The sequence below is a fragment of the Achromobacter sp. Marseille-Q4962 genome (assembly GCF_943737005.1).
GTDB lineage: Bacteria > Pseudomonadota > Gammaproteobacteria > Burkholderiales > Burkholderiaceae_B > Achromobacter.
The window spans coordinates 56021-110855 of the sequence record NZ_CALSFU010000006.1 but is presented as its reverse complement, the minus strand read 5'-3'; the positions used below and the strand labels follow the sequence as shown (position 1 = coordinate 110855).

Genomic DNA, 54835 nt, shown 5'->3' with positions numbered 1-54835 from the left:
ACGACGATGATGAGAAACGAGGAATGCCCGCTGCGCATCACCTTGCGAAAGGGCTGCACCATCCGCACGTCGGCCTGCAGCGTCTTGAGCGAATTGAGCAAGGCGGTCATGAACGTGATGACCAGGAAGATGTTGAAGAGCTCCTTGGCGGCCACGAAGCTGGCCGAGAAAATGCCGATCAGGCCGCTGATGGGGTTGCCGGTAATGGCAAACACCACCAGAAACGTGCCGATCACCGACGGCACCACGACATTGGCGCGCAGAATCATCGTGAGAATGATCACGATCACGCTGAGCAGATAGACCCAATGCGCCACATTGAGTACGACGTCCGATTGCATGCGGTTCCCCTTGTATTGTGACATCCGAAATCGTCACATTGGTATACTATATTTCGTAGGGCGCTATACCAATCGAAATATGCATGCCCTAGGGAAAGCGATAAGCCTAAAAAACCCACGATTATTCAGGAGCTTGTCGGGGTTTACCCGGAAATTCCCTGACCTGTCGATAGCCGGACTGAATTTCTAGATAGACTATCGTATACATATTGAGACAAACCTATGCCGGCTCTCCCCCCTCCCGATCTCTGGCACTACGCCACCATGGCCGTGGTGGTGTTCGGCGCGGCCATCGCCCAGGGCGTGGGAGGCATCGGCTTCGCCATGTTCGCCGCGCCCGTGGCGGCGCTGTTCTTCCCCCAGCTCGCCCCCGGGCCGCTGCTCACGCTGGGCGGCTTCATCTCCCTGCTCACCGCGCTGCGCGAGCGCGCCGCCATCCACTGGCCCTCGGTCAGCTACGCGCTGGCCGGCCGGGCCGTGGGCACGCTGCTCGCCATCTACGCCATGACGCGGTTCCCGCCCCAGGCGCTGGGCGCGCTGTTCGCGGTGCTGGTGCTGGCCGCCGTGGCGCTGAGCGCGGCCGGGCTGCGTTTCGAGGCCAGCCCGGCGCGCGTCTCGGGCGCGGGCGTGGCCTCGGGACTCATGGGCACCATGACCTCGGTGGGCGCGCCGCCCATCGCCATCGTGCTGCAGCACGCCGCGCCGCCGCGCCTGCGGGCCACGCTGGGCATGGTGCTCTTCCTGGGATCGATTTTCTCGCTGTCCATGCTGGCGCTGGCCAACCGCTATACGGCGCATCACGCCGGACTGGCGCTCAGCCTGGCTCCCTTTCTGCTGGCCGGTTTCGCGGTCTCCAACCGGCTCCGCCACCGCCTGCCGCCGCACGCGGTGCGCGCCATCCTGCTTGCCGTGTGCGCGCTGAGCGCCATCGGGGTGCTTGTCAAAGCCTTCTGGGGCGCATGATGGGGCAAACACCCATCGGCGCTGCTACACCCGGTAATACAATGGAGACTGTATTCATTACGCCATGTCGCCCCCATGACCTCCGCCACCGATAGCCTGCATGCCGAGACGAAATCCGCGCCGCTCAAGATCGGCGAGCAGCATCCCCAGCTTTTCGCGGTCATCCGCGACAAGCTGCGCGAACGCATCCTGAGCGGCGAATTCACGCCGGGAGACCGCCTGGTCGAAGGGCGGCTCTCGGAAGAGATGGGCGTGTCGCGCATTCCCGTGCGGGAGGCGCTGCGCGCGCTGGCCGCCGAGGGCCTGGTCACCATCGAGCCGCGCCGCGGCGCGTCGGTGTCGGTGCTGTCGGAAGCGGCCGCCTACGACATGGTGGAAGTGCGGGCCACGCTGGAGGGCCTGAACGCCAAGCTCGCGGCCCAGCGGCGCGACGAAAAGACAGTGGAGCGGCTGCAGGCCTTCCTGCGCGAGGGCACGCAGGCGGTCAGCAGCGGACAGCTCGACAAGTTCCAGGCGCTGAATTCCCAATTCCACGAAATGCTCGCCACCGTGGCCGGCAACGCGGTGCTGACCGACCTCATGCGTTCGCTGCGCGACCGCACGGCGCTGGTGTTCGCGCCGAGCAATATGCACCGCGCCCGGCAGAACTGGGACGAGCATGCGCAGATCCTGAACGCGGTCATCGCGGGCAACGGCGACCTGGCGGCCCTGCTGGCCAGCCAGCACGTGCACAACGCCGCCAAGGCTTACACCGAAGCCAAGCAGCAGTCGCAGTCGCGGGCGTCGGCCGCTTGATCCGGCGGCCGGCGATCCGGCGGCCGGCGATCCGGCGGCCGGCGGTCCGGCGGCCGGCGCCCCCGAGACCCGGCCGCGCCCGCGCTCAGGCGGATTCGGCCGGCGATTCCGCAGCCGGCGATCCGGCGGCCGGCGCGCCGGCGGTCCCGCGCGGCGCCACGCCCACTACGATGCCCTTGCCGTTTTCCACCACCCACGACACCTTGATGTCGCCTTTCACGAAGGTCTGGCAGGCCATGCGGTAGCCGGCCTCGAAGTCTTCGGGCCGCAGGTGCTTGCGCTCCTTGGGCTTGATGGCGTCGGTGTTTTCCAGCCCGTCTTCGATGCGGCACTTGCAGGTGCCGCACAGACCTCCGCCGCACTTGAACGGAATGCCTCCCTGCTCCCTGAGCGACACGCGCAACAGGTTGCTGTTCTCGGGCGCGGTGGCAACCTTGCCGCCGTTGGAAATGAATGTGATGTGGACCATCTTGTCTGGATCCCGCTTTCAGGCTCCGCCGGCGGCCGCTTCGGCGGCGCGCAGCGTGAGCCGGGTTTCGATGCTGCCGAACCGGGTCAGGTGGTCCAGCTCCTTGCGCGCCGCCTCGATGGAATCGAATTTCTCCAGGAACTTGGTAGGCACGCGGTTCACCACGTGCGGCGGCGTTTCTTCCGTGACGACCACCCGCGTCTCGCCCCGCAGCCGGGCGATGCTGTAGACCGCCAGCCGGCGGCCGTAGAAGTGATAGTCGTAGGTTTCGACGATTTCCACCTCCGGCCCGCATTCGGTGCGGAACACGCCGGGTTTGGTGGTCAGGATGACGAATGCGGATTCCATCGGCTCACTCCTGGTCCTGAACCAGCTCGATGTCGCTGTTGAGCCAGAGCTGGCAGGCAAGCCGGTAGCCCTGCTCGATGCGGTCGCCGAGCTGCTTTTTTTCCTTCCAGTTCACCGGAGGCAGGTGTTCCGCGCCGGCCAGCACGCGGCAGGCGCACTTGGCGCACTTGCCCATGCCGCACTCGTAGCGCAGGTGGGGATAGGGAAACTGCTTGATGCCGGCGCGCACCACCAGGTTGGTGTTTTCCTTCACCTCCTCGGTGTAGGTCTGGCCGCCTTTGTGAAATACGACGATAGGCATGGTGTGCGTTCCGAAGTCGCCCCGGCGCGAACCGGGGCGACGGCTCCTGTGTGTCCTCTCCGGGGCCCCGTTCAGGCGGCCAGGCCCAGCTCGGGCAGCGAGATTTCCTTCTGCACATAGTCGTTGTAGAGCGCCGTGGTGTAGAGCAGGCGCATCTGGGCGCCGATTTCGCAGATCTTCAGGCAGCGCTGCTGCAGCTCCACCGTGTTGGCGTGCTCCAGCACGATCTGGTAGCCGCGCTCGCCGTGAATCTCGTCGGACACGATGTGCAGGTCGAAAAACTCCACCTCTTCGTCGGTGAAGCCATACTTCTCGCGCAGCGTGGGCGTCTGCTTGCGGTAGATGGAGGGCACCTGCGATTCCAGGCCGACCACCAGGCCCGCGACGGCCACGATGGGGTCTTCGCGCATGGCGACCGCATAGCACCAGCTCTGCAGCCCGCGCGTGGTGGGCGACATGTTGTCCGGGTCCACGACGCGCTCGCGCGTGGTGCCGCAGGCTTCCGCGAAGCGGATCAGCAGGTCCGTGTGGCGGTCGCCGCCGATTTCTTCCTCGTACATATTGGCGAGCAGGAAATCCTTGGCCTCGGTGTAGCTGTCGGGGGTGCGGGCGTACAGGTAGCCTAGGTAGTCGGCGAAGGGACCGACGTAGTGATAATGGTTTTCCGCCCAGCGGGCCAGGTGCTCGCGGCTCAGCTTGCCTTCGGCCCAGGCAATGCTGAAAGGCGAGGCATTGGCGCTCTTGCCCTTGATGGCGTTTTCCAACGCCGTGCGGAATTCGTCTCGGTTCATCAGTTCAGCCATGTCGCGCTCCAGATCCAGAGGGAGGAATGCCAGGCTCTCATAGCCCGACCATGCTGAACATTGTATACCGTCTACCATTTTTGACTGCTAGGGTATTCCCGCCCATGGAGAGCGGGGCCGGAAATATAGGGATATGTTCAAGCAAATCAATGACTTGTCGGCGCAGATCGGGGCTGGTGCGTATTCGGGTTTTCCCGTACAATGAATACACTTTCAAGGCAATACGGAAATACCATGAACACCCCCCAATCCAACCGCCATCCCCTCGGAGAAGCCCGTATCGGCCAGCAACTGCTGGCGCACTATGCCCGCCGCGATGCGGTGCGTCATGCCACGCCGCTGCTGCCCTCGTCGTGGGCCGAGCTGCTCGCCCCCTTCCGCAGCGCCCGCCTGCGCCCCCAGCGCGCGGCCCCGGCCGCCCCCCGCGCCAGCGAGGACACGGCCTGCCAGGCGGGCTGATTCCGTCTGATTTCGCCTGGCGCGGCCCGCGCCAGGACGGAAAACGCCGTTAATGGAACGGCCGCGGCGCGTTTCCAGGCGCGCATTTAGGTATTTGTCAGCTAGCCTCTCCTAGGCTGATCGGACCGGACCGCAGAACGTCCCGGGCCCGATGGCCCGCAACCAGAACAGTCCAGGAGACAATCCATGACAGCCCCCGCCGAAGACAGGCGCCGGCGCTTCCTGCGCCAGGCCTGCGCCCTGGGAGCCGCCGGCTCGCTCGCCGGCCGCGCCGCCGCCGCGCTGGCCGCCCCTTCCACCATCACCCTGCCTTTCGCCAATGGCGAGCGCGAGCTGGTCGCCTATCCGCAAAAACGGCCGCTGATCCGCCTCACCGCGCGCCCGCCGCAACTCGAGACGCCCTTTTCCGTTTTCGCCGAAGACGTCATCACGCCCAACGATGCGTTCTTCGTGCGTTATCACCTCGCCAACATTCCCACCCAGGTCGATCCAGCCGCCTACCGGCTGCGCGTTACCGGCCTGGTGGATGCGCCGCTGGAACTGACGCTGGACCAGCTCAAGAAGGATTTCGGCCCGCCCGTCGAGCTGGTGGCGGTGGCGCAATGCTCGGGCAACAGCCGGGGCTTCTTCGAGCCCCGCGTGGCGGGCGGCCAGCTGGCCAACGGGGCCATGGGCAATGCGCGCTGGCAGGGCGTGCCGCTCAAGCGCGTGCTCGAAAAGGCCGGCATCCGCGCCCAGGCCAGGCAGATCACGTTCGAGGGCCTGGACCGGCCGGTGCTGCCGGCTACGCCGGAGTTCGTCAAGGCCCTGGACGCCGCGCACGCGATGGACGGCGAGGTGATGCTGGCCTGGTCCATGAACGGCGCGGACCTGCCCATGCTCAACGGCTATCCGGTGCGGCTCGTGGTGCCCGGCTATTACGGCACCTATTGGGTCAAGCATCTGGCCGACATCAAGGTGCTGGACCGCGAGTTCGACGGCTTCTGGATGCAGAAAGCCTACCGCATCCCCGACAACGACTGCGCCTGTACCCCGCCGGGCAAGGCGCCGGAAAAGACCCGGCCCATCGGCCGCTTCAATGTGCGCAGCTTCATCACCAGCCTGCAGGACGGCGGCCGCCTGCCGGCCGGCAGGCGCAGCACGGTGCGCGGCATCGCCTTCGACGGCGGTCAGGGCATCCGCGAGGTGCAGTTCTCGGCCGACGGCGGCAAGTCCTGGAAGGCGGCCACGCTGGGCCAGGACCTGGGCCGCTATTCGTTCCGCGAATGGCGGATCGACCTCACGCCCGCGGCCGGCCGGCACACGCTGCTGGTGCGCGCCACCAGCAATGGCGGCGAGACCCAGCCCATGCAGCCCGCCTGGAACCCGGCCGGCTACATGCGCAACGTGGTCGAAGCCATCCACGTCACCGCCGCCTGAGGAGAGCGCCATGCCTACCGCCTTTCCGCGCCTGGCCGCCGCCCTCGCCCTGGCCGGCGCCTGTGCCGCCCCCGCCCTTGCGCTGGAGATCGACCTGCCCAAGGAAACCGCCACGCTGCACGCCGCCTCGGGCGCCCAGAACGCCGCCCAGTGCTACATGTGCCATTCGGTGGACTACATCTCCTCGCAGCCGCCCATGCCCGCCGGATTCTGGGAAGCCGAAGTCAAGAAAATGGTGCAGACCTACGGCGCGCCCATCACGGCCGAGCAGATCCCGCTGATCGTGCGGTACCTGGACGAGGCCTATCCCCCGCAGAAGAAGTAAGACTCCGGCCGGGTGGCCCGGGGGCGGGAACTTTGGGCGTACCATTGAGCGGACCCCGGCGCGGCAGCGCCGGGGGACGTTTCAAGAGGTCTACATGCTCTCACCCGTCTCGGCCAGTACCGACCTGCCTGCCGACCCGCCGGCCCCGCCCGAGCCCGTGCTCCAAGTCAGCACCCTTTCGCCGTTCGCGTTCCCGGCGTTCCGCACCATCTGGATCGCCAATCTCTTTGCCAACCTGGGCACCTGGGCCCAGTCCGTGGCGGCCGCGTGGATCATCACCACCCAGCAGAGCAGCCCGCTGATGGTGGCCATGATCCAGGTCGCGGCGGCCCTGCCGCTGGTCGCCCTGTCCATCGTCACCGGCGTGGTGGCCGACAACCACGACCGCCGCAAAGTCATGCTGCTGGGCATGCTGCTGGAGCTGACGGGCGGGGTTTTCATCACCCTCCTCGCCTTTGCCGGGCTGCTGCATCCGATCACGCTGATCGCCTCGGTGTTCTGCATCGCCATCGGCAGCGCCATCGTCACGCCGGCCTGGCAGGCCGCGGTGGGCGAGCAGGTGCCCAAGGCCCACGTGGGCAGCGCGGTGCTGCTCAACAGCGTCAACTTCAACGTGGCGCGGGCGGTGGGGCCGGCCATCGGCGGCCTGCTGCTGGGCGCCATGGGCGCGCCCTGGGTGTTCCTGCTCAATTGCGTCTGCTACGGCGGCCTGGTCTGGGCCATCTGGCGCTGGAAGCGCGACGTGCCCGCGCGGCGGCTGCCGCCCGAAGGCCTGTTCGAAGGCGTGGTCGCCGCGCTGCGCTACACCCAGCATTCCACCGTGACACGCATCGTGATGCTGCGCTCGTTCGCCTTCGGCCTTTCGGCCAGCGCGCTCTGGGCGCTGCTGCCGCTGCTGGCGCACGAGCACAAAGGCGGCAACGCCCTGCTGTACGGCTACATGCTGGGCGCCCTGGGCGTGGGCGCCATCCTGGGCAGCGCGGTGGTGCGCCGCGTGCAGGCCGCCTGGGGCGCGGGCGGCCTGATCAGCGGCGCGGCCACGCTGCTTGCCGTGTGCCTGCTCATCCTGGGCCTCACCGGCACGCTGTGGCTGGCGTTTCCGGCGCTGCTGCTGGCGGGCGGCTGCTGGATCGGGGTGCTCGCCACCTACAACACCACCGTGCAGATGCTGGTGCCCGACTGGGTCAAGGCGCGTTCGCTGGCGCTCTACCAGACGGCGATCTTCGGCGGGCTGGCGGCGGGCTCGTTCATGTGGGGCCACTTCGCCGGCACCATGGGCGTGTCCGGCGCGCTGGCGGCCGCCGGCATCATGCTCGGCATCACCGTCGCCCTGCTGTACCGCTCGCGCCTGCCCGAACACGTGGATGCGCAATCGCTGGCCCGTGCCGACAGCGCCGAGCCGGCGCTGGCCCAGGCGGGCTTCAATACGCAGCACGGCTCGGTGCTGGTGGCGGTGGAGTACCTGATCGCCCACGAAAAGCTGGGCGACCTCATCAAGACGGCGCGCCCGCTGCGGCTGCTGCGGCTGCGTAACGGCGCCCAGCAGTGGCAGCTTTTCCGCGACCTGGAGCGCGAGGGCGTCTGGCGCGAGGTGTTCCTGGTCGAAAGCTGGATGCAATACCTGCGCATGATCGACCGCATGACGCTGGCCGACAAAATGGTGCTGGACCAGGTCCGGGCCCTGCATGGCGGCGAGGCCCCGCCGGTCGTGTCGCGCAACATCAGCTACCTGGCCATGAACGCCGCCCAGGGATTTTCGCTGCGGCGGCGCCCCGATCCCCCCTGACGAGCCGGGGCCCCCTCATGCTCATGTCCCTGCTCGGCAAATGGCGCGGCCGGCCACGCGGTTCCGGCCGGCCAGGCCGCGCGCGCCGCATGGGCGCGAGGCCCGGGGATCAGGCGGCGGGCTCGGGCTCCCAGCCGCCCGCCGTGCGGCGCATGCGCGGCGACTCGAAGGCGCAGGCCAGGGGCAGCGGCCGGCCCGCCTCGTCGACCAGCCGCTCGCGCCACCTCTGCCCCTGCTGCATGGCCACCACGATGCCGGCCACGCGCGCCTCGCACCGCGCAAGCAGCGCCAGCGCCGAGGCCATGGTCTGGCCCGTGCTGACGGCGTCGTCCACCACCAGCACGCGGCGGCCGCGCAGGCAGCCGGCCAGGTTGGGGTCCACGTACAGGCGCTTGCCGGCACCGGGCGTGGTCAGCGAATGCACCGGCACGGACAGCGACTCGTCGTACCAGTATTTGCGCGAGTAGCCGAAGGGGATATAGCGGCTGAACCCCAGCGCGCGCGCCACCAGCGGCGCGAACGCCAGGCCCAGCGTGGGCAGGCCCACCACCAGCTCCGCACCGAAGGCGCGGGCGCGCTGCGCCATGAAGCCGGCCAGCGTTTCCACCACGTCCAGGCTGGCGTGGTTGGCGATCAGCGAGGCCACGCAGCGGCCGGCGTCGCCCGGCACGCCGCGCAGCGGCAGCACCAGGTAGCGCCCATCGGGCAGGCGGGCCGGATAAGCCCGCGCATAAGGCGGATTGGCCGGCACGCGCAGCGTCCCGGCGGTTTCGATGGCCTGCCAATATTCGGTGGTGGGGTCGAACGGCAGGCCGGCGGCGTCCGGCGTCGGCGACACGGTCATGCGCTGCGTCTCCCGGCCGTCAGCCCGCCGGCGCCAGGAACGCCTCGGCCAGCCGCACCCAGTAGCTGGCCGTGACCGGCAGAATGGCGTCGTTGAAGTCGTAGCCCGGGTTGTGCACCATGCAGCCTCCCTCGCCCTCGCCGTTGCCCACAATGAAATAGCTGCCCGGCGCTTCCTGCAGCATGAAGGCGAAATCGTCGCTGGCCTGCAGCGGCTCCAGGTCGGGAATCAGCCAGTCCTCGCCCAGCCAGCGGCGCGCCACCTCTTCGGCAAAGGCGGTGGCCTCGCGGTCGTTGACCACCGGCGGATAGCGCCAGCGGTAGTCCACTTCCACGGTGGCGCGGTGCACCGCCGCCTGCGCCGTGGCGATGGCGGTAATGCGCTCGCGCAACAGGGCGCGGGTCTCGGCGCGCCGCGCGCGCACGGTCAGGCGCAGCTCCACCGATTGCGGAATCACGTTGGGCGCGTCGCCGCCATGAATGGCGCCGATGGTCACCACGGCCATGTCGTTCGGGTCGATCTCGCGCGACACGATGGTCTGCAGGGCCAGCACGATGCCGGCCGCCGCCACCACCGGGTCGACCGCCGCGTGCGGCATCGCGCCATGCCCGCCCACGCCGCGCACGGTGATGATCACCGTGTCCGAGGAACTGTACATGGCGCCGGCCCGGAAACCGAAACGCCCGGCCGGATAGCCCGGCTCGTTATGGAAGCTGTAGACCGCATCGCAGGGAAAGCGCTGGAAGAGGCCGTCCTCGATCATGCGCTGCGCCCCGCCGTGGCCTTCCTCGGCTGGCTGAAAAATCAGGTTGAGCGCGCCCTCGAAGCGCGCGCGCCCGGCCAGCGCGCGCGCGGCGGCCAGCAGCGTGGCGGTGTGGCCGTCGTGGCCGCAAGCGTGCATCTTGCCCGCCAGGCGGCTCGCATAGGGCAGCCCGGTCGTCTCCTGGATCGGCAGGGCGTCCATGTCGGCACGCAGGCCCAGCCGGCGTCCGCCCGCGCCGCGCCGCAACGTGCCCACCACGCCCGTGCCGCCCAGGCCGCGGTGCACCTCGTAGCCCCAGGCGGCCAGGCGCTCGGCCACCAGGTCGCCGGTGGCATGCTCCTCGTAGGCCAGCTCCGGGTGGGCGTGGATGCGATGCCGCAGCGCCACCATCTCGTCCTGGATGGCGCGGATTTCCGGCAGCACCGGGTCTTGTTCGTCCTGCTTCATGGCCGTGTCACTCCTGCCGGATGTGGGCGCGCTCGACGATGCGCGCATAGACCGCCTGCTCCTTGCCCAGGAACGCCCGGAACGCCTCGGGCGTGCCGGCTCCTGGCAGCGCCCCGCCCTCGGCCAGCCGCTGCCGCACGTCCTCCATGCGCAACACCGCGTTCAGCTCGCGGTTGAGCGTCTGCACCACCCCGGGCGGCGTGCCCGCCGGCACGAAGACGCCGGTCCAGGTGTTGAGCTCGAAGCCCTTGAGTTCCGGCGTCTCGCCGAAGGCCGGCACGTCCGGCAGCGAAGGCACGCGCGCAGCCGAGGTCACGCCCAGCGCGCGCAGCTTGCCCTGGCGCACCAGCGGCGTGGCGCTGGTGGTCACCAGCAGCCCCAGGTCCACCTGTCCGCCCAGCACGTCGTTGGTGATCTGCGCGCCGCCGCGGTACGGGACGTGGACCAGCTTCACGCCCGCCTGGTCCTGCATGACTTCCATCGCCAGATGCAGCACGGTGCCCACGCCCGAGGTCGCGTAGGTCAGCGAGCCGGGCTGCGACCGCGCCAGCCCGATCAGGCCGGCCACGTCGCCGGCCGGCAGCCCGGGACGCGCCAGCAGCACCACCGGCGCGGTGGTTATCAGCGCCACCGGCGCCAGGTCTTTCTCGGCGTCGTACTTCACGGCCGGATTGACCAGCCCGGCCACGCTGATGGGGCCGTCGAAACCCATGACCAGGGTATAGCCGTCTGCCGGCGCGTGCGCCGCCCGCGCCACGCCCAGCACGCCGCCGGCCCCGGCGAGGTTGTCCACGATGACCGCCTGCCCGATGCGCTCGGAGAGCTTTTGCGCGATCAGGCGCGCCGTCGTGTCCACGTTGCCGCCGGGACTCACCGGCACAATCAGGGTCAGGGGACGCGCCTGCGGCCACTGGGCGGCGGCGGGCGCGGCGATACAGAACGCGGCCGCCAGGGCGGCGGCGGAAGCAAGCAGTCGTTTGAGCATGATAAGCGTCGGGTGCGTATGCGCGGCAAGGCGCGCCGCGGCGGTGACCGGCGCCATGGTACGCAGCCGCGCTTCATAACTGAAATGGTATATTTTTATAGATTCATCAGATAAATCTATGACCGATCCCGCCCCGGCGGCTCCCCTGCGCCAGCCCACCCTGCGCCAGTTGCGCGCCTTCAAAGAGGTGGCGCGCCACGCCAGCTTCAGCCGCGCCGCCGAGGCGCTCGCCCTCAGCCAGCCGGCGCTGTCGGCCGCCATCCGCGAACTGGAAGCCCTGGTGGGCGCGGCGCTGTTTCACCGCACCACGCATCAGGTGCGGCTCACCCCCGCCGGCCAGGCCGCCCGCGCGCAGATCGAATGGATGCTCAACAGCTACGGCCACGGCACCGAAGACCTGCGCCGCCTGCTCGGCGCCCAGGCCGCCACGGTGCGCATCGGCTGCATCCCGTCCACCATGCACCTGCTGGCGCCCGCCGTGGCGCAATGGCGGCTGCGCCACCCCGAGATCGCGCTGGTCCTGAGCGACCATCTCAACGACGAACTCATGGCCGCGCTGGCCAATGGCGAACTGGACATCGGGCTGGGGCTCGACTTCGGCCTGGCCCGGGGCGTGACCGCCCGCTTCGTGGCCGAGGACGAACTGGTGGCGGTGCTGCCGGAAGCGCATCGCCTGTCGCGCCGCCCCGCCCTCGCCTGGCGCGACCTGCGGCACGAGCCGCTGGCCGTGCTCTCGCGCGGCAGCACCTACGAAATGATCGTCGCCACCCTGCGCCAGCAGGGCGCGGATCTGGCGGCGGCCGACACGCTGAACTACACCGACACGCTCTACAGCCTGGTGCGCGCCGGGCTGCGGGTCGGGCTGATCTCCCGGCTGTACACCCAGGGCCAGCGGCTGGACGGGCTGTCCGTCGCGCCGCTGACCCGGCCCCGCCTCGCCCGCCGCATCTGCCTCATGATGCGGGCACCGGCCTCGCAGTCGCGCGCCGCCGTGCGCGACTGCGAGGCCGGACTGGCCGAACTGCTGCGCGCGCCCTGAAAGCGGGGCGCGCGCGCCGTCCGGGGCGGGCCGCAATTCAGGGATGACGGACCACGTCTTGGGAAAACAGTCCTAGAATGTGGTACCGATGTCCGGTTCCCCACCGTCGTCCCGATCCGCGGCCGCTGCGCCCCCAGCCCCTCGCCCTCCATGTTTTCTTTCGCCCGACACACCGTCTACCCGCCCGGCCAGGGCCTGCCCGCCGCCGAGCGCGCCGGCGCCCTCATGGCCGTCATGCTGGCCGTCTGCATGGCCAGCCTCGACACCGCCATCGCCAACACCGCCCTGCCCACCATCGCGCGCGACCTGAACGCCAGCGACGCGGGGTCGATCTGGGTCATCAGCGGCTATCAGCTCGCCATGGTGGCGGGGCTGCTGCCCGCCGCGGCGCTGGGCGAGATCCTCGGCCACCGCCGCGTGTACATGGCGGGCCTGGCGCTCTTCACCCTGGCCTCGCTGGCCTGCGGGCTCGCGCCGACGCTGCCCGCGCTGGTGGCGGCGCGCATCGCCCAGGGCCTGGGCGCGGCGGGCGTGATGAGCGTCAACGCGGCGCTGCTGCGCTTCATCTTCCCGGCTTCCGTACTGGGGCGCGGCATGGGGCTGAACGCCATGGTGGTGGGCCTGTCGTTCGCCGCCGGCCCGACCGCGGCCTCGGCCATCCTGATGCTGGGCAGCTGGCACTGGCTGTTTCTCGTCAACGTGCCGCTGGGCCTGCTGGCGGGCGCGCTGGGCCTGCGCGGCCTGCCGGAAACCACGCGCGCGCCGCACGGGTTCGACAGGCTGGCCGCGTTGCTGTGCGCGGCCGCGCTGGGCCTGCTGGTGCTGGGCGCCAACGAGGCCGCGCACCATGCTCCCTGGCAGCGCCTGCTGCTCGAATGGGGCGGCGCGGCCATCGCGCTGTGGCTGCTGATGCGCCGCCAGGCCGGCCACCCCGCCCCCATCCTCGCGGTCGACCTGCTGCGCCGCCCGCTCTTCGCCCTGTCGGCCGCCACCGCGGTGTGCGCCTTCGCCGCCCAGGGGCTGGCCTTCGTATCGCTGCCGTTCCTGCTGCAGGCGGTGCTGGGCTACACGCAGGTGCACACGGGGTTCCTCATCACGCCATGGCCCGTGGTGGTGGCCTTCATGGCGCCCATCGCCGGCCGGATGTCCGACCGCTACCCGGCGGGCATGCTGGGCGGAATCGGGCTGGCGCTGCTGGCCCTGGGCATGATCTCGCTGGCCCTGTTGCCCGCGGCGCCCTCGGCATGGGAGATCGGCTGGCGCATGGCGCTGTGCGGCGCGGGCTTCGGCTTTTTCCAGTCGCCCAACCTGCGCGCCATCATGACTTCCGCGCCGGCCTCGCGCGCCGGCGGCGCCAGCGGCATGATCGGCACGGTGCGGCTGCTGGGGCAGGCCTCGGGCGCGGCCCTGGTGGCCGCCTGCTTCCAGCTCTCCACCGCCAACGGCGCCGTGCTGGCGCTGTGGCTGGGCGCGCTGTGCGCGGCGCTGGCGAGCATCGCCAGTTTCATGCGCCTGCGCTTCGGCGCCGCGCCGGCCTGCCAGCGCCAGGAGCCCTGCGCCCGCCGCGCCTAGGCTGTGCTGCCCCCCGCCTGGCGCCGCCCCACGTTCCAGCCGTGCGCGGCGCCGGTGGGCGCGCCTCAGGAAGCGGCGACCTGCACAGGGCCCGCCGCCTGCCGCCCATGCCGCACCACCCGCGCCGGCGGTTCGCCGCCGATCCAGTACGCCAGCTCCGACGGATGGGCGATGTCCCAGGCGACGAAGTCGGCGAACTTGCCCACTTCCAGGCTGCCGTGCGTGCCGCCCAGCCCCAGGGCGCGCGCGCCGTTCAGGGTGGCGCCGGCCAGCGCCTCTTCCGGCGTCAGCCTGAAGAGCGTGCAGGCCATGCTCAGCATCAGGCGCAGCGACAGCACCGGCGAAGTGCCGGGATTCGAATCGGTGGACAAGGCAATGGGCACGCCGTGCCGGCGCAGCAGGTCCACCGGCGGCATGCGAGTCTCGCGCAGCGCGTAATACGCGCCGGGCAGCAGCACCGCCACCGTGCCGGCGCGCGCCATGGCGCGGACGTCGTCCTCTTCGAGATATTCGAGATGGTCGGCCGACAGCGCGCCGTGGCGCGCGGCCAGCGCCGCGCCATGCAGCGGCGAGAGCTGCTCGGCGTGCAGCTTCACCGGCAGGCCCAGCCGGGACGCGCATTCGAACACCCGTTCGACCTGCGCCGGCGAAAAAGCCAGGTGTTCGCAGAAGGCGTCCACCGCGTCCGCCAGCCCCTCGCTCGCCAGGGCGGGCAGGATGCTGCCGCATACCAGGTCGATGTAGGCGTCGGGCCGGCCCGCGTACTCCGGCGGCAGGGCGTGCGCCGCGAGACAGGTCGTGCGCACCGTGAGCGGCAGCTCGCGGCCCAGCCGGCGCGCCACGCGCAGCATCTTGCGCTCGTTGGGCAGGTCCAGCCCGTAGCCCGACTTGATCTCCAGCGTGGTCACGCCGTCGGCCAGCAGGCGCAGCGCGCGCCGGCGCGCCGAGGCATAGAGCGCATTCTCGTCGGCCTCGCGGGTGGCCCGCACCGTGCTCAGGATTCCGCCGCCCTGCGCCGCGATGGTTGCGTAGTCCACGCCTTGCAGCCGCTGCTCGAACTCGCGGCTGCGGTTGCCGCCGAACACCAGGTGCGTGTGGCAATCCACCAGGCCCGGCGTCACCCAGGCGCCGCCGAGGTCGTGCTCCACCGCGCCGGCCGCCGGCGGCTGGGCGGCGCGTGGCCCGATCCAGGCGATGCGTTCCCCTTCGGCGAGGATGGCGGCGTTCTCGATCAGGCCGTAGCGGCCCTGCGCCAGCGTGGCCACGTGGCAATTGCGCCAGAGCTGCAGCATGTCAGTGTTCCTCCGCGCTGGGCAGCAGCCCGGCGGGCATGAGCCGGCTGAGTTCGCGGCCGGCGATCAGCGCGCTGGCCGCGGCGATGTCGGGCGCGAAGAAGCGGTCTTTTTCATAATGGGCCACCCGGCTGCGCAACAGCGCGCGCGCCTACTCCAGCGCGGGCGAGGTCTTCAGGCCGGCGCGGAAATCCAGGCCCTGGCATGCGCCCAGCCATTCGATGGCCAGAATGTCGCGCACGTTGCCGGCCATGTCCCACAGGCGCTTGCCGGCGTTGGGCGCCATGGAGACGTGGTCTTCCTGGTTGGCCGAGGTGGGCAGGCTGTCCACGCTGGCCGGGTGGGCCAGCGCCTTGTTTTCGCTGGCCAGCGCGGCCGCCGTGACCTGCGCGATCATGAAGCCGGAATTCACGCCGCCGTTGTCCACCAGGAACGGCGGCAGCTGCGACATGTGCTTGTCCATCATGAGCGAGATGCGGCGCTCGGACAGCGCGCCCGTCTCGGCGATGGCCAGGGCGAGGTTGTCGGCCGCCATGGCCACCGGCTCGGCATGGAAGTTTCCGCCGGAGAGCACGTCGTCGTCCGCGGCGTACACCAGGGGGTTGTCGGATACGGCATTGGCTTCGGTGCGCAGCACCGCGGCGGCGTGGCGGATCTGGGTCAGGCAGGCCCCCATGACCTGCGGCTGGCAGCGCAGCGAGTACGGATCCTGCACCTTGCCGCAGTCGGCGTGGGAGCGCCCGACCTCGCTGTCCGCGCCCAGCAGGGCGCGGAAGGCCGCGGCCACGTCGATCTGCCCCGCTTGCCCGCGCACCTCGTGGATGCGCGCGTCGAAGGGCACGCGCGAGCCCAGCAGGGCTTCCACGCTGAGGCTGCCGCACACCAGGGCCGCGGCCAGCAGGTCTTCGGCCTCGAACAGTCCGCGCAGCGCATAGGCGGTGGACACCTGCGTGCCGTTGAGCAGCGCCAGGCCCTCCTTGGCCTCCAGCGCCAGCGGCTCCAGGCCCGCCCGCGCCAGGGCGGCCGGCCCATCCAGCCAGACGCCCTCGTGGCGGGCGCGGTTCTCGCCCAGCAGCAGCAGCGACATGTGCGCCAGCGGTGCGAGGTCGCCGGAGGCGCCTACCGAGCCCTTCAGCGGAATGTGAGGATGGACGCCGGCATTGACCAGCGCCACGAGGTGATCGATGACCCGGCGGCGGATGCCGGAATAGCCGCGCGCGAGGCTGTTGATCTTGAGCACCATGACGAGGCGCACCATGGCGTCGTCCAGCGGCTCGCCCACGCCGGCCGCGTGCGACAGCACCAGGGAGCGCTGCAGCGCCTGCAGGTCGCCGGGCGCGATGCGGGTGGACGCCAGCAGGCCGAAGCCCGTGTTGATGCCGTAGGCGGTGCGGTCCTCCGCGACAATGCGTTCCACGCAGGCCACGCTGTCGTCGATGGCGCGGGCGGCGCCGGCGTCGAGCACGATCCGCACCGGCTCCTGGTAGACCCGTCGCAGGTCGGCCAGCGTCAGGCGGCCGGGAATCAGATGCAAGTCCATTGCTTCGCTCCTTATGCGTCCAGCGGTTTGGCGTGGGCAGGCTCCACGCGGGCGGCCCTGGCCGCGCGCCGGCCGAATACGTAGTACAGCGCGGCGGGCACGATCAGGCCGATGAGCCACGAGATGTCCACGCCGTCCAGGTGGCGCACCATGGGGCCCGTGTAGAGCTTGGTCGAGATGAAGGGCATCTGCACCAGCACCCCGATGGCGTAGACCAGGATGCCGGCGAGGTTCCAGCGTCCGTAACGCCCGTCGGGATCGTTGAGCGCGGCCACGTCGCAGCGCTCCTTGCTGATGAAGTAATAATCGACCAGATTCACCGCGCTCCAGGGCGTGAAGAACGCCAGCAGGAACAGGATGAACGACTTGAATGCGCCCAGGAAGCCGTGCTGCCCCACCAGCGCCACCGCCATGGCCGCGCCCACGATGCCCAGCACGAACACCAGGCGCTGCCGGGGGGAATACTGCGCCTGGCCGCGGAATCCGCTGATGATGGTGGCGATGCACATGAAGCTGCCGTAGGAATTCAGCGTGGAGATGGTCACCTTGCCAAAGGCCACGCTGAAATACAAGAGCGCCGCCGTGGCGCCGGTGCCGCCCAGCCCGACGATATAGGCCACCTCGCGGCCGGCGAACCGGCCGTCCGCCATGGCCGCGGCGAACACGCCCAGCACCATGGCCGCCTGCGCGCCGAGCACCGAGCCCAGGCCCACGGCGAGGAAAGTCTTCACCGGCGAGGTGCGGCTGGGCAGGTAGCGGGAATAGTCCGCCACGTAGGGGCCATAGGCGATCTGCCACGAGGCGGCCAGCGACACCGCCAGCAGGAACGACGCCCACTCGAAGCGCCGGATCCGCAGCAGCTCGCCCACGTCGCCGATCGTCATGATGCGGGCGAACAGGTAGACAAAGGCCACGATGCCGAGCACGCTGGCCACCCGCCCCACCATGTGGATGACACGGTAGCCCAGCTGGGCCGCCACCACGATGACGGCGGCGAACGCCAGGATGCCCACGCTGTCGCTCACGCCCACCAGCTGCCCGATGGCCTGCCCCGAGAGCACCATGCCGGTGGCCGTGAACCCCAGGTACATGACACAGACGAGCGCGATGGGTATCGCCGCGCCATAGACGCCGAACTGCACCCGGCTGGAGATCATCTGCGGCAGCCCCAGCCTGGGCCCCTGGGCCGCATGCAGCGCCATGACGGCGCCGCCCAGCAGTTGCCCGATGAGCAGGCCGATGAGCGACCAGAACACGTCGCCGCCCAGCACCACGGCCAGGGCCCCGGTGACGATGGCCGTGATCTGCAGATTGGCCCCCAGCCAGAGCGTGAACTGGCTGTAGAGGCTGCCATGGCGTTCCGCTTCCGGGATGAAATCGATGGAACGCCGTTCGACCAGTTCGCCCGGGCCGGCTTCGCTTGCCGAAATCATAGTGTGTCTCCCGCGCGCCTGGACGCGCCTGTTCGGTTCGATGGCCGGCGGGCCGGCTCAGCGGTTGCGGTTGATCATGGGCAGGTTCAGGCCCTGCTCGCGGGCGCACTCGAGAGCGATGTCGTAGCCCGCGTCGGCATGGCGCATGACGCCCGTGGCCGGATCGTTGGTCAGCACGCGCGCGATGCGGCGGGCGGCCGCTTCGGTGCCATCGCAGACAATGACCATGCCCGCGTGCTGCGAGAACCCCATGCCCACGCCGCCGCCGTGATGCAGCGACACCCAGGTCGCGCCGCTTGCGGTGTTGAGCAGCGCATTGAGCAGGGGCCAGTCCGACACGGCGTCGGAACCGTCGCGCATGGATTCGGTTTCGCGGTTGGGGCTGGCCACCGAACCGGAATCGAGATGGTCGCGGCCGATGACGATGGGCGCCGACAGTTCGCCGCTGCGCACCATTTCGTTGAACGCCAGCCCCAGGCGGGCGCGCTGCCCCAGCCCCACCCAGCAGATGCGGGCGGGCAGGCCCTGGAAGCTGATGCGTTCACGCGCCATGTCCAGCCAGCGGTGCAGGTGGGCGTCGTCGGGGATGAGCTCCTTGACCTTGGCGTCGGTCTTGTAGATGTCTTCGGGGTCGCCCGACAGCGCCGCCCAGCGGAACGGCCCGATGCCGCGGCAGAACAGCGGCCGGATGTAGGCGGGCACGAAGCCGGGAAAGTCGAAAGCGTTCTCCACGCCCTCTTCCTTGGCCATCTGGCGGATGTTGTTGCCGTAGTCGAAGGTGGGCACGCCCTGTTTCTGGAAATCCAGCATGGCGCGCACATGGCGCGCCATGGACTGCCTGGCGGCCTTCACTACCGCCGCCGGTTCCTGCTGCGCGCGGGCGCGGTACTGCTCCCAGCTCCAGCCCGCGGGCAGGTAGCCGTTGAGCGGATCGTGCGCGCTGGTCTGGTCGGTGACCATGTCGGGGCGCACCCCGCGCCGCACCAGTTCGGGCAGCACCTCCGCCGCGTTGGCGCACAGCGCCACCGACACCGCCCGGCCTTCGCGCGTGTAGCGCCCGATGCGCGCCAGCGCGTCGTCCAGGTCGGTCGCCTGCTCGTCCACGTAGCGGGTGCGCAGGCGGAAATCGATGCGGCTCTGCTGGCATTCGATGTTGAGCGAGCAGGCCCCGGCCAGGGTGGCGGCCAGCGGCTGGGCGCCACCCATGCCGCCCAGTCCCGCGGTCAGCACCCAGCGGCCGGAGAGGTTGCCGCCATAGTGCTGGCGGCCGGCTTCCACGAAGGTTTCGTAGGTGCCCTGCACGATGCCCTGGCTGCCGATGTAGATCCAGCTGCCGGCCGTCATCTGGCCGTACATCGCCAGGCCGCGGGCGTCCAGCTCGTTGAAGTGTTCCCAGGTCGCCCACTTGGGCACCAGATTGGAATTGGCGATCAGCACGCGGGGCGCGTCGGCGTGGGTCTTGAAAACCCCCACGGGCTTGCCCGACTGCACCAGCAGGGTTTCGTCGTCTTCGAGCTCCCTGAGCGTGGCCACGATCTGGTCGTAGCAATCCCAGTCGCGGGCGGCGCGGCCGATGCCGCCGTAGACCACCAGTTCCTTGGGGTTTTCCGCCACGTCGGGGTCGAGATTGTTCATGAGCATGCGCAGCGGCGCTTCGGTAAGCCAGCTCTTGGCGGACAGCGTGCTGCCGCGCGGCGCACGGATGACGGTGTCTCGGTAGAGATTCGGTTTGTGCATGGGGGATCTCCGGAATCGGGTTCGATGCGCGCCGCGCAAAACGCAGCCTGTGGCCAAATCATAGGATGCCTATGGTTGTATATACAAGTACGCGGCGCGTGTTTTTTTGCTAGGGATTTCCCTCACCCGATCGGAGAAAAAGCAGGCGCGGGCCCGCCGCGTTCAGCGGGGCGCGATCTCGACGAGGCAGGCGTCCAGCCCCGACGGCGCCTCGATTTCATAGGCCGCGAGCGCCGCCGGGCCGTCCAGGCGCAGGCAGTCGTGGCGGCCCGGCGCCACGTGCGCCACGCCGTCGCGCAGCAGCCTCAGCGGGCCGGCGCCGGCATTGAACAGCAGCACGGTGGAAGCGGCGCTGTGGAACGCGCCGAAAGCCCGCCCGGCGAGCCATTGCAGCCGCACGCTATACCGCTCGGGCCGGTAGATGAGATTGAAATCGCGGATGGGACCGCCGGGCAGCCTGCATTCGACGCGGGCGTCGCCGGAAAACGCATAGGGCGCGCCCGGGCCGAGCACGGGCTGCGCCTGCCCGTCCACGGTGAGCTGCATGCCCTGGCCCTCCAGCACCGCGATGATGCGCTGGCACCCCGCGAACGACGAAAAGCCCCCGTCCCGCGCCACCTCGGCGATGGACAGGCGCCAGCCGAAGTCCAGGCCCGGCGCGGGCTCGCGCGCCACTTCCCGGGTAACGCCGCCGCCGTTGCGCCAGGGCATGCGGATGTGGTCCTGTGCGCGCAGCAATCGCGCCGATACCGCGCTCATGTCGTGAACTTCCCTTCAAGGCGGTGGCGCGAGCCGGGATGGATGAGCCGCGCCAGCGTGACGGCGCGTTCGCCCGACCAGGTGCGCCGGCGGATGAGCAGGCAGGGCTCTTCGCGTTCGATCTGCAGGAGCTGGCATTCGCGCGGCCGCGCGAGAATGGCCTCCACCACGTGCTCGCCCTGCGTGAGGGGCGCGACGCGGCTCAGGTACTCGTAGGGCGTGCCGCGGGTGAAGTCCTGCTCGAGATAGCCGGGCGCGACCTCGGCGTTGACGTAGCGGTCTTCGAGCTGGATGGGCACGTCGTCTTCGTAGTGCACGATGATCGAGTGGAACACGGGCTGGCCCGGCCGCAGGTCCAGCGCCAGGGCCTGCTCGGCCCCGGCCGGCTCTTCGGCGAGCTTGATCACGCGGCTGTGATGGCGGTGATTGCGCGCGGCGATCTCGTCGGCGATGTTGTGCACCTCGAACAGCGCCGAGCGCGCCTTGGGCGGCGCCACGAAGGTTCCCACGCCCTGCATCCGCACCAGCAGGCCCTCGGCCGTGAGTTCGCGCAGCGCCCGGTTGATCGTCATCCGGCTGAAGCCGAATTCCTCCACCAGCTCGCTTTCCGAGGGCACGCGGTAATGCGCCGGCCAGGCGCCGGTGCGCACCTGATGGGCGATCATCTGCTTGACCTTGGCGTACAGCGGCGCGGGCGCGGCGCTGTCCGGCACGGACAATCGGGAAGGCGGCACGGGAATCCTCTACCTATCGGACGCGGAGGGCTTGAATTATAGAGATATGTACAGACAACCGCCGCTCCGCCTGGACCCGGGCGCGCGCCTTCCGTATACTCCCCCCCTGTATACAGGGAGATCGCCTTGCCGCATTCCGACGCCGAGAAGAAAAAGGTCTGCGCCCGGCTGCGCCGCATCCAGGGCCAGGCCCAGGCGCTGGAGCGCGCGGTCATCGCCGGCACCGACTGCGGGGCGCTGCTGCAGCAGCTCGCCGCCCTGCGCGGCGCCGCCACGGGCCTCATGGCCGAAGTCATGGAAAGCCACTTGCGGGAAACCTTCTTGCAGTCGTCCCGCGGCGAGCCTCACAATCCCGGTATCGACCCGGAGGCCGAGATCGCGCTGCTGATGCGCCTTGTCCGTTCCTATCTCAAGTAAACCCTCGTGGAGCCTTGCTATGAAATCCCGCGCCGCCGTCGCATTCGGGCCCGGAAAGCCCCTGGAAATCGTTGACATCGACGTCGCCCCGCCCCGCCGCGGCGAAGTGCTGGTGCGCATCACGCATACCGGCGTCTGCCACACCGACGCGTTCACGCTGAGCGGCGACGACCCCGAAGGCCTCTTTCCCGCCGTGCTGGGCCACGAAGGCGCCGGCGTGGTGGTCGAGATCGGCGAAGGCGTCACCTCGCTGCAGCCCGGCGACCACGTCATCCCGCTCTACACGGCCGAATGCCGCGAGTGCAAGTTCTGCCTGTCCGGCAAGACCAACCTGTGCCAGAAGGTGCGCGCCACCCAGGGCAAGGGCGTCATGCCCGACGGCACCTCGCGCTTCAGCTACGAAGGCAAGCCGCTCTACCACTACATGGGCTGCTCCACCTTCAGCGAATACACCGTGGTCAACGAAATCTCGCTGGCCAAGATCAACCCCGCCGCCCCGCACGAGAAAGTCTGTCTGCTGGGCTGCGGCGTCACCACCGGCATCGGCGCCGTGCACAACACGGCCAAGGTCAAGGAAGGCGACACCGTCGCCGTGTTCGGCCTGGGCGGCATCGGCCTGGCCGTGGTGCAGGGCGCGGTGCAGGCCAAGGCCGGCCGCATCATCGCCATCGACACCAACCCCAACAAGTTCATCCTGGCCAAGGCCATGGGCGCGACCGACTGCGTCAACCCCAAGGACCACGACCGCCCCATCCAGGACGTCATCGTCGACATGACGGACGGCGGCGTGGACTTCTCCTTCGAGTGCATCGGCAACGTGCACGTGATGCGCGCGGCGCTGGAGTGCTGCCACAAGGGCTGGGGCGAGAGCATCATCATCGGCGTGGCGGGCGCGGGCCAGGAGATCAGCACGCGGCCCTTCCAGCTCGTGACGGGCCGCGTCTGGCGCGGCTCGGCCTTCGGCGGCGTCAAGGGCCGCACCCAGCTTCCCGGCATGGTGGAAGACGCCATGAACGGCAAGATCGACCTCGACCCCTTCGTCACGCACACGCTGCCGCTGGAGCGCATCAACGAGGCCTTCGACCTGATGCACGAGGGCAAGTCCATCCGCACGGTCATCCACTACTGACGCCATCCGCCGGGAACCGCCTCATGGAAAGCTCCGCCAGCTGGGTGCTCTGGGCCGCGCTGTCGGCGGTCTTCGCCGCCCTGACCGCCATCTTCGCCAAGATCGGCATCGAGGGCGTCGATGCCGACCTCGCCACCCTGATCCGCACCTTCATCATTCTGTTCGTGCTGGCGGCCTTCATCGCCGCCACCGGCAAGTGGAGCAACCCCCTCGCCCTCTCCGGACGCACCTGGACCTTTCTCGGGCTGTCGGCGCTGGCCACGGGTGCGTCCTGGGTCTGCTATTTCCGCGCGCTGCAGCTGGGCGAGGCATCCAAGGTAGCGCCCATCGACAAGCTCAGCGTGGTGCTCGTCGCGCTCTTTGCCGTGGCCTTCCTGGGCGAGCGCCCCGCGCCGAAGGACTGGGCCGGCATCGCGCTGGTGGCGGCCGGCGTGCTGCTGCTGGCGCTGCGGCGCTGAGCCGCCGGCCGCGTCCTCAGGCGCGCGCGGCCCCGCGAAGCCGCACGCACATCAGGCTCAGTATCTCGAACAGGATCTGCGCCCCCGCGTGCGCGGTGTTGGCCGTGGCGTCGTAGGCGGGCGCGACCTCCACCACGTCGCCGCCCACGATGTCCATGCCCGCCAGGCCGCGCAGCATGGCCAGGGCCTCCCGGGCCGTGACGCCGCCCACCTCCGGCGTGCCGGTGCCCGGCGCGTACGCCGGGTCCAGGCAGTCGATGTCGAAACTCACGTACACCGGCGCATCGCCCACCACCTCGCGCGCCTTCGCCACGACGGCGTCCACGCCCAGGCGTGGAATGTCTTCCGCATGCACCACCGTCATGCCCGAGGCGTATGAAAACTCCCACAGGTACTCCGCCGCGCCGCGGATGCCGATCTGGATGGTGCGGGTCGGGTCCAGCACGCCATCCAGCACGGCCTGCCGGAACGGGCCGCCATGGTGAAAGCGCGTGCCGTCGAACGGCCCGCCCGTATCGCAATGCGCATCGAAATGCACCAGCGCCAGGGGCCGGTCCCGGCCGAGCGCGCGCAGAATGGGCCGGGTGATGGAGTGGTCGCCTCCCACGGACAGCGGCATCACGCCGGCGCGCGCCAGGCGCGCATAGGCGGCTTCTATGTCTTCGTGCGACTGCTCCAGGCTGTAGCGGCTGCGCATGGGCACGTCGCCGATGTCGGCCACCCGCAACTCGCGCGTGGGCGCGCATCGCAGCGCGTGGTTGTAGGGGCCGATGCGCTCGATGGCGCGCAGCGCGCGCGGGCCGAAGCGACAGCCGCTGCGATTGCTCGCGCCCAGGTCCATGGGTACGCCAAGCAGCGCCACCTGCAGGTCCGCGAAGTCGGGCGCGTCCCAGGACACCGCGCGCGCCGGCGCGCCGAGCAGCGTGGGCAGGCCGGCGTAGGGCGCGCTGCGCGTACCGTCCGGACCGATGACGTCGGCCGCCACCGCACGGAAATGCGGATCGTGGATGACGGCTTCGTTCTCGCCGCCGAACCGCGCGCGCAGCTTGGCCAGTTTCTCGGGGGTGAATGCCATGACAGCTCCTTCATTGGAATGGGCCGGCGCGCGGCCCGGATGCCAGCGCCTGGCCGGCGGCGGACGCGCCGGCCGGCTGCTCCCGCCCCAGCAGGCTGATGAGCGCGAAGCTCGCCAGACTGACCGCCAGGCTGGCGTAGATGGGCGTATTGGCGTCCAGGCCGTCGCGCGCCATGAAGAACAAGGCGGCCGCGCAACCCAGCACCATGGCCCAGATGGCCGCCGCCGTGGTGGCGCGGCGCCAGTAGATGGCTCCCAGCAGCGGCACCAGCATGCCGCCGACCAGCAGGTTGTAGGCGCAGGTCAGCGCGCTCAGCACGTCGTCCACCGCCAGCGCGATGCCCAGCGTGGCGCAGCCGGCCAGCAGCGTGAAGCCCCGGTGCGCGCGCAGGCTCTCGAAGCGCCGCCCGCCCCGCAGCGCCGGCAGCAGGTCTTCGGCCAGCACCGTGGCCACGGCCAGCATGGCCGCGCTGGCGGTGGACATCATGGCCGCCAGCGCGGCGGCCATGACCAGGCCGCGCAGGCCCTCAGGCAGGCCCGCGCGCACCATGGCGGCGAACGCATTGTTGGGGTTGTCGAGCTCGGGCAGCAGCACGCGGGCCGACATGCCGATGGCCGCGCCCACCAGTCCGTAAACGATGCAGTACACCCCCGCCGCCGTGCCGGCCGCCTGCGCCACGCGCGCGCTGCGGGCGGTGAACACGCGCTGCCATATCTCCTGGCCGATCAGGATGCCCAGGAAATACACCATGAAGTAGGTGACGATCGTGCCCATACCGATATGGGTCAGCTCGAAGCTGGAAGCGGGCAGGCGCGCCACCAGCGCGTCCCAGCCGCCCGCGCGGTGCAGGCAGATGGGCAGCAGCACGAACATGAGGCCCACGGTCTTGATGAGAAACTGCACGATGTCCGTCAGCGTCAGCGACCACATGCCGCCCACGGCCGAATACACCACCACCACGCCGCCGCCGGCCAGCACCGCCAGCCAGAACGGCAGGTCGAACATCACCTGCATGACGGTGCCGATGGCGATGACGGAGGTGGCCGCCAGCATCAGCGCATACGCCATCATGACCAGGGCGCTCACCCGCTTGGCGTTCGCGTTGTAGCGCTGCTCCAGCACCTGCGTCACCGTGTAGATGCGCAGCCGCATCAGCGGCTTGGCCAGCAGCAGGTTGAGCACGATGATGCCCGCGCCCAGCGCCGCGCACAGCCAGAAACCCGAGATGCCGTACACATAGCCCAGCCTGACCGTGCCCACGGTGCTCGCGCCGCCCAGCACCGTGGCCGCCATGGTGCCCATGTAGAAGGCCGGCCCCAGGTTGCGCCCCGCCACCAGAAAGTCTTCCTGCGTGCGGGCGCGCCGCATGCCGTACCACCCGAGCAGCAGCATTGCCGCGAAGTACGCCGCGACCACGCCGGTATCCAGAATCATGTCTCTTCCCCTTCTGGTCGATGCGGGCCGCGCCGGCGGCGAGGTCCGCGCCACCTTCCGTGGCCGATACGGTGAAGCGCATGAAAGTGAATCTGGCGCAGCGCCGTCCCGGGGGCCCGGATGTGGACGATTACGAATCGCCCGCGCCGACCGGAATCGAACGGCGCGGGCCGGTGAATAATAGAAAGCGCGGTGTCCGCGTTCCATATCGAATCCATGCGACAAACATTGATTCAGACCAATGTTTATTGAGTGATAACCCTATGCTCTCCACCGTTTCCGACCTGGACCTGCGCCTGATCCGCGTTTTCCTGGCCATCGTCGACGCCGGCGGCATCTCGGCTGCGCAAGAGCTGCTGGGCGTGGGGCAGTCCACCATCAGCAGCCAGCTCGCCACGCTGGAAACCCGGCTCGGCTACCGCCTGTGCGAACGCGGACGCGGCGGCTTCCGGCTCAACGCGCGCGGCCAGCGCTTCGCGGCCCTGGCGCGGCGCACCCTGGCCGCCCTGGACGATTTCGGGGCCGAGGCCCGCAACATGCACCGCCAGCTGGTGGGCAGGCTGAAGCTCGGCCTCATCGGCAACGCCACCCTGGCGCAGAACGCGCGCATCGCGCGCGCCATCCAGCGCTTCCGGCGGCGCGACGAAGCGGTGCGCCTGTCCGTGGTGCTGCGCGGTCCGCGCGAGCTGGAAGAAATGCTGCTCAGGAACGACATCCAGGTGGCGCTGGGCTATTTCCTGCACCGCGTGCCCACCCTCGACTACACGCCGCTGTTCACGGAGCGGCAGGTCGCCTATTGCGGCGCCGCGCACCCGCTGGCGGCGCGGGCCGGGCGGGTCACCGCCGAGGAGGCCGCGGCCGCCGACTGGACCTGGCGCACCTATCCCCTGCCCGAGGCGCCGCACGCGGCGCGGCCGCTGCGCGTCACGTCGGAGGCGGACAACATGGAAGCCGCCGCCATCCTGATTCTTTCCGGCGCGCACCTGGGCTATCTGCCGGAACACTACGCGGCGCCCTATGTCGAATCGGGGCTGCTGCACGCGCTGGATCCCGGGCGCTTCCGCTACGACGTGGAGATCAGCCTCGTGGCGCGCCGCCGCGCCCTGCTGGACGACATCACCGCGGCGTTCCTGGAAGACCTGCGCGCAGCCGCGACCCCGCCGGACGCCGTGTGAACACGGCTAGAATCGGAACATTCCTAATCTTCGCCGCCCTCATGACCGCCGCCCCCAACACTACCGGCCCGCTGCAGGACGCCGTGGCCGATGCCATCCGCACCGCCACGCAAGGCGCCGGCCGCGTGAACATCCTGGTGGCGGGCAAGACCGGCGTGGGCAAGAGCACGCTCATCAACGCGGTGTTCCGCGGCGAACTTGCCCGCACCGGCGCCGGCAAGCCGGTCACCCAGACCACGCAGGAATACACCCGGCCCGGCCATCCGCTGACCATCATCGACACGCGCGGCCTGGAGGTCGGCGACTACGGGCGCTCCCGCGCCGAACTGGCGGCGCTCATCCGCGAGCGGGCCGCCAGCGCCGACCAGGACCGCCACCTGCACGTGGCCTGGCTCTGCATCCAGGACAGCGTACACCGCGTCGAAGACGCCGAGATCGAGCTGTGCGGCATGCTGGCCGATGCCGGCATCCCGGTCATCGCCATTCTCACCAAGGCGCGCCGCAATACGCCCTTCGCCGACACCGCGCGCGCCCTGCTGCCGCGCGCCAAGGACGTGGTGGCGGTGCGCGCGCTGCCCGAATGGATAGACGAGCTGCAGGCCGAGCTTCCACCCATGGGCCTGGACCGGCTCATCGAAGTCACGGCGCAGTACATCCCGGAAGCCCAGCAGCGCGCCTACGCCAATGCGCTCTCCACCCGCAACAAGCAGGCCCTGGAAGTAAAAAAAAAGCGGGCTGAGATCGAAGTGAACGTCGCCGCGGGCCTGGCCGCCTCGGCCGCCGCCGCGCCCATTCCTTTTTCGGACGCTTTCGCGCTGGTGCCCATCCAGGTCGGCATGATCGCCAAGATCGGCATCACCTTCGGCATGGAGATCAGCACCGCCGCCCTCACCACGCTGGTGACCTCCACCCTGGGCAGTTCGGCCGCCACGCTGGCGGGCCGCTCGGTGGTGTCGGGCCTGCTCAAGCTGATTCCCGGCGCGGGCAGCGCGGTGGGCGGCACCATCGCCGCCACCACGGCGGCCGCCATCACCAAGCTGCTGGGCAACGCCTACGTGACGGTGCTTTATGACTTCTGCCTGCGCCATCCGGGGCAGGACATCGACATCGCTTTCATCAAACGGGCGCTGCGGGAACGCGTCAGGCTCTGATCCGAACCGGCCCCGTTTTTCTTGCTCCCTTGCGGCCGCCAAACGGGCGAAATCGGGGCCGCCAGCCGCGCTGATCGGCCCGCTGCAAGCCGCGCCGGCCCACTACGCTGGCGGTCGCGCCGTCTGGCGCGCCTGTCACGACCCCGAAGGGAGCGCCCATGCTCAAATCCATCCGCAACCGCCTCGTCGTCATCTGCGTGGCGATCACCATTCTTTCCATGCTGTCCCTGTCGCTCGCCACGCTGTGGGTCGCGCGCCGCAACACCTATGCCCAGCTCGACCACGGCATCGGCCAGATCGCCCAGAACCACGCCAGCGAACTGGCCGCCTGGGTGCGCGACAAGCAGCGCATCACCTCCTCGCTGAACCTGGCCGTCGACCAGCCCGATGAACAGGCCCATCTCATGGCCGCGGCCGCCAAGCAGGCCGGCGGCTTCGACGACGCCTACATCGTCTACGCCGACAAGCGCATCGTGTTCAACCATGCCATGCCCGAAGGCTACGACGGCACCGCGCGCCCCTGGTACCGGCAGGCGGTGCAGGCCAGCGGCCCGGCCATCACGCCCATCTACACCGACGCCTCCACCGGCAGGCTCTGCGTGAGCTTCGTCGAGGCGGCGCGCCGCAACGGCCGCGTCGTGGCCGCGTTCGGCACGGACATGTTCCTGGACAGCATGGCCAAGATGGTGGCCGGCATCCAGGCCACGCCCAAGAGCTTCGCCTTCCTGCTCGACGAAAAGGGACAGATTCTCGCGCATCCCGACGCCAAGCTGGCGCTCAAGCCCGTTACGGAGATCGACCCCGGCCTCAGCCTCGACATGCTGCGCGGGCTGGCGCAGACCGAGGGCTCGCTTGAGCACGAGATCGGCGGCGCCGCCCGGTTTCTCTACGCCCGCCCGGTGGCGGGCACGCCGTGGACGCTGGTCATCGCCATCGACCGCGCCGAGGCCGTCGCGCCCATTACCGAGATGATGCTGATCGCGGCGTCCATTACCGTGGCCGCGCTGCTTGCCGCCATCGCGCTGCTCGCCGCGGCCGTGCGCCGGCAGCTGCGCGGACTGCCGCAGGTGCAGCACGCGCTGGAAGACATCGCCAGCGGCGACGGCGACCTGACCCGCCGCCTGCCCGAGGCGGGCCAGGACGAACTGGCCCAGATCGGCCGGGCCTTCAACCGCTTCGCCGACAAGATCGCCACCATCCTGCTCGAGATCCGCCACGCCTCCGAATCCGTGCGCCAGGCCAGCCTGGAAATCGCCAGCGGCAACCACGATCTCTCCGACCGCACCGCGCAGCAGGCCAGTTCGCTGGAACAGACCGCCGCCGCCATGGAGGAAATCACCTCCACGGTGCAGCACAGCGCCGACAACGCCAGCCAGGCGGCCCAGCTGGCTTCCGACGCCTCGCGGGTGGCGGGCGAAGGCGGCAGCGTCATGCAGCGAGTGGTGCACACCATGGAAGACATCGACGCCTCGGCGCGCAAGATCTTCGACATCATCGGCGTCATCGACGGCATCGCCTTCCAGACCAATATCCTCGCGCTCAACGCGGCCGTCGAAGCCGCGCGCGCGGGCGAGCAGGGACGCGGCTTCGCGGTGGTGGCCGGAGAAGTGCGCACGCTGGCCCAGCGCAGCGCCACCGCCGCGCGCGAAATCAAGGCGCTCATCGAATCGTCGGTGGAACAGATCCGCAGCGGCAATGCCCTGGTGCGCCAGGCCGGCTCGACCATGGACCAGGTCGTGGGCAGCGTGCAGCGGGTTGCCGGCATCGTGCGCGAGATCGACCTCGCCAGCCAGGAGCAACGCACCGGCATCTCCGAAGTGGGCAATGCCGTGAGCCTGATGGACAACGCCACACAGCAGAACGCGGCCCTGGTGGAAGAGGCCGCCGCCGCGGCCCAGACCCTGCAGGAACAGGCCGCGCATCTGGCGGCGCTGGTGCGCGGATTCAAGCTGCAGGCCGGGGCCCCGGCGCCGCGCCCGGCCGCAGCGGGCGCCGTCCGGCCGGCCCTCGCGCCGGCCTGAGGCGCTGCGCCCGGCGCACCCTCGTGCGCCGGGCGTCTCGCTCAATCGATCTTGTAGTCCATCCAGGAGGCCACCATGTCGCGCAGCCCCCCTTCCTCGTGGAACTGGTCCCTGCCGCCCTCGGCCTTGTTGCGGCCGAGCTCCAGGATGTACAGGTAGTCCGAGATCTCCGCGCAGCGCCGCACGTTCTGGTCCACCAGCACCACGGTCATGCCCTCGTCGGCAAAGCCGCGGATCAGCGCGTAGAGCTCCTTGGAGATCTTGGGCGCCAGCATGGCGGTGGGCTCGTCCAGCAGGATGACCTCGGGTTCGTTGAGCAGGGCCCGGCCGAACTCGACGAAGCGCTGCTGGCCGCCGCTCATGCTGGAAACGGGGTCATTGCGCTTCTGGGCCAGGATGGGAAAGCGCGCGTATACGCTGTCGATGCGCCTGCGCACCCGCGCCTTGTCGCGGCGGAACGGCCAGCAGCCCAGCAGCAGGTTGTCTTCCACCGACAGTTCGCCGAACAGGCTGCGGTGCTGCGGCACGAACGCCACGCCGCTTTCTGCGCGCTGGTGCGCGGGCTGCCGGCTGATGTCGCGCCCGTCCAGCGTGATGCGGCCGCCGCGCAGCGGCAGGAAACCGAACAGCGTCTTGAGCACGGTGGACTTGCCCGCGCCGTTGGGGCCGATGATGCCCGTGACCTGGCCGCGCCGCGCCTGGATGCTGACGCCGTTCAGGATGGTGATGTCGCCGTGGTAGGCCACGGTGACGTTGTCCAGCGCGAGTACCGGCTGCGTATTCATGGCTCAGGCTCCCAGGTAGGCTTCCACCACGCGCTCGTCGTTGCGCACCACGTCCGCGTCCCCCTCGCAGAGAATCGCGCCTTCGTTCATCACGATGATGTGATGCGATAGCTGGTAGATCGACGTCAGGTCGTGCGACACCAGCACGACCGAGCAGTCGTGCTCGGTGGGCACCTCGCGGATGATGGAGATCAGCAGCTGCGCCAGCGACGGGTTGACGCCGGCGAACGGCTCGTCGAGCAGGATGACCTTGGGCCGCGCCACCATGATGCGCGCAAGCTCCAGCAGCTTCTGCTGCCCGCCCGACAGTTCCTCGGCATGGTTGTGGCGCAGGCGGTACAGCTCCACCTTGTGCAGCCAGTACTCGGACTGGCTCTGGCGCTCCTCGGCCGAGCGCGGGGTCTGCTGCTGGGCCACGTCCAGGTTGTCCAGCAGGCTCAGGTGAGCGAACACGCGCGGCACCTGGAAGGTGCGGCCCACGCCCCGGCGGGCGATTTCGTGCGTGGGCAGCCCGCCGATGGGCTGGCCGTCCAGCTCGATGCGGCCTTCGTCGGGCACGTACAGGCCATTGATGCAATTCAGCAGCGTGGTCTTGCCCGAACCGTTCATGCCGATGATGCCCAGGATGGCGCGGCGCGGCACGTGCAGGTCCACGCCCTGCAGCGCGGTCAGGCCGCCGAAGCGTTTTTTCAGGTTCGTCACTCGCAGCATGGGTGGCTCCGTCTCAACGCAGCACGCGCTGGCCGAACAGGCCGGTCGGGCGCGCGAAGATCATGCCCACCATCAGCGCGAAGCCCAGGATGGTGGCGATGGAAGGGTTGAAGAACACCACCGAAACCTGCTCGGTGACGCCGAACAGCAGCGCGCCCACCAGCGCTCCCACCGGATGCCCCAGCCCGCCGAGCACGATGACGATGAAGCCGATCAGCGTGTAGTCGTTGCCCATGAAAGGCGAGAACGAGGGAAACACCAGGGCGACCAGCACGCCGGTCACGCCGGCCAGCCCGATGCCCAGGCCGAAGGCAACGGCCGACAGCCGCTCGGCGTTGATGCCCACGATGCGCACGGCATCGCGGTTCATGATGATGGCGCGCAGCGCCTTTCCCACCTGCGTGCGGTACAGGAACCAGGCCAGCGCGCCGATCGTGGCCAGCGCGATCGCCAGCGCGAGCAGCCGCACCGACGGAATCAGCACCGGCCCGAACTTCAGGAACACGGGCTCGATGCTGAAGGGCAGCGTGCGGGCGTCGGCGTCGAAAACCAGCAGCATCAGCGCGCCCAGCATGATGGACACGCCGAACATCAGCAGCAGGGAGCTGAGCTCGGGGTCATCCGAGCGCGACAGGCGCGGGATCAGGACGTAATAGAGCGCGTAGCCCGCCGCGAAGAACACCAGGAAGGCGAGCGGCAGCGCCGCCACCGGATTGACGCCCGCCTGCTCCATGAGGAAATAGGCGAAATAGGCCCCCAGCACGAGGAACTCGCCATGGGCGAAGTTCACGACGCGCAGCACGCCGAACACCACATTGAGACCGACGCCGATCAGGCCGTAGATGGCGCCGAGTATGAGGCCGTTTATCAGGCCCTGGATGAGAAGTCCGCTCATGCCGCATTCCCCTTTTCTGTCTTGGCGGATTCAGGCGATGTATTGCCGCAGCCTGGGATAGCGCTTCAGCAGGCTGCCCAGGATGCCGCGCGGCAGGAACAGCATGAGAAGCACGATCACCAGCCCCAGCAGCAGCAGGTTCAGCACCGGGAATTTCTGCCAGATCAGGTGGTCGATGCCCAGCAGCGCCAGGGTGCCGGCCACCGGGCCGAGAATGGTGCCGAAGCCGCCGGCCATGGCGTAGATGATGCTCTTGGCCGTGACCAGCACATGGAAGGCGTATTCGGGATCGACGACGTTGGTGTACCAGGCCTCCACCCCGCCCGCCAGCGCGGGAAAGAGCGCAGCCAGCATCCACGCCTTCAGCCGGGTGCGCGGCACGTGGACGCCCACGCAGGCGGCCGCCATGTCGTCGTCGCGGATGGCCTTGAGGGCCTTGCCCAGCGGCGACACCGACAGCCAGGTCACCGTGGCCAGGCAGGCGGCCATGACCGCCAGCATGGCGTAGTAGCTGTGCGTGGGATTGTTGGCATTGGACAGGATCAGGCCCATGCTGCCGCCCGTGTAGGCGTCGGGCAGGTTGGAGATCAACAGGCGCACGATGCTCGCCAGCGCCAGGCTGACAATGCCGAAGTACACGCCGCGCAGGCGCAGCGTGGGCGCGAACAGCAGCGAGAGCAGCACCCCGGCGACGCCGGCCGCGGCCAGCGAGGGCAGGATGGGCCACTGCAGCACCTTGTAGCAGACGCCCGTGCCGTAGGCGCCCACGCCGTAGAACACCACGTAGCCGAACGGCAGGTAGCCCGTGAATCCCACGCAGATATTCATGGCGCTGGCCATGGTGATCCACAGCATCAGGTAGAACGCGAACGACACGTTCGAGGTGGCGCCCGGCACCAGGGCCAGGGCGGCGCACAGCGCCAGGAAGATGCCGATGGCGATGCGGATGCGCAGGCGCGCGATGCGCTGGTCGTGTTCGCGGGCCGGCAGGCCGGTCGCCGCGACGGGGCTGCTGCTCATGGTTTTCCTCCGGGTGGATGGGGAAAAACGGCCGTCACTTGCGTAACGGATTATGCGCAGTTCAGCCCGGAAAAACCATAACTAAAGGTTAAGTGTTTACCCTGGATTTCGGCGAGAAAGTCTCACGCAGCACCGCCTGGAGCTCCTCGACGAACTCGCCGGCAATGCGCGACAGCGGACGATTGCTGGTGTGGATGGCGCTGATGTGCAGGGGAATGTTCTCGGCCAGCGGCACGATGGCCACCTCGGGCCAGATGTTGTGCATGACGGTGAATTCGTCGATGACGGCAATGCCGGCGCCGGCATTGACCAGCGCGCAGGCCAGGTGGCTCCAGGGCACGTCCGCGCACATCTTCACCGGCAGGCCGGCCTGTTCGAAGGCATTGAGGGCCAGCATGCCGTAGGGCATGCGGGTGCCGACCACGATGAGCGGGTGCGGCGACAGGTCCGCCAGGCTCACCGACGCCCGCCCGGCCAGCGGATGGCCACGCGGAATGGCCGCCACCATGCGCCCCGTGTGCAGGGGGATATTGGTGAGAAAAGGGTGGTCGGCCTGCATGACGACCAGCCCCAGCTCGGCCTCGCCGTGGAGCACGTCGGGCAGCATCTGCGTCAGGGCGGTGGCGTTGAGCCGCAGCAGCACGTCGGGATGGCGCTGCTGGAAGCGGGCCACGGCCCGGGGCACCAGGTACTGGGTGAGGCTGGGAATGGACGTCAGCCGCAGCACGCCCGAGCCATGGCTGGACAGCGCCTCGGCCAGGTCGTTGACGCGCTGCATCATCCGCTGCGCGCGGTCGATCTCCTCGAACAGGCTGTGGACCTGGCGCGTGGGCTGCAGCCGCCCGCGCACCCGCTCGAACAGCTCCAGGCCGAGCTGCTTTTCCGTGTGCGCCAGCATGCGGCTCACGGCGGGCTGGCTGATGCCCAGCAGCCGGGCCGCGCCGCTGATCGAGCCGGCGGTAACGATGGCCCAGAGCATTTCGGTCTGCCGGTAATTGAGTTTGTTCAAGGCGTGCACTCCATACCTTTTTGTTATACGCTATTTGCGCGATTGCGCAAATCGTGCGCAATACGACTTGCGGTTGGCCTGTAGCGGCGACTGTCGGCATTTCCCATCCCTGCAATCCCAGGAGTCTTCCCATGCTCAGAAGTCAGTGGTTATCCCGCCTGTCCGCCATCATGCTGGCGGCCGCGGCGCTGGCGCCGGCCCCCGGCTCGGCGCAGTCCTCCGACACAATCCGGATCGGCATGACCGTCTCGTCCACCGGCAGTTTCGCCCTTGCCTCCCAGTCGGGCGTGCGCGGCGTGGAACTGTGGGTCCATGACGTCAACAAGCGGGGCGGCATCGAGTTCGGCGGCAAGAAACACCCGGTCGAACTCGTCAAGCTCGACGACCGCAGCGACAAGCAGATGGTCACCCGCGTCTACGAACGCCTGATTGTCGATGAAAAAGTCGATCTGGTGTTCGCCCCCTTCGGCTCCACGCTGACGGCCGCCGCCGCCACCGTCACCGAACGCCTGGGCAAGTACATGATGGTCTGGTCCGCCGCCAGCGACGACCTGTACAGGCAGGGATTCAAGTACATGGTCTCGGGCACGCAGATGCCGGTGTCGGCCATGCTCAAGGCGCCCACCGAGCTGGCCGCCCGCCTCGGCGTGAAGAAAGTCGCGCTGCTGTATTCCGACGAGCCGTTCCCCGCGGGCCTGGCCGCCGGCGGCCGCGAGCAGGCCAAGCGGCTCGGCCTGCAGCTCGTCATGGACGAGAAGTACCCGAAAGGCCAGAAAGACTTCAGCACCCTGCTGCAGAAAGCCAAGGCCGCCGGCGCCGAAGCGCTGATTCCGACCTCGTACGAAGGCGACCTCATCAGCATGACGCGCCAGATGAAGCAGCTCGACATCAACTTTCCGTACACCTTCATGGTGTATGCCTCCACGCCGCAGTTCCAGGCCATCGGCGCCGACGCCGACTACATCTTCAGCCACACCAACTACCACCCCGCCATCAACTGGAAAGTCAACGCGGGCATGACGCGCGAGCAGTTCGCCCGGGCCTACGACGCGCTGTTCCCCAAGGCCGAGTTCCCGCCCGACTTCCAGACCGCGCTCGCCTACGGCGCAGGCGCGCTGACCGAAGAGATCATCAAGAAGGCTGGCTCCACCGACGCCGCGGCGCTCAAGCAGGCCTCCATGGACCTCTCCGACAAGCTCACCGTGATGGCCGGCCCCTATGCCATCGACGAGACGGGCAAGCAGCTCAAGATGCCTTTCCCGGTCGTGCAGCTGCTGCCGGGCAAGAAAATGGCGCCCGTGTGGCCCGAGGACGTCGCCACGGCCAAGGCGGTCTATCCCGCGCCGGCCTGGAACCGGCGCTGATCCGCAAGGCCCCGGCGCAGGCGCCTGACCCGGGACGCGGCGCCGGGGCATTTACACCACCATCGAGGAAGACATGGCAGAACTCGCATTTTCCAGCCTGGCATCGCTGGCCGCAGGGCTGGAAGCCCGCCGCTACAGCGCCGTGGAGCTGGCGCAGCATTACCTGGCGCGCATCGCGCGCGCCAACGCGGCGCTGGGCGCCTACGTCGAAGTGGACGAAGCCCGCACCCTGGCGCTTGCGCAGGCCGCCGACCTGCGGCGCGCGCACGACTGTCTCCTCGGCCCCCTGGACGGCCTGCCCATCGCCATCAAGGATCTCTGCGAAATGCGCGGCCGCGTCACCACGGCCGGCTCCCTGGCCTGGCGCGGACGCCGCAGCCCGCTGACGGCCACCGTGGTCGAGCGCCTGCTCGCCGCCGGCATGGTGCCGCTGGGCAAGACGCACATGGTGGAATTCGCCTTCGGCGGCTGGGGCACGAACCCCCTGATGGGCACGCCGCGCAACCCCTGGGATCTCGGGGCGCACCGCATTCCCGGCGGCTCGTCCAGCGGCTCGGGCGTCGCGGTCGCGGCCGGGCTGGCTCCCGCCGCGATCGGGTCCGACACCGGCGGCTCGGTCCGCATTCCGGCCGCGCTCAACGGCGTCACCGGGCTGAAGACCACCTGCGGCTTTATCAGCCGCCACGGCGCGGTGCCGCTGTCGGCCACGCTCGACTCCATCGGCCCCCTCACCCGCGACGCGCGCGACGCGGCCCTGCTGACGCAGGCGCTGGCCGGGCCCGACGAACACGACCCCGCCACGCTCGCCGCGCCCCGCTTCGACGCCGCGCTTCCGCGCCCGGGCGCCCGCCCCCTGCAAGGCGTGCGCATCGCCGTGCTGCCCGAAACCCAGTACCCCATGCCCGTCGCGCCCGCGGTGGCCGCCGCCCTGCAGGCCGCCCGCCGCGTGCTGCAAGACCTGGGCGCGCAAGTGGAAGAGGTCCACGTGCCCTTCGATTTCCACGGTCTGATGCTCAGCAACGGCCGCATCATCGCCGCCGAAGCCTACGCCCTGCACCGCGCCTACATCGAAGACCCGGCCCAGCCCTTCGGCCCCTACGTGCGCCAGCGCATCCTGGCCGGCAAGGCCCTGAGCGCCGCCGACTACCTGGCCGCCATGGAGGAGCATGCCCGGACCCGGCAGGCATGGAAGGACTGGATGGCCGCCACGGACGCGCTGCTGACCCCCGCCCTGCCTTTCGAAGCCTGCCTCCTGGAAGAGGTTGACGAAGCGGCCACGCCGCTGGCCGCCTTCAGCCGCGCCGGCAATTTCCTGGGCGCCTGCGGCCTGGCGCTGCCCGCCGGCTTCGGCGCGCACGGCATGCCGGTCGGCATCCAGCTCCTGGGCAAGCCTTACGACGACGGCCTGCTCTGCCGCATCGGCATCGCCTTCCAGCACGCCACGGACTGGCACCTGCGGCATCCCGACCTGCGGGGGCTGGCGGCATAGCGCCGAGCGGGCGGGCTACTCGATGCCGTACTTGCCCGGCGCGATGACGCCGTTCGGGTCCAGGGCTGCCTTGATCGACGAGCAGGCGCGCACGAACTCCGGCATGCGCTGCGCCTGGTGGAACCCGTGGTACATCGTGGGCGCCCGCCCCACGAAAACCCCGCTCGACGCGAACAGCTCTCCCAGCGCCCGGTAGCAAGCATCGGCCCGCGCCGTCTCGGCGGCGTCCTCGCGGTTATAGAGAATCGCATGGACGCTGCGCGCGAACCTCGCGCCGCATACGTTCGACAGCAGGTATTCCAGCCCATGGTCCTCGCAGATGCGGCGCGCCTTGCGCTGAAAGCCGTTGACCACCTCGCCCACCACCGGCGACCCTGCGGACAGCCAGATCGCGCCGCCGCCGGGACGCCAGCCCAGCATTTTCAGCTCGCTGTCCGTCGGTACGCCGGTATTGGAATTGATGGCGATGTGCAGCGGCCCGATGCGCTCGGCCTCGTCCAGCGGGATCCGCCTCCCTTTGCCCAATGCCAGGAAATGACGCGCGACGCGCTCGAGCTGCGGCTCGACGGCCTCCCGGCTGGCGCCATACAGCGCTCCGGATACCGTCCATGCGCCCAGGCCGTATTCGCGGCGCAAAGCGGCCCGCCCCTCGTCGGACAAGGTCCGGGCGCCGCCGCTGGCCGCGTACTCCGGGTGGGTCGCCGCCGAGGAAAGCAGGTACAGATCATTGGTGGCCCGGATCAGCGTGGGCACGAAATTGGTCTGCTTGAGCGGACGGATGCGGTCGATGATGCCGGCCAGGTCCTCGTCGTCGGGAAACGTGAAGAAGAACGGCTCGATGTGCGGCGGCCGGGGCATGAGCCACATACCCATGCGTGTGACGATGCCGAAATTCGATTGCGAGAACAGGCCGTCCAGCATGGGGCCGAAACTGTATTTGGACACGTGCCAGTTGGGATGCGCGTCGCCCGCGAGGCTGCCGTCGCCGGTGCGGATCACGTCGCCATTGCCGAGCACGACTTCCATGCCGCAGCTCATGCCGAAGTGATCCGCGTAGGCGCCGCTGCCTCCCCCTTTGTCCAGCGCATTCGCGAGTATGCTGCCCTGCGACGGGCCGGCGGTGGGAGAGATCATCAGCCGGCTCTCGCGGCGGCGCAATTCGTCGTGCATGGCGCGAAAACTCACGCCCGGCTCGAGCACGCAATAGCCCAGTTCCTCGTTGACCTCGAGAATGCGGTTCATGCGCCTGCCCAGGTCGACGACCACCTGGCCGGGACGCACGGGCGAACGCGTGCCCAGGCCGATGTTCTGGCCGTTGCTGATGGGATACAGCTGCACGCGGAAGCGGTTCGCCAGGCGCACCAGCGTCTGCACCGCCGCGGTCGAATCCGGATACGCCACCGCGCCGGGGCGCACGTCGGGACCGGGCAGGGTATGTTCCCCATAGCGGTCGAGCACCTCGTCTCCGATCGTGATGGCGTCTGCGCCGAGCTCGGCCGCAACCGCGCTGGCGAAATCGATGATAGGGTCGTTGGAAGGCATGCGGATCACCACAGTAGATCGCCGTTGTCGGCGGTTGTCGAAGCCGGCATCGCCGCCTGCGCCGGAAAATCGGCCCTGGCGGCGGCCCGCGGCTGGAAGTTCTCGAGTCCGCGCGGAGCCGGGCCGCCGGTAGCCCAATCCAGCAACTGGACGGTGTGCGCCACGGGTACCGGCGTAAAGCGCGATATCTGCACCAGGCAGCCCATGTTTCCCGCGGCAATCACGTCCGGCCGCCCGGCCGCCGCATGCGCCGCCTTGCGCTGGCCCAGCCGCTGCGCGAGCGCGGGCTCGAAGATGTTGTAGGTGCCGGCCGAGCCACAGCACAGGTGCGACTCGCCGATCTCGCGCACGTCGATGCCCAGCGCCGCCATGGCGCGGCGCGGCGCCTGGGCCAGCTTCAGCCCGTGCTTGAGCGAACAGGCATCGTGATAGGACGCGGCCAGGCCCTGCGCCGCGCCGGTGGGCGCCAGCGCCAGCTCCTGCGCGATCTCGGTAATGTCCCGCACGGCATCGACGACGCGCCGTATCCGGGCCGCGAGCCCGGGACGGTCGGACAGCAGGGCGTCGTAGCGCTTGATCACCGACGCGCAGCCCGAGGTCGTGGTCACGATGGCGTCGATGCGCCCGTCCTCCAGCGCGGCGGCCCAGCGGCTGACGGTCTGCTCCATGTGCCGGACGGCGGACCGGCGCCGGCCCATGTGCAGCTCGAGCGCGCCGCAGCACCGCACGCCGGCAACCGGCTCGACGGCGACGCCCGCACGCGCCAGCAGGCGCTCGGCCGCGGCATTGATCTCGGCTCCCAGCACCGATTGCGCGCATCCATCCAATAGCGCGACGCGCCGGACCGCAGCGGCCCGGCGCGCTGGCGGCGCTTTCGCACGCGGCGCCAGCGCTACCAGGGCCGGCGCGGCCGACAGCGCAGCCATGGCTCCCAGCGGTCCAGGCAACCGGAGCGCGCCGCCGCGCAAGAGCCGGGCCGCCGCGAGCCCGGAACGGAGCAGCGCCGGCGAAGTCAGCACCCGCGCCACCGCCGAGCGCAGCATGCGCTGCGGCAGCGGACGCACCCGGCTTTGCTCGATGCGCTCGCGCGCCCCGTCGATGATGTCCCGGTACGAAACGCCGGCCGCGCAGGTGGACTCGCAAGACAGGCATGACAGGCAGCGGTCCAGATGCCGCACGGCGGTTTCGCTCGGCGGCGCATCGCTGCCCAGCATCTCGCGCGCCAGCGCGATGCGCCCCCGCGGCGAATCGAGCTCTTCTCCATCGAGCACATAGGTGGGGCAGACCGCAGTGCAGAAACCGAAATGCACGCAGGCGTCGGCGGCGGCGCGGACCTGGTCCTGGCGATGAATGGCGATGGTCTTGGGCATGGTGCGACAGAAGAAGCTGGCCGGTACGAACCGGGATGAAGCGCATTCTGTCGCGCGGCGCCGGCGCGGTCTGTGCCCAACGCGCCAGCGGATGCCGCCCAGAGCGTCAGGCGCCCGCCTGCCCTTGCCTGAGCAGATTCACCGGCAGCTCGCCATAGCGTTCGGAAAACCGCCGGGTGAAATGGGAGAGATTATTGAAGCCGCATGCGAACGCGGCTTCGCTCACGGTGCGCGCCTTGCCGGCGGCAAGAAGCTCGCGCGCGAGCGCGAGCCGCGTTTGCACGACATACGCCTCGAACGACTGCTGGGCGTGGCGGGCAAACAATCTGTGCAGCGTCCGGACCGAGATCCGGCACGCCGCCGCCGCCGACGCGGGCGACAGCCCCGGATCGGCGATCGCGGTATCGATGTGGCGCTTCACGCCCACGAACGACAGCTCGGTCGAAGGCGCCGCGGCCGCCGGCGCGCATTGCAGCGCAACGATCTCGGCCACCGTATCGAGCAGCGTATCGACCGTGCGGCTCTCCAGGGTCAGGCCGGTTTCGGTCAACAGGCGCATGGTCTCGGTCAGCACCGGCGCGAACGCCATGCCGGCGGGCAGCCTGGCGGGTTCGCGCAGGCGCCGCAGGCCCGGCGAGCGCGCGGCCAGCACGTGGCGCGGCAGCAACACCAGGCGGCGCGCGGTGGGCTCGGGAAAGTCGATATCGAACGCCGAGGAGGGGTCGAGCAGGCCGAATTCGCCGGGCTGCAGGCATACCTGCGTCTCCCCCTGCGACATGACGGCGCGTCCACGCACCTGCAGGCTGAGCATGAGGTGATCGCTGTCCCGGCGGCTGACATGCCGCTGGGAGCGCCGGATGCGATGCGGCGAGCTTGCAAAGTTGACCAGGCGCGCCTCGGTGCGCGTCTGGCTGGACATGGTGCCGGCAAAAGCGGCGCCAGGCTCGGCGCAGAACTCGGAATCCAGTACGCCGGCACAGACCGCGTCATGCCAGAACGCCAGCGCATGGGGGCCGTGGTCGAGGGTGCTCCAGTGATGCCATTCAGGTGCCATGCCGACTCCGGGCTGTCGCTGCCAGCAGCGTCGGCTGGCACGTTGAGTCGAGCCCAATATAGCCACGCGGTCCACAATGGGCCATCCGTGCATTCCCGAGTAAGCGCGCACGGCACTCAACGATTGGAGCGCGACATGAAACGGTATCTGTCCTGGTGGCTCGGCATGCTGATAGCGGCGCTGGCCTGTCACGCCGCGGCGCAAGACTATCCGGCGCGGCCGGTACGCATGATCGTGGGCTTTGCGCCCGGCGGCGGCAACGACATTCTCGCCCGCCTCATGGCGGAACAGCTCCAGCGCCGCCTGGGCCAGCCGTTCATTGTCGAGAACCGCCCCGGCGCCAGCGGCGCCATCGCCATCGGCGCCGTCAAGCGCGCCCCGGCTGACGGCTATACCCTGCTGGTAGGCCCGAGCAGCGGCATGACCGTCAACCCCGCTCTATACCGCGAGCTCGACTACGATCCCGTGGCCGATTTTGCGCCCATCTCGCTGGTTGGCGACATTCCCATGATTCTCGTCGTCAAGAAAGACAGCCCAGCCCGATCCGTCGGCGATCTTGCCGCACTGGCCGGCAAGAACGGAAAACCCTTGTTCGCCGGGGCCGGCGCGAATTCTTTTCAATTGGCCACCGCCGTCTTCTCGAGCCGGACCGCCATACCCGCCGAAGTCGTCAATTACAAGGGCAACTCCGCGGTCGTCGCCGCGCTCCTGTCCAACGAAATCGACTTCGCGCTGGTCGATGCCGCCGCCGTCCTGCCGCAACTGCGAAGCGGCCATCTGCGCGCCCTCGCCGTCACGGGCGCCAGGCGCTTCACCCTGCTGCCCGACGTACCGACCGTTACCGAGTCCGGCGTCCAGGGTTTCGCCATGTCGTTCTGGTCGTCGCTGTATGCGCCGGCAGGCACCCCCGATGCCGTCGTCGCCACGCTGCAATCGGCCATCTCCGCCGCCCTGCGCGAGCCCGACGTGGCCAGGCGGCTCCTGGAACTGGGCATCGAACCCGTCGGCAGTTCTTCCCAGGCGCTGGCGGAAACCATGGCGCGGGAGATTCCCCTGTACAAACAGGCGGCCAAGGCGGCGAACCTGTCGTTGTCGCCATGATCCGCGCAGGCGCGGTCCGGCGCAGCGCCGGCCCCTGGTCCGCGAAAAGAAAGGGCCGGCGCCCGCCGCGGCCCGGCCCTGCATGCGCGCGTCGCGGCGCCCGCTACTGCGTCCCGTAATGTGGCGAGCGCGGCCCGTAGAGAATGCCGCCGGGCTGGCCGGCGCTGAGCAGCATGCTATTGGTTATGCCCGCCACCGCGTAGCTGCGGTCGGACAGGTTGTTGATGATCTGGTTGACCACCGCGTTGACCAGCATGCCGATAAGGCCGCCGCCGCCGCTGTCGCTGGCCTGCACCACGCGCTTGCCGCCCTCCCAGAGCTTGGCGCCGGTGCGCAGGTCCACCAGCGAGGCTTGGACGTCCACCGTCACGGTGGAATTGATCACCTGGTAGGTGCTGCCGTATTCCTTCACGGTCATGTAGATGGCCGCGTCGGCGCCGAAGATCTCGCGCAGCCTGGCCGGCGGCAGGTTCTGGATGTCGTCCGCGGTGTAGAGGCCGTTCTGCTTGAAGGTTTCGTTCATGACGCCCACGGGCACCACGTAGTAGCCGGACTCGGCCAGCGGACGCGTCGCCTGCGCGAGCACGGCCGAGGTGGCCGCCACGTCCACCGAGTTGTTCAGCGGCGGCAGCACCAGCAGCGAGGCCGGCTTGCTTTCGCGGAACGCGGTGTAATCGACGTTGGCTTGGGGCGCCGCGCAACCGGCGAGCGCCGCCGCCAGGGCCAGCGCCCCGGCTCGGATGATGGCTCGGATCATGGTGTTCAGGTTCCTTTCCGGGAAATGTCTGCGGAGGTCTGCGCGGGCGCGTCGGCCGGGGGCTGGGCGGCGGCGCTCTTGGCGCCGCCGGCGTTGCGCAGCAGGAAATCCATGAAAGGAGCGGCTTCGGGAAAGGCGGTTTTCTCGCCCTCGATCTGCGCCGCCGCCTTGTCGCCGTCTCCCATCTTCAGGTAGAGCATGCCGAGGTGGGCGCGGAAGCCCGGCGGCAGCACCTGGTTGGTGGCGCGCGCCGTTTCGATGTTCTTCTCCATGGCGAGCGCCTGCCCGGAATAGTCGGCGCCGTCTTCCTTGAGATAGGCGTAGAGGGCAGGCTGGTAGGCGTCCCAGGTGTACATGGGCTTGGGCTGCGCGCAGGCCGCCAGCAGCGCGGCCGCGCCCGCAACCAGCGCCAGGCGCGCGGCGCGCCGGCAAGACTCGTGCTTGATGTGCATGGCCGGCCTCCTCAGCGCGCCGAGGGCTGCCAGGAGCCCTGTTCGATGCCGTCGACCAGGCGGTCCACCGCTTCGCGGATGGCCAGGTCCAGCACCTTGCCGTTGAGGGTGGAGTCGTAGCCCGCCGTGCCGCCGAAGCCCACGATCTCACGGTTGGAAAGGCTGTATTCGCCCGCGCCCGACGCCGAATAGACCACCTCGGAAGTCGTCACGTCGACCACGTTCAGATCCACCTTGGCATAGGCCACCTGCTCCTTGCCGCGGCCCAGGATGCCGAAGAGCTGATGGTCGCCCGTGACCTTGCGCCCGAAGGCGGTCACGTCGCCCGTCACCACGTAGCGCGCGCCCTTGATGCGGTTGGCCTCTTTGTTGAAAGAAGCCTCCTGCTTGATTTCGGTGAGGTTCTCGCGGTCCATGACCTGGAAGCGGCCCGTGCGCTGCAAGTGGCTCACGAGTATCGTCTTGGCCTGGCCGCCCAGGCGGTCCACGCCATCGGAGAACACGCCGCGCAGATAGTTCGAGCGATTGTCGAACTTGCCCACGGAAATGGGGCTGCGCACACCCTGGTACGGCTTGGCGGCCGCGGCCACGGCCGGAACCGCCAACGCCTGCGAACGCTCGGTTGCGCAACCGGCAACCAGCGCCGCCATCAGGGCCATCGCCCCACCCTTTGCCACTGCTTTCAACATGGTTTTCTCCCAGCCCTTCCGAATCCGCCAGCCGCGGCCGGTTGCGGGCGCTTCTCCTGTGAAACGCATGGAGTATACATTTAAATACTAATTACACATTTTGAATTATAGTTTTCAGACTTAATTCGCCGCGGCAGGATTTTTCCGTCTTGTGCGGCGGATGGATTAATTGCGCGATTCAGTGCGCCGCTTGCGGGGCGAGTGTCGGGCGCGCCGGAGGTCGTTATTGGCGGTAACGGCACGAATCGGGCATTTTGTAGAGTCAAGAACCGCCGGATTGCATCCATATCCTTTCCCCCTGAATATCCATGTCACCCAGTCAAGCCGCCCTTCTGGATAATCTGCTGAAAATCCTCCCCTACGCTGCGGACGAGGAAGCCGGAAATTGCGGAATCAGCATGTCGGAAATCCGCGAGCGGCTCGCCCGCCTGCAGGATCCGGTGCCGCAGGACCGCCAGATACGCCGCGCCATGGAAAATGTCGACAGCATCGGATTCCATGGCGCCACGCGCGACCGGCGCTGGTACCGCACCATTGCGCGCAGCCAGTTCAGCATCCAGAACATGAACGTGAACATGGCCATGGCGATGTGCGCGCTGCGGGAAGTGGCCGAACGGTATCTTCCCGCGGTGGTCCTGGACGACCTGGCCGCCACGTTCGAGGCGGCGAGCGCCTACCTGGCGCGCCATCGGCCCCATGTGGATGGCGGCGACGCGGCCAACTGGTCGCGCAAGACCCTGCGCATAGACAGCACGCATCCCATGGTGCTGCCGCGTGTCGAACCCGAGGTTTACCGGCAGGTCACGCATGCGCTGTACTACGGCCGCAAACTGGGTTTTCGCAATACGCCGTTCGGCGAGAAACAGCCGAGTCCGCGCGCCTACGAAATGACGCCGCTGGGCATGGTCGACCGCGCCGGCGTGCTCTACATGGTCGCCTGGGGCCCCAGGAAACCCGGCCGCCGCTTTCTGTTCCGCATGGACAGGCTTTCCGAAGTCCGTCTGCTGGACGAACCCGCCGACCTCGATCCGGACTTCGATCTGCGCGAGTACGCGGTAAAAGAAGAGGCGCTCAACTTCTACCCGGAAGACGAGATATGCCTCGTGCTGCGCGCGCACGAGCCCATGCTGGCCGACGGCAAGCCGCGGCGCCATCCTTTGCGCGAATTCTGGCTCGCCGCGGACCAGACGATCGAAGAAGCGGAAAACGGGTTCGTTCTCCACGCGCGCGTGCGGCCCTCCGTCATGCTCTGGCAATTGCTGCACGGCCATGCCTCGTCGATAGAAATTCTTTCGCCGCCGGCGGCGCGCGCCCGCTTCGCCCGGGAAGCCCAGGCACTGGCGCGCGCCTATCTGCCCACCGATGCCTGATTAGGGCCAGGCCCGCGCCGCCAGCACGGGCAGCGCAAGTTCGGCGAGCGACGGAATGTGCATGACGTCCAGGCGATTCAGCGGCGTGGGGTTGGGGTTGGCCTGAACCACTCGCGCCCCGGCGGCCACGGCGGCATGCGCGATGTCGATTGCGCCCGGCGTCTGCAGCGAAGTGCCGGCGCACAAAAAGATGTCGCAGCGCGACGCCTCCGGCATGGCAAGCCGGCAAACGCCATCGGCCGCGGGCTCCTCGTGCCTGTGCTTGCCCGGCCGCAGCCTCGCTCCGCAGATCCGGCAAGCGGGTGGCGACACCGGCAGGCCGCAAGCCGGTCCCAATCCGGACCCCGTCATGACCACGACCCGCCTCGCCGCGCGCAGGCCCTCCACCGCTTCCGCAGGCAGCTCCAGCATGCGATACCTCATTGCGCCGGCCCTCCCGCATATGCCACAGCGCGCCTGCCGTCTGCGGGCGGCTTGAACGCGCACTCGGCGCGCAGGCGCCTGTACAGATCCCTGGCATCCCGGATCGGATGCAGCAACGATTGGCGACGCACAGCCGCGAAATCGCCCGGCGCGAGCCGGCCCAGTCCTCCCACCTCGTGCGGCGTTACCGTCTCTGCGCTCAGGCCCAGGCTGTGCGCAAGATCGTTGAACAAGGTCCAGGCATCCTCCTCGCGCAGATAACCGAAGCGGACCTTCAGATCGAAACGGCGCAGCGCCGCCAGATCGAGCAGGCCGTCGTAGCGGCTCGCCACCAATACGATGCCCTCGCAGGCATCCATGCGGTCCAGCAGCTCGCGCTGCACGCCGGCCCAAGGACCGTGACAAGCCCGCGCGCCCAGCAATGCATCGGCCTCATCGAAGAGCATGACCGCGCCCGCCTCGCCGGCCCGCGCGAACACGTCGGCCAGCCGCAGGCCGGAGCTGGCCCGCCCGCGGTGCAGCAAATCCCGGACATCCTGGACGAGGAGCGGCCGGCCGAGTTCTTCCGCCAGCCAGTGCGAGAAGGCTGTCTTGCCCGTGCCCGAGGGCCCGTACAAGGCAAGATGGGCTCGCGCATGGCGCTTCAGGCCGTCGCACAGGCTGGACAACGCCACATCCGTATTCAGCACGCCCAGCCGGTAGGGTCCCGCGGGGGCCGGCGACGACGCCGCGCCGGGGGCTGCGCGCCCAGCCCGCGCGGGGACGGCCGCCTCCGGTCCGCGCGCCCTGTCGCCGCTCGTGCAGAGCAGCGTGCGCATCAGCTCCGCCTGTTTCGCATGCGGCGTCAGCAGCGCATCCGCCAGCCCGGGCCGCAGCCGCATTTTCCGGCCGTAGGGCAGCAGGCCGGGGCCGGACGCCACCCTGACCATGCCGGATGCCGCCAGCGGGCCGGCAGGCGCCAGCGCGATGCGGGCGTCGTCTTCATCCAGCGCCAGGAGGCGCGCGAGCAACACGCATAGCGCCTGATCGCCGAATCCGCCCAGCGCGTCCAGCACCGGCCTCAGTACGGCGCTGGTTTCGTACAGCACGGCAAACAGCAGGATCCGCCGCGCGGCCGTGTCCAGGCCGATTGCGTTGGCCAGCCATTCCAGGTTGCGCGCAAGCGGCAATCCCGGCGCGCCCGGCCCCGGCGCTCCCAACTGCGCAGCCTCGCGCGCCGCCGCCGACCGCGCTTCGCGCATGTCTCCGTCTTCCGCGATGCCAAGCGCCGCGCGCACGCGCTCCCATTCCCGCGGCGCCAGCCTGCCGGCCGCCGCCGCAAAGCCCCGCATGCCCGCCAGCAGTTCCAGCGTCCAGTAGCGCACCAGCGGCAGATATGGGTCCAACATCATGCCCTCCTCGACAATGCGACAGGCGCATTCTGGAGAGGCATTCGGACAAATCCTGGCGCAATGTCGGACGAAATAGGCATGTGAGAGAATCCCGCTGGCTTCGCGGCCCGGCGAATGCCCATCCGGAGAACATGCGCGTATGGCTCGGATCTACCCCGACGATATCTTTCACGGCCCCCTCTGCGGCATGCCGGCCGGACTGCAGCGCGAACTCGACATCCTGCAGCGCCTGCGCGACACGCTGCCCGACGCCTACAGCCTTTTTCACAGCGTGGAATGGCGCTCCGTCTACCAGGGCCGCGACGCCGAAGGCGAAGTGGATATCGTCGCCATGAACCAGGCGGGCGACCTGTTGTTGCTGGAGATCAAGGCAGGCCCCATCGAGGAGGCCGCGGACGGCCTCTACAAGCAATACGGCGCGCATCGCAAGAACATCGGTCGCCAGTGCCGCCGCCAGCATGCCGCGCTGCTGGCGCGGATACGCGAGCTCGACCGGCCGCCCCGCATCGGCCACGTGCTCCTGCTGCCCGACTATCGCATGCTCGGCGCGGGCAGCGCCGCATATCCGCGCGAGCGCATCATCGACGCCGCGGATTTTCCCGACCTGGCGGCGCGGCTGTGCGCCGTCCTGCCGCAGGGCGAACCGAGCGGAAACAGCGCCCGGGTCCGGGCATTTCTGCTCAACTGGTTCCAGGTGGCTCCCGCCCTGGACGTGCTGCGCGACCAGCTATCGAACGTCACGCAACGCCTCGGCAGCGGACTGGCCGCCTGGGCCACGCGAGTCGACGCTCCCAGCCGCGTCCTGCGCATACAGGCGACGGCCGGTTCCGGCAAGACTCAGCTTGCCCTGCGGCTGCTGCACGACGCCGCGGACCAGGGCCAGCGCGCCCTGTATGCGTGCTTCAACCGGTCGCTCTCCGAACAGATCGGCCGGCTGGCTCCGCCACGAGCAACAGTCTCCACCTTTCACGAACTGGCGGTCGATCATTTCCGGCGCGCGGGGCGCGCTGGATTTCTCGGCGCCGGACGCATTGCGGCAAGCCGCGCAGCGCTACTGCGAAGATTCGGCATCGTTCGAGCCGCAGCACGATGTGCTCATCATCGACGAAGGGCAAGACTTCGATCCGCACTGGACGGTTGCCCTGCGTCGCCTGCTGCGGGAGGAAGGACGCTTCTATTTTCTGGAAGACGAAGACCAGCGTCTCTATGAGCACCCGCCCTGCGACATTCCAGAAGCCGTGGTATTGCACTGCCCGGACAATTTCCGCAGCCCGACTTCCATTGTGGACAGCATCAACGTGCTGCGGCTCACGCCCCGGCCCATCCGCGCCCTGGGGGCGTATGCAGGCCGCGAGCCGGCCATGTCGGCCTATGACGACGAGGACCAGATGCTGCTGCGGACCGCGCAGGCGGTGCGCGGCTACCTGGACGAGGGTTACGCGCCGGGCGACATCGTGATCCTCAGCTACCGCGGCCTGGCGCGTTCGCACCTGCTGGGGCAGGCCGAGCTTTGCGGCCATGGGCTCAGACGCTTCGCCGGATACGATGCCGCGGGCGCTTCCCTGTGGACCGAGGGCGCCATCCTGGCGGATACGCTCTTTCGCTACAAGGGCCAGTCCTGCCCGGTCGTGGTGCTCACGGAGGTGTCCTTCGCCGAACTCGGCGAGCGGGAACGGCGCCGGCTGTTCGTCGGTCTTACGCGGGCGCGCATGGCCGCCACGGTCGTCATGGACCGCCAGGCCGAGGCGGCGCTCGGCCGCGCCCTGCAGGATTAACGCCCGTTGGCGCCGGAAGGCGTCTTGTGCGGGCCCCGAGCCCCGCCGGCGCCCCCCGTCTCTCCCAGTTCGGCCACCCAGCACAGCGTATTGACCAGCGCCATCTGCTCGGGCGTGCGGCAGCGCACCGACAGCAACGCCGGACTGGCGACGAGCACGGCGAGCGATTTGGCGCGCGAGATCGCCACGTTAAGGCGATTGCGGCTGAAAAGAAACTCCATGTCGCGCGGCATGGTGGCGCCGCTGGAGGTCGCCATGGAAATGATGACCACCTGGGCTTCCTGCCCCTGGAACTTGTCGACGGTGCCCACCCGCGCGTCCGGCGGCAGCGCCGCCTTGAGCGCGTTGACCTGCACGTTGTAGGGCGCCACCACCAGCACATCGTCCGCGCCCAGGCGCACGGCACGGCCCGCGCCGTCGTCGTAATGCTGCGCGCGCAGGCTGGCGTACAGGGCCGCCACGCGCCGCGCCTCTTCCGGACTGGACTGCGCATTGCCCTCATGCGGCACGGGCACATACACGATGCCGCTTTCGCGCAGCGCCGGATCGGCTCCGGCCGACAGCGCCAGCCGCTGCGACCGCGTGGCCTCGGCCGCGCGCAGCCTGCCGTCATAGATGGCGCTGGAAACAAAGCCGCAAATGGCCGGATGCATGCGGTAGGAGGTGTCGAGGAAAATGCCGCGGTCGGGCGCGATCGTGGCCTCGCCGTCCAACAGGTACTCCAGGGTGGACTCTCCCGAACGGCCGGGGTGGCATCCCTGCGTGGGCTGCCCGAGCTGCATCTGGTCGCCCAGCAGAATGATGTTGCGCGCGCACAGCCCCACCGCCACCAGATTGGCCAGACTGACCTGCCCCGCCTCGTCCACGAACAGGTAATCGAAACGGCCCTCCATTTCCGGGCGGCTGAACAGCCAGGCCGTGCCCGCCACCAACTGGTGCCGCGCGGGATCGATTTTCTTGTTGTCGAACACGTCTTCGATGCAGTCCCCGCCCAGACAGGTATCGTCGCCCGGCGCGCCGGACTTCTTGGCCCCCGCGAACACGAACCCCTGCTCGCGGGCGGCTTTCTCCACGCCAGCCAGCAGGTTGTTGATGGCGTGATGGCTGTTGGAGGTGACGGCCACGCGCTTGCCCTGCCGCAGCAGATGCACCAGCAGGCGCGATCCGATGTAGGTCTTGCCCGCGCCCGGCGGCCCCTGCACGAAGAGCGCGCTTTCGTCGAGCGCGGCGACCAGCGTCACCGCCTGTTCGAGCAAGGGGCGGCCCGGATCGATCAGGGGCCGGCCCGGTTCCACGCCGTGCAGGCGCGGCGCTTCCCGGCGCAGCAGCGCGTCCACCGCGCGAAAGCGCGTGGGCGCGCGTGCGCCGGCTTCCAGCAGCGCGTCGGCGTAGCGGAACACGGCGTCGGCGAGCACTTTATTGTTGATGGGCTGGTCCGGCCCTGCCGCCAGCCGCGGCGGCGGCGGCTCGGGCTTCGCCCACGTGAAAGACAGCGTACAGGCGCGCGGGTCGATCTCCAGCTTGTTCAGCTTCTGTCCGCCACGGATCTCCCGGCAGGACGCGCCCGTGCGCAGCTTGGTTTCCTGAGGCGGGTAGCGGTAGGTGTAGCGCAGCGAACGCCCTTCCTTGAGCAGGGGCGCATCGTGGTCGCGCACCAATCCGCCCAGGCACTCGCTGTCTTCGACCAGCTCCGCGTCGCTGGCCTCGGCGCGCGCGAAATACGCCCACCATTCCGGCTTCTGCTCGCGCCGGTGAAAATCCAGCAACTGAAAGACCAGCGCGCGATGCGCCTGGTCCGCCGTCCAGGCCGGCTCCTCGTCGGGCAGGCCGTCCAGCAGCGGCTCGCGGTAGCGGTCCAGCCGCGCCTCGGCCTCGGTCTTCGCGCCCGCCTCGAAGCGCGCCGCCTCGATGTCCTGCTGGCCGCGGTCGTTCGCCCAGGCCAGGTCCTGCGGCCGGATCTGCCGCAGCCACTCGCGCAATTGCCAGGTGGACACCACGTCGTCGCGGTTGTAGTCTTCAATGGCCTGCAGCAGCCGCTCGTCGCGCTCCGCGCGCCAGCGCTCGTAGAACACGATGCTGGCGCCCGCGTTGGTCACGCCGCCCTCGCGCCGGGGCCGATAGAAATGCTCGATGGACTTGATGGAATAGCTCGGCTCGGACACGCGCAGCGCCTCGCGCACCACCTGGTACAGGTCCACCAGCTTGTGCATGCGCAGCAGGCTGTCCACCTCGGCCTCGCGCGTGCCGTGCACCGACATCAGCCGCTTGATGGCCGTCTCTTCGTAAGGCGCGTAATGGTAGATGTGCGCATCCGGGTAGCGGCGCAGCCTCTCGACCACGAAATCCATGAAGCGCTCGAACGCCGCCTTTTCTTCGCGGCGGTTGTGCGCCCAGAACGGGTGGAACGCCTCCCGGCCGCCATCGCGCACATAGACGCCGAACAGGTATTCCAGGCCGCCGTCTTCCAGCGGATCGCCTTCCATGTCGAAGAACATGTCGCCCTCGTCGGGCCGCGGCATGCGCTCGAATCCCCGCAGCCCCGGCTCCGGCCCGCGCGGGATCAGTTCGTAGTAACGCCCGCCCTCCTCGCGGGCACGCAACTGCAGCGCCGCCTGCGCGCGCAGCCGCTGCAGCGTCGTTCCCTCGAGCAGCGGCACGGCGGTGCCCGGCGCCAGGCGGCCCAGCTGCGCCAGCGTGCCGATGCCGCCCGCCTGCAGCTTGCGGATCTGCTGGCCGGTAATGTTGGCCACCTGCGAAAGATGGTCGTCGGCCTGCCACTGCTCGTCGCAGAGCGCGCTCCAGCGGCATTGCGCGCATTTCTCGCAGGGCTCGGGATAGGTCTGCGCGCCCTTCGCGCCGACAAAGGCCTCGAAACCCGCCAGCACGCGCCGGAAATAATGCGCGTAGTCGGACACGGCAAAGCGCTGTTCGACGCCGTTGCCCAGCACCACGCTCATGTGCCTCGGTTCGGCGCCTTGCGCCAGTCCCAGCAGCCAGGAATAGAAGGCGAGCTGCACCACGAATTTCGCGCGCGGGCTGCGCGCGAGCTTGGTGTCGGCCGCCTCGTAACCATGGCCGCCCAGCGCCGAGGGCCGCGCCACCCTGAGCAGGAAATCCGCATGGCCCACATAGCTGCCGTGGCGGAACGCCGCCTGGTAGATCGCCTCCGCGCCCTCCCGCATGGCGGCCTCGGTGCGGCGCAGCCGCGCCTCGAGACTGTCGCCCGCCTCGCTCACGTCCACGATGCGCAAGCCCTGGACACGCAGCTTCTCCAGATAGGCCCGTTCGTGCTCCAGCCCCTTGGCCTGGACGAGCGCGAGCGGCTCGTCTTCCTGCGCCAACGGCAGCGGCGTCTCCAGGTGCCGCAAGTCGAGCGAGGTCAGGTGCCCGCACTCCAGGAAATTGACGATGTCGGAGGCGGAATAGAGAATCTGGTGGCCGAGTTTCTGCATACGGCGGATGTTACCGCCGCATTCGGACAATATCCGGCGAGTGCGGCCGGCGGCCCGGGCTCACCGGGCCGGGCCGCCCCGGCTGAACACCACATAGCCGGCGACCGCCAGCATCGCCGCGCCCAGCGCCCCTTCCTGGACGCGCAGGAACCACGGATTGCGGCCCAGCCAGCCACGGATGCGCGAAGCGCCGTAGGCGAAGCCCGCGCCGGTGGCCAGCCCCATGGTCTTGGAAAACACGGCCAGCGCCAGCATCTGCAGCCATACCGGCCCTTGCGCGGGGTCCGTGAACTGCGGCAGGAACGCCACCAGGAATATGAAGACCTTGGGATTGAGCAGGTTGGTCATGAAACCCTGCACATACGCATCGCGCCCCGCGCCGCGCGCGACGCCCGCCGCCAGCGCGCCGCCGCGCCGGCAGCGCATGAGCGCCTTGATGCCCAGGTACGCCAGGTAGACCGCGCCGGCCAGCTTCACCGCCATGAACAGCGCGGGAGACTGCTTGAACACCGCCGCCAGGCCGAGCACCACCAGCGGAATCTGCACCGCCCCCGCCGAAAACGTGCCCAGCACGCTGTACCAGGCCGTGCGAAAACCCTGCGTCATGCCGCGCGTCAAGGTAAGCGCCATGTCCGGGCCCGGCGTGAGCTTGAGCGCGAGATCGGCGGCCAGGAACAGCAGGAAGAGTTGCAGCGAGGGCATGCGGGCGGATGGGCGAAAACGGCGGATCGCGCCATTATGCACCGGGCCCGGCGGCCGGCGGCGTCGCGCAGGCCGCCGCTGCGCCCTCAGTTGAACACGTCGATCATCATGCCCACGCCGCCGCCGATCATGGCCCCGGCGGTGCCGTCGCCGCCGCTCGCCTTGTCCACGCCGGCGCCGATCAGGCCCCCGGCGGCGGTGGCGCAGCCGATGAGCAGCGCCAGCGGCAGGAGCATGGTTGCCAGCCATCGCGTCGTTTTCATTTTTTCTCTCCTTGCATGGGCGCCTGCCGCTTGACGATGTCCTGCCAGATCACGCCCATGACCGGCATGCCGCGCCGGTCGGGATGCGCCTGGTACCACTGCGTGATGCGCGCGTCGATCTGGTAGAGATTCAGATCCTTGACCGCGGCCGTGATGCGGGTCCCCGCCGGCGGCGGCGAGAGCTTCTCGCGCCGCGCGTAGGCGTCTTCCGCGATGATCATGTTAGCCACGCCCACCAGGAACGCCCGCCTTTCCGTGTAGTCCGCCGACAGCCACTTGTTGCCATCCACGACGATGGCGCTGGTGTTCTGCGCCGACGCCGCCGTGGCGGCCGCGACGGCCAGAACGGCTATCCATATCCGATGTCCTCGACATTCCATGGAAACCTCCTCGCTGGTGCATCCCTGACCGCGGGACAGGGCCGCGGGCGGCGCCGCGGCATCGATCCTGCAATGGGGTGAATCACGCTGCGTCGCGACCCGTCCGCGCCGCCTTCCGGGTCCGGCGTGCAAAACGATACCAGCACGGCCGGAAGCTGTATACGGACCTTCGACGCCAGCGCCCCGACGGGCGCGGCCGGCCGGGCAATGCCGCCTTTCGCTATCGCTGGTGCAGCGGCCCCGCGCACCCGACCGGAAAAGGAACCTTTCCATGAACACGCGCAGTTCGGATACCCTGGGCGTCGTCGGACTCGGCGTCATGGGCGCGCCCATGTGCGCCAATCTGTTGAAGCAAGCCGGCCGCCCCATGGCGGTCCACGGCACGGCGGCCGCCGCGGTGGAGGACGCCGTGGCCCAGGGCGCCGCCGCGGCACAAGTCACCGTCAACGCCTTCAGCGCCCCGGTCTGCGTTGCGCCGGGCAACATGGTGCTGGCAATATCCACCGCCTGCGAAGCCCAGCGGCTGGAGCCGGACGGGAACGGACCCGTTCCCGCCGCGCTGCGCCGCAGCCGTCGGCGGGACTGGGTTACCGCGGCGCCGTCGGACACGCGGCATGAGGTGCCGGGCGACGGACGGCAGGGATCCGGGCCGTCGCCGTCACTGGAAACGGCATTGCCTCCGGGGCTGCCGCGCCAGCGTGCGGGCCTCGGCGTCGGACGCGCGCGCCTGGCCCCGGGTCAGAAATGGAATTCCCGCGTTGACGAGTGTTACCAATATGCAACGCCGGGCCGGAAGAGCCGCCGTATCATCAAGACATCTCGCAGA

The 54835-nt window shown here is 69.2% G+C and carries 53 protein-coding genes and 1 pseudogene (2 of these 54 cut by a window edge); 21 read left to right on the top strand and 33 right to left on the bottom strand.

The window, feature by feature from the left end; all coding sequences use genetic code 11:
- On the bottom strand, window positions 1-341 hold the start of the coding sequence (locus tag NGJ44_RS06905; protein ID WP_251863503.1) for a hypothetical protein. 1192 nt of this gene lie to the left of the window's left edge; the window shows 341 of its 1533 coding nt (coding positions 1-341); the start codon lies at window positions 339-341; the stop codon falls past the left edge of the window.
- A 222-nt stretch (window positions 342-563) separates the two neighbouring features.
- Here NGJ44_RS06905 and NGJ44_RS06900 point away from each other — a divergent pair, with 222 nt between their 5' ends.
- Window positions 564-1304: a sulfite exporter TauE/SafE family protein gene (locus NGJ44_RS06900; protein ID WP_053246252.1), complete on the top strand. Its 741-nt coding sequence runs from the start codon at window positions 564-566 to the stop codon at window positions 1302-1304.
- A gap of 75 nt (window positions 1305-1379) precedes the next feature.
- Window positions 1380-2099, top strand: a complete 720-nt coding sequence (locus NGJ44_RS06895) for a GntR family transcriptional regulator (protein ID WP_053246253.1) — start codon at window positions 1380-1382, stop codon at window positions 2097-2099.
- A gap of 85 nt (window positions 2100-2184) precedes the next feature.
- Here the strand turns inward: NGJ44_RS06895 and NGJ44_RS06890 are convergent, their stop codons facing one another.
- The 4 genes from NGJ44_RS06890 to NGJ44_RS06875 all read right to left on the bottom strand — a co-directional run bounded on the left by NGJ44_RS06890 (window position 2185) and on the right by NGJ44_RS06875 (window position 4020).
- Entirely contained in the window at window positions 2185-2568 is a 384-nt protein-coding gene (locus tag NGJ44_RS06890; RefSeq protein WP_251863502.1) for a 2Fe-2S iron-sulfur cluster-binding protein, read from the bottom strand.
- Window positions 2569-2586: 18 nt separating this feature from the next.
- Window positions 2587-2916, bottom strand: a complete 330-nt coding sequence (locus NGJ44_RS06885) for a hypothetical protein (RefSeq protein ID WP_053246532.1) — start codon at window positions 2914-2916, stop codon at window positions 2587-2589.
- A gap of 4 nt (window positions 2917-2920) precedes the next feature.
- A complete protein-coding gene (locus tag NGJ44_RS06880) occupies window positions 2921-3217 on the bottom strand; it encodes a 2Fe-2S iron-sulfur cluster-binding protein (protein ID WP_053246533.1) in 297 nt (98 codons plus the stop codon).
- Between the two features lie 71 nt (window positions 3218-3288).
- The gene (locus NGJ44_RS06875) at window positions 3289-4020 is read right to left on the bottom strand and encodes an iron-containing redox enzyme family protein (protein WP_053246534.1); all 732 of its coding nucleotides are present in this window, start codon (window positions 4018-4020) and stop codon (window positions 3289-3291) included.
- Between the two features lie 234 nt (window positions 4021-4254).
- Here NGJ44_RS06875 and NGJ44_RS06870 point away from each other — a divergent pair, with 234 nt between their 5' ends.
- The 4 genes from NGJ44_RS06870 to NGJ44_RS06855 all read left to right on the top strand — a co-directional run bounded on the left by NGJ44_RS06870 (window position 4255) and on the right by NGJ44_RS06855 (window position 8009).
- Window positions 4255-4479, top strand: coding sequence for a hypothetical protein (locus tag NGJ44_RS06870; protein WP_251863501.1), 225 nt, complete (start codon window positions 4255-4257; stop codon window positions 4477-4479).
- A gap of 186 nt (window positions 4480-4665) precedes the next feature.
- Complete coding sequence (gene sorA, locus NGJ44_RS06865; protein WP_053246535.1) at window positions 4666-5898, top strand: SorA family sulfite dehydrogenase catalytic subunit; 1233 nt, start codon at window positions 4666-4668, stop codon at window positions 5896-5898.
- 10 nt (window positions 5899-5908) lie between these two features.
- Window positions 5909-6223, top strand: a complete 315-nt coding sequence (gene sorB, locus NGJ44_RS06860) for a SorB family sulfite dehydrogenase c-type cytochrome subunit (RefSeq protein ID WP_053246536.1) — start codon at window positions 5909-5911, stop codon at window positions 6221-6223.
- Between the two features lie 94 nt (window positions 6224-6317).
- Entirely contained in the window at window positions 6318-8009 is a 1692-nt protein-coding gene (locus NGJ44_RS06855; RefSeq protein ID WP_251863500.1) for an MFS transporter, read from the top strand.
- A gap of 109 nt (window positions 8010-8118) precedes the next feature.
- On the opposite strand, the gene NGJ44_RS06850 is transcribed toward NGJ44_RS06855, so the two are convergent.
- Genes NGJ44_RS06850 through NGJ44_RS06840 form a run of 3 tightly spaced genes read right to left on the bottom strand, consistent with a single transcriptional unit; the run spans window position 8119 to window position 11048 of the window.
- On the bottom strand, window positions 8119-8853 hold the full coding sequence (locus tag NGJ44_RS06850) for a phosphoribosyltransferase (RefSeq protein ID WP_251863499.1): 735 nt from the start codon (window positions 8851-8853) through the stop codon (window positions 8119-8121).
- A 19-nt stretch (window positions 8854-8872) separates the two neighbouring features.
- Window positions 8873-10063 (bottom strand): amidohydrolase, encoded by a 1191-nt coding sequence (locus tag NGJ44_RS06845; protein ID WP_053246538.1) that lies wholly within the window; start codon window positions 10061-10063, stop codon window positions 8873-8875.
- 7 nt (window positions 10064-10070) lie between these two features.
- Entirely contained in the window at window positions 10071-11048 is a 978-nt protein-coding gene (locus tag NGJ44_RS06840) for a Bug family tripartite tricarboxylate transporter substrate binding protein (protein WP_251863498.1), read from the bottom strand.
- A gap of 118 nt (window positions 11049-11166) precedes the next feature.
- Here NGJ44_RS06840 and NGJ44_RS06835 point away from each other — a divergent pair, with 118 nt between their 5' ends.
- Both NGJ44_RS06835 and NGJ44_RS06830 read left to right on the top strand, forming a co-directional pair.
- Window positions 11167-12087: a LysR family transcriptional regulator gene (locus NGJ44_RS06835; RefSeq protein WP_251863497.1), complete on the top strand. Its 921-nt coding sequence runs from the start codon at window positions 11167-11169 to the stop codon at window positions 12085-12087.
- 150 nt (window positions 12088-12237) lie between these two features.
- Window positions 12238-13659 carry an MFS transporter gene (locus NGJ44_RS06830; protein ID WP_251863496.1) on the top strand — a complete coding sequence of 474 codons (1422 nt, stop codon included), beginning with the start codon at window positions 12238-12240 and terminating at the stop codon, window positions 13657-13659.
- A 65-nt stretch (window positions 13660-13724) separates the two neighbouring features.
- Here the strand turns inward: NGJ44_RS06830 and hutI are convergent, their stop codons facing one another.
- The 6 genes and pseudogenes from hutI to hutC all read right to left on the bottom strand — a co-directional run bounded on the left by hutI (window position 13725) and on the right by hutC (window position 21160).
- On the bottom strand, window positions 13725-14951 hold the full coding sequence (gene hutI, locus NGJ44_RS06825) for an imidazolonepropionase (protein ID WP_251863495.1): 1227 nt from the start codon (window positions 14949-14951) through the stop codon (window positions 13725-13727).
- A gap of 1 nt (window position 14952) precedes the next feature.
- A pseudogene (hutH, locus tag NGJ44_RS06820) lies at window positions 14953-16491 on the bottom strand (histidine ammonia-lyase).
- Window positions 16492-16502: 11 nt separating this feature from the next.
- Entirely contained in the window at window positions 16503-17924 is a 1422-nt protein-coding gene (locus NGJ44_RS06815) for a purine-cytosine permease family protein (RefSeq protein WP_251863494.1), read from the bottom strand.
- Window positions 17925-17981: 57 nt separating this feature from the next.
- Complete coding sequence (hutU, locus tag NGJ44_RS06810) at window positions 17982-19661, bottom strand: urocanate hydratase (protein WP_053246241.1); 1680 nt, start codon at window positions 19659-19661, stop codon at window positions 17982-17984.
- 162 nt (window positions 19662-19823) lie between these two features.
- Window positions 19824-20420: a HutD/Ves family protein gene (locus NGJ44_RS06805; protein WP_053246240.1), complete on the bottom strand. Its 597-nt coding sequence runs from the start codon at window positions 20418-20420 to the stop codon at window positions 19824-19826.
- On the bottom strand, window positions 20417-21160 hold the full coding sequence (gene hutC, locus NGJ44_RS06800) for a histidine utilization transcriptional repressor HutC (RefSeq protein ID WP_369798796.1): 744 nt from the start codon (window positions 21158-21160) through the stop codon (window positions 20417-20419). Before hutC ends, NGJ44_RS06805 begins: the two co-directional genes overlap by 4 nt.
- A 120-nt stretch (window positions 21161-21280) precedes the next feature.
- On the opposite strand from hutC, the gene NGJ44_RS06795 reads away from it, so the two are divergent.
- Genes NGJ44_RS06795 through NGJ44_RS06785 form a run of 3 tightly spaced genes read left to right on the top strand, consistent with a single transcriptional unit; the run spans window position 21281 to window position 23158 of the window.
- Window positions 21281-21571 (top strand): metal/formaldehyde-sensitive transcriptional repressor, encoded by a 291-nt coding sequence (locus tag NGJ44_RS06795; RefSeq protein ID WP_053246238.1) that lies wholly within the window; start codon window positions 21281-21283, stop codon window positions 21569-21571.
- Between the two features lie 19 nt (window positions 21572-21590).
- Complete coding sequence (locus NGJ44_RS06790) at window positions 21591-22700, top strand: S-(hydroxymethyl)glutathione dehydrogenase/class III alcohol dehydrogenase (protein WP_251863493.1); 1110 nt, start codon at window positions 21591-21593, stop codon at window positions 22698-22700.
- Window positions 22701-22723: 23 nt separating this feature from the next.
- The gene (locus NGJ44_RS06785) at window positions 22724-23158 is read left to right on the top strand and encodes an EamA family transporter (RefSeq protein ID WP_251863492.1); all 435 of its coding nucleotides are present in this window, start codon (window positions 22724-22726) and stop codon (window positions 23156-23158) included.
- Window positions 23159-23174: 16 nt separating this feature from the next.
- Here NGJ44_RS06785 and speB read toward each other — a convergent pair whose 3' ends face one another.
- Window positions 23175-24233 (bottom strand): agmatinase, encoded by a 1059-nt coding sequence (gene speB / locus NGJ44_RS06780; RefSeq protein ID WP_251863491.1) that lies wholly within the window; start codon window positions 24231-24233, stop codon window positions 23175-23177.
- Between the two features lie 10 nt (window positions 24234-24243).
- Complete coding sequence (locus tag NGJ44_RS06775; protein ID WP_251863490.1) at window positions 24244-25668, bottom strand: sodium:solute symporter family protein; 1425 nt, start codon at window positions 25666-25668, stop codon at window positions 24244-24246.
- 263 nt (window positions 25669-25931) lie between these two features.
- On the opposite strand from NGJ44_RS06775, the gene NGJ44_RS06770 reads away from it, so the two are divergent.
- The 3 genes from NGJ44_RS06770 to NGJ44_RS06760 all read left to right on the top strand — a co-directional run bounded on the left by NGJ44_RS06770 (window position 25932) and on the right by NGJ44_RS06760 (window position 30015).
- Window positions 25932-26843: a LysR family transcriptional regulator gene (locus tag NGJ44_RS06770; RefSeq protein ID WP_053246637.1), complete on the top strand. Its 912-nt coding sequence runs from the start codon at window positions 25932-25934 to the stop codon at window positions 26841-26843.
- A 41-nt stretch (window positions 26844-26884) separates the two neighbouring features.
- Window positions 26885-27994: a GTPase gene (locus tag NGJ44_RS06765; protein ID WP_251863489.1), complete on the top strand. Its 1110-nt coding sequence runs from the start codon at window positions 26885-26887 to the stop codon at window positions 27992-27994.
- Between the two features lie 158 nt (window positions 27995-28152).
- Window positions 28153-30015, top strand: coding sequence for a methyl-accepting chemotaxis protein (locus tag NGJ44_RS06760; protein WP_251863488.1), 1863 nt, complete (start codon window positions 28153-28155; stop codon window positions 30013-30015).
- Window positions 30016-30056: 41 nt separating this feature from the next.
- On the opposite strand, the gene NGJ44_RS06755 is transcribed toward NGJ44_RS06760, so the two are convergent.
- The 5 genes from NGJ44_RS06755 to NGJ44_RS06735 form a co-directional block, all read right to left on the bottom strand.
- Complete coding sequence (locus NGJ44_RS06755) at window positions 30057-30800, bottom strand: branched-chain amino acid ABC transporter ATP-binding protein (protein WP_053246506.1); 744 nt, start codon at window positions 30798-30800, stop codon at window positions 30057-30059.
- Between the two features lie 3 nt (window positions 30801-30803).
- Window positions 30804-31511, bottom strand: coding sequence for an ABC transporter ATP-binding protein (locus NGJ44_RS06750; RefSeq protein ID WP_251863487.1), 708 nt, complete (start codon window positions 31509-31511; stop codon window positions 30804-30806).
- Window positions 31512-31524: 13 nt separating this feature from the next.
- The gene (locus tag NGJ44_RS06745; RefSeq protein WP_053246508.1) at window positions 31525-32406 is read right to left on the bottom strand and encodes a branched-chain amino acid ABC transporter permease; all 882 of its coding nucleotides are present in this window, start codon (window positions 32404-32406) and stop codon (window positions 31525-31527) included.
- A 30-nt stretch (window positions 32407-32436) separates the two neighbouring features.
- Window positions 32437-33426: a branched-chain amino acid ABC transporter permease gene (locus tag NGJ44_RS06740; RefSeq protein WP_251863486.1), complete on the bottom strand. Its 990-nt coding sequence runs from the start codon at window positions 33424-33426 to the stop codon at window positions 32437-32439.
- Window positions 33427-33514: 88 nt separating this feature from the next.
- A complete protein-coding gene (locus NGJ44_RS06735; protein WP_053246509.1) occupies window positions 33515-34444 on the bottom strand; it encodes a LysR family transcriptional regulator in 930 nt (309 codons plus the stop codon).
- Window positions 34445-34566: 122 nt separating this feature from the next.
- Between NGJ44_RS06735 and NGJ44_RS06730 the strand changes: the two genes are divergently transcribed.
- Together NGJ44_RS06730 and NGJ44_RS06725 are read left to right on the top strand one after the other, a co-directional pair.
- A complete protein-coding gene (locus NGJ44_RS06730) occupies window positions 34567-35799 on the top strand; it encodes an amino acid ABC transporter substrate-binding protein (protein ID WP_053246510.1) in 1233 nt (410 codons plus the stop codon).
- Window positions 35800-35872: 73 nt separating this feature from the next.
- Complete coding sequence (locus tag NGJ44_RS06725; RefSeq protein WP_251863485.1) at window positions 35873-37288, top strand: amidase; 1416 nt, start codon at window positions 35873-35875, stop codon at window positions 37286-37288.
- Between the two features lie 15 nt (window positions 37289-37303).
- Here the strand turns inward: NGJ44_RS06725 and NGJ44_RS06720 are convergent, their stop codons facing one another.
- From NGJ44_RS06720 to NGJ44_RS06710, 3 genes are all read right to left on the bottom strand, one after another.
- Window positions 37304-38830, bottom strand: a complete 1527-nt coding sequence (locus NGJ44_RS06720) for an FAD-binding oxidoreductase (protein WP_251863484.1) — start codon at window positions 38828-38830, stop codon at window positions 37304-37306.
- Between the two features lie 5 nt (window positions 38831-38835).
- Window positions 38836-40200 carry a glycolate oxidase subunit GlcF gene (gene glcF / locus NGJ44_RS06715; RefSeq protein WP_251863483.1) on the bottom strand — a complete coding sequence of 455 codons (1365 nt, stop codon included), beginning with the start codon at window positions 40198-40200 and terminating at the stop codon, window positions 38836-38838.
- Window positions 40201-40306: 106 nt separating this feature from the next.
- Complete coding sequence (locus NGJ44_RS06710) at window positions 40307-41254, bottom strand: helix-turn-helix domain-containing protein (RefSeq protein ID WP_251863482.1); 948 nt, start codon at window positions 41252-41254, stop codon at window positions 40307-40309.
- A gap of 135 nt (window positions 41255-41389) precedes the next feature.
- Between NGJ44_RS06710 and NGJ44_RS06705 the strand changes: the two genes are divergently transcribed.
- The gene (locus NGJ44_RS06705) at window positions 41390-42355 is read left to right on the top strand and encodes a Bug family tripartite tricarboxylate transporter substrate binding protein (RefSeq protein ID WP_251863481.1); all 966 of its coding nucleotides are present in this window, start codon (window positions 41390-41392) and stop codon (window positions 42353-42355) included.
- A 103-nt stretch (window positions 42356-42458) separates the two neighbouring features.
- Here NGJ44_RS06705 and NGJ44_RS06700 read toward each other — a convergent pair whose 3' ends face one another.
- The 3 genes from NGJ44_RS06700 to NGJ44_RS06690 are packed head-to-tail and all read right to left on the bottom strand — an operon-like array spanning window position 42459 to window position 44253.
- Window positions 42459-43112, bottom strand: a complete 654-nt coding sequence (locus NGJ44_RS06700; protein ID WP_251863480.1) for a DUF799 domain-containing protein — start codon at window positions 43110-43112, stop codon at window positions 42459-42461.
- A 5-nt stretch (window positions 43113-43117) separates the two neighbouring features.
- Window positions 43118-43564, bottom strand: a complete 447-nt coding sequence (locus NGJ44_RS06695; RefSeq protein WP_251863479.1) for a DUF4810 domain-containing protein — start codon at window positions 43562-43564, stop codon at window positions 43118-43120.
- 11 nt (window positions 43565-43575) lie between these two features.
- Entirely contained in the window at window positions 43576-44253 is a 678-nt protein-coding gene (locus NGJ44_RS06690) for a CsgG/HfaB family protein (RefSeq protein ID WP_082308516.1), read from the bottom strand.
- 398 nt (window positions 44254-44651) lie between these two features.
- On the opposite strand from NGJ44_RS06690, the gene NGJ44_RS06685 reads away from it, so the two are divergent.
- The gene (locus tag NGJ44_RS06685; RefSeq protein WP_251863478.1) at window positions 44652-45623 is read left to right on the top strand and encodes a helix-turn-helix transcriptional regulator; all 972 of its coding nucleotides are present in this window, start codon (window positions 44652-44654) and stop codon (window positions 45621-45623) included.
- Here the strand turns inward: NGJ44_RS06685 and NGJ44_RS06680 are convergent, their stop codons facing one another.
- The gene (locus tag NGJ44_RS06680) at window positions 45624-46034 is read right to left on the bottom strand and encodes an SIR2 family NAD-dependent protein deacylase (RefSeq protein WP_251863477.1); all 411 of its coding nucleotides are present in this window, start codon (window positions 46032-46034) and stop codon (window positions 45624-45626) included.
- A gap of 8 nt (window positions 46035-46042) precedes the next feature.
- Window positions 46043-47377 (bottom strand): AAA family ATPase, encoded by a 1335-nt coding sequence (locus NGJ44_RS06675; protein WP_251863476.1) that lies wholly within the window; start codon window positions 47375-47377, stop codon window positions 46043-46045.
- A gap of 199 nt (window positions 47378-47576) precedes the next feature.
- On the opposite strand from NGJ44_RS06675, the gene NGJ44_RS06670 reads away from it, so the two are divergent.
- Window positions 47577-48647 carry an NERD domain-containing protein gene (locus NGJ44_RS06670; protein WP_251863475.1) on the top strand — a complete coding sequence of 357 codons (1071 nt, stop codon included), beginning with the start codon at window positions 47577-47579 and terminating at the stop codon, window positions 48645-48647.
- Window positions 48529-49212, top strand: a complete 684-nt coding sequence (locus NGJ44_RS06665; RefSeq protein ID WP_251863474.1) for an ATP-binding domain-containing protein — start codon at window positions 48529-48531, stop codon at window positions 49210-49212. Before NGJ44_RS06670 ends, NGJ44_RS06665 begins: the two co-directional genes overlap by 119 nt.
- Here the strand turns inward: NGJ44_RS06665 and NGJ44_RS06660 are convergent.
- The 4 genes from NGJ44_RS06660 to NGJ44_RS06645 form a co-directional block, all read right to left on the bottom strand.
- Window positions 49209-52664 carry a TM0106 family RecB-like putative nuclease gene (locus tag NGJ44_RS06660; RefSeq protein WP_251863473.1) on the bottom strand — a complete coding sequence of 1152 codons (3456 nt, stop codon included), beginning with the start codon at window positions 52662-52664 and terminating at the stop codon, window positions 49209-49211. The two genes, NGJ44_RS06665 and NGJ44_RS06660, sit on opposite strands and share 4 nt — an antisense overlap.
- A 60-nt stretch (window positions 52665-52724) precedes the next feature.
- The gene (locus NGJ44_RS06655) at window positions 52725-53366 is read right to left on the bottom strand and encodes a LysE family translocator (RefSeq protein WP_251863472.1); all 642 of its coding nucleotides are present in this window, start codon (window positions 53364-53366) and stop codon (window positions 52725-52727) included.
- Between the two features lie 86 nt (window positions 53367-53452).
- Window positions 53453-53629: a hypothetical protein gene (locus tag NGJ44_RS06650; protein WP_160318615.1), complete on the bottom strand. Its 177-nt coding sequence runs from the start codon at window positions 53627-53629 to the stop codon at window positions 53453-53455.
- Window positions 53626-54009: a hypothetical protein gene (locus NGJ44_RS06645; RefSeq protein WP_053246494.1), complete on the bottom strand. Its 384-nt coding sequence runs from the start codon at window positions 54007-54009 to the stop codon at window positions 53626-53628. The genes NGJ44_RS06650 and NGJ44_RS06645 overlap by 4 nt, the downstream gene beginning before the upstream one ends.
- Before the next feature lie 271 nt (window positions 54010-54280).
- On the opposite strand from NGJ44_RS06645, the gene NGJ44_RS06640 reads away from it, so the two are divergent.
- Window positions 54281-54835 carry the 5' portion of an NAD(P)-binding domain-containing protein gene (locus NGJ44_RS06640; protein ID WP_251863471.1) on the top strand. It continues 3 nt past the right edge of the window, so the window shows 555 of its 558 coding nt (coding positions 1-555); the start codon lies at window positions 54281-54283; the stop codon falls past the right edge of the window.

What these genes read in the sequence shown, in the direction of transcription:
- NGJ44_RS06745 (WP_053246508.1), bottom strand. Translation starts at nt 32,406, where the DNA reads ATGAGCGGACTTCTCATCCAGGGCCTGATAAACGGCCTCATACTCGGC.
- NGJ44_RS06700 (WP_251863480.1), bottom strand. Translation starts at nt 43,112, where the DNA reads ATGATCCGAGCCATCATCCGAGCCGGGGCGCTGGCCCTGGCGGCGGCG.
- NGJ44_RS06675 (WP_251863476.1), bottom strand. Translation starts at nt 47,377, where the DNA reads ATGCGGGGCTTTGCGGCGGCGGCCGGCAGGCTGGCGCCGCGGGAATGG.
- NGJ44_RS06770 (WP_053246637.1), top strand. Translation starts at nt 25,932, where the DNA reads ATGCTCTCCACCGTTTCCGACCTGGACCTGCGCCTGATCCGCGTTTTC.
- NGJ44_RS06760 (WP_251863488.1), top strand. Translation starts at nt 28,153, where the DNA reads ATGCTCAAATCCATCCGCAACCGCCTCGTCGTCATCTGCGTGGCGATC.
- NGJ44_RS06830 (WP_251863496.1), top strand. Translation starts at nt 12,238, where the DNA reads ATGTTTTCTTTCGCCCGACACACCGTCTACCCGCCCGGCCAGGGCCTG.
- NGJ44_RS06645 (WP_053246494.1), bottom strand. Translation starts at nt 54,009, where the DNA reads ATGGAATGTCGAGGACATCGGATATGGATAGCCGTTCTGGCCGTCGCG.
- NGJ44_RS06850 (WP_251863499.1), bottom strand. Translation starts at nt 8,853, where the DNA reads ATGACCGTGTCGCCGACGCCGGACGCCGCCGGCCTGCCGTTCGACCCC.
- NGJ44_RS06720 (WP_251863484.1), bottom strand. Translation starts at nt 38,830, where the DNA reads ATGCCTTCCAACGACCCTATCATCGATTTCGCCAGCGCGGTTGCGGCC.
- sorB (WP_053246536.1), top strand. Translation starts at nt 5,909, where the DNA reads ATGCCTACCGCCTTTCCGCGCCTGGCCGCCGCCCTCGCCCTGGCCGGC.
- NGJ44_RS06670 (WP_251863475.1), top strand. Translation starts at nt 47,577, where the DNA reads ATGGCTCGGATCTACCCCGACGATATCTTTCACGGCCCCCTCTGCGGC.
- NGJ44_RS06835 (WP_251863497.1), top strand. Translation starts at nt 11,167, where the DNA reads ATGACCGATCCCGCCCCGGCGGCTCCCCTGCGCCAGCCCACCCTGCGC.
- NGJ44_RS06885 (WP_053246532.1), bottom strand. Translation starts at nt 2,916, where the DNA reads ATGGAATCCGCATTCGTCATCCTGACCACCAAACCCGGCGTGTTCCGC.
- NGJ44_RS06855 (WP_251863500.1), top strand. Translation starts at nt 6,318, where the DNA reads ATGCTCTCACCCGTCTCGGCCAGTACCGACCTGCCTGCCGACCCGCCG.
- NGJ44_RS06845 (WP_053246538.1), bottom strand. Translation starts at nt 10,063, where the DNA reads ATGAAGCAGGACGAACAAGACCCGGTGCTGCCGGAAATCCGCGCCATC.
- NGJ44_RS06750 (WP_251863487.1), bottom strand. Translation starts at nt 31,511, where the DNA reads ATGCTGCGAGTGACGAACCTGAAAAAACGCTTCGGCGGCCTGACCGCG.
- NGJ44_RS06695 (WP_251863479.1), bottom strand. Translation starts at nt 43,564, where the DNA reads ATGCACATCAAGCACGAGTCTTGCCGGCGCGCCGCGCGCCTGGCGCTG.
- NGJ44_RS06875 (WP_053246534.1), bottom strand. Translation starts at nt 4,020, where the DNA reads ATGGCTGAACTGATGAACCGAGACGAATTCCGCACGGCGTTGGAAAAC.
- NGJ44_RS06705 (WP_251863481.1), top strand. Translation starts at nt 41,390, where the DNA reads ATGAAACGGTATCTGTCCTGGTGGCTCGGCATGCTGATAGCGGCGCTG.
- NGJ44_RS06755 (WP_053246506.1), bottom strand. Translation starts at nt 30,800, where the DNA reads ATGAATACGCAGCCGGTACTCGCGCTGGACAACGTCACCGTGGCCTAC.
- NGJ44_RS06725 (WP_251863485.1), top strand. Translation starts at nt 35,873, where the DNA reads ATGGCAGAACTCGCATTTTCCAGCCTGGCATCGCTGGCCGCAGGGCTG.
- NGJ44_RS06815 (WP_251863494.1), bottom strand. Translation starts at nt 17,924, where the DNA reads ATGATTTCGGCAAGCGAAGCCGGCCCGGGCGAACTGGTCGAACGGCGT.
- NGJ44_RS06775 (WP_251863490.1), bottom strand. Translation starts at nt 25,668, where the DNA reads ATGATTCTGGATACCGGCGTGGTCGCGGCGTACTTCGCGGCAATGCTG.
- NGJ44_RS06890 (WP_251863502.1), bottom strand. Translation starts at nt 2,568, where the DNA reads ATGGTCCACATCACATTCATTTCCAACGGCGGCAAGGTTGCCACCGCG.
- speB (WP_251863491.1), bottom strand. Translation starts at nt 24,233, where the DNA reads ATGGCATTCACCCCCGAGAAACTGGCCAAGCTGCGCGCGCGGTTCGGC.
- sorA (WP_053246535.1), top strand. Translation starts at nt 4,666, where the DNA reads ATGACAGCCCCCGCCGAAGACAGGCGCCGGCGCTTCCTGCGCCAGGCC.
- NGJ44_RS06880 (WP_053246533.1), bottom strand. Translation starts at nt 3,217, where the DNA reads ATGCCTATCGTCGTATTTCACAAAGGCGGCCAGACCTACACCGAGGAG.
- NGJ44_RS06660 (WP_251863473.1), bottom strand. Translation starts at nt 52,664, where the DNA reads ATGCAGAAACTCGGCCACCAGATTCTCTATTCCGCCTCCGACATCGTC.
- NGJ44_RS06680 (WP_251863477.1), bottom strand. Translation starts at nt 46,034, where the DNA reads ATGCTGGAGCTGCCTGCGGAAGCGGTGGAGGGCCTGCGCGCGGCGAGG.
- glcF (WP_251863483.1), bottom strand. Translation starts at nt 40,200, where the DNA reads ATGCCCAAGACCATCGCCATTCATCGCCAGGACCAGGTCCGCGCCGCC.
- NGJ44_RS06690 (WP_082308516.1), bottom strand. Translation starts at nt 44,253, where the DNA reads ATGTTGAAAGCAGTGGCAAAGGGTGGGGCGATGGCCCTGATGGCGGCG.
- NGJ44_RS06785 (WP_251863492.1), top strand. Translation starts at nt 22,724, where the DNA reads ATGGAAAGCTCCGCCAGCTGGGTGCTCTGGGCCGCGCTGTCGGCGGTC.
- NGJ44_RS06870 (WP_251863501.1), top strand. Translation starts at nt 4,255, where the DNA reads ATGAACACCCCCCAATCCAACCGCCATCCCCTCGGAGAAGCCCGTATC.
- NGJ44_RS06900 (WP_053246252.1), top strand. Translation starts at nt 564, where the DNA reads ATGCCGGCTCTCCCCCCTCCCGATCTCTGGCACTACGCCACCATGGCC.
- NGJ44_RS06730 (WP_053246510.1), top strand. Translation starts at nt 34,567, where the DNA reads ATGCTCAGAAGTCAGTGGTTATCCCGCCTGTCCGCCATCATGCTGGCG.
- NGJ44_RS06740 (WP_251863486.1), bottom strand. Translation starts at nt 33,426, where the DNA reads ATGAGCAGCAGCCCCGTCGCGGCGACCGGCCTGCCGGCCCGCGAACAC.
- NGJ44_RS06710 (WP_251863482.1), bottom strand. Translation starts at nt 41,254, where the DNA reads ATGGCACCTGAATGGCATCACTGGAGCACCCTCGACCACGGCCCCCAT.
- NGJ44_RS06685 (WP_251863478.1), top strand. Translation starts at nt 44,652, where the DNA reads ATGTCGGAAATCCGCGAGCGGCTCGCCCGCCTGCAGGATCCGGTGCCG.
- NGJ44_RS06805 (WP_053246240.1), bottom strand. Translation starts at nt 20,420, where the DNA reads ATGAGCGCGGTATCGGCGCGATTGCTGCGCGCACAGGACCACATCCGC.
- NGJ44_RS06655 (WP_251863472.1), bottom strand. Translation starts at nt 53,366, where the DNA reads ATGCCCTCGCTGCAACTCTTCCTGCTGTTCCTGGCCGCCGATCTCGCG.
- hutI (WP_251863495.1), bottom strand. Translation starts at nt 14,951, where the DNA reads ATGCTGCAGCTCTGGCGCAATTGCCACGTGGCCACGCTGGCGCAGGGC.
- NGJ44_RS06765 (WP_251863489.1), top strand. Translation starts at nt 26,885, where the DNA reads ATGACCGCCGCCCCCAACACTACCGGCCCGCTGCAGGACGCCGTGGCC.
- hutU (WP_053246241.1), bottom strand. Translation starts at nt 19,661, where the DNA reads ATGCACAAACCGAATCTCTACCGAGACACCGTCATCCGTGCGCCGCGC.
- NGJ44_RS06895 (WP_053246253.1), top strand. Translation starts at nt 1,380, where the DNA reads ATGACCTCCGCCACCGATAGCCTGCATGCCGAGACGAAATCCGCGCCG.
- NGJ44_RS06790 (WP_251863493.1), top strand. Translation starts at nt 21,591, where the DNA reads ATGAAATCCCGCGCCGCCGTCGCATTCGGGCCCGGAAAGCCCCTGGAA.
- NGJ44_RS06650 (WP_160318615.1), bottom strand. Translation starts at nt 53,629, where the DNA reads ATGAAAACGACGCGATGGCTGGCAACCATGCTCCTGCCGCTGGCGCTG.
- NGJ44_RS06840 (WP_251863498.1), bottom strand. Translation starts at nt 11,048, where the DNA reads ATGCTCAAACGACTGCTTGCTTCCGCCGCCGCCCTGGCGGCCGCGTTC.